The following is a 57,671-nucleotide window of genomic DNA, read 5'->3' as shown; positions in this document are numbered from 1 at the left end:
AAGGTATAGGGGTCCGCGCGGGATAATTTATACAGAATAGGGTAATACTGATACGGATTAAGGAATAGTGAACAAGGATTTTGGGAGCAAGGAGCAAGGGTTTTTAGAACAAAGAATATCTGGGAATAAGGAACAAGGATTTTTGAACCCGCCCATTCAAGCGTCTACGCTTGAGTGACATTGGAAATAGGGCGCTTTCCTGGCCCTGTTTGGTACCATATTGCCACCGCTGCTGTTTACCAAAGGTTTGCCTAAAACAGGTATTGGTTTGGGCAGCATTGTGTCATCGGTAGAGATACCGGAATCCATCTTATTTGCACACTTTATACTCAACGAAAGCGTGACACCTATTCAATGGGTCGGTGTGGCGCTCATCATTATGGCATTGCCGCCATGAACCTGCGCTTTAAAACTGGTTCTCCGGATCCGTAAACGGTCCGGCAATAGCTTTGATCCTGCCTTTGCTTTCGTCAGCGTCAAACACATCAAAATAGATGATCCTGGCGCGGCCGATGGATCTTAATTTGCCGTATATGGCATTGCTATCGGTGCCACTATAATAATAAGTGATCAAATTTTTGCCGATGGATTTAAGCTTGCCTGTATAGTCGCTATTAAATTTGCCGTAATAAGTAAACACCGTATCCCCAATAGATCTTATTCTGCCGGCATTTTCACGACCATCCGATGCATCATAGTAAGTTACCGACATATCGCCTACCGATTTAAGCTTACCCAAAAGCTCCGCACGGTCAAACCTGTTATACCACGTGATGCGGATACTGCCCACAGTTTTAATCTTGCCTTTATTCTCCTCCCAGTCAAAGCGGTCGTAATAAGTGATCTGTGTCTTGTTGATGGATTTGACCTTGCCAAAATTTTCTTCCCAGTCAAAGCGATCGTAATAGGTAAAAGTGGTGCTGCCGATAGATTTTAATTTACCGGTATTATCAAAGCCATCAAACTGATCGCGGTAAAGGGCTTTGCCATTTAAATTATTATCAACAGGAATATTTCCGTTGAGCAACAAGAACAGGATGATCTGTTCATTATTAACATCAACAGGTTTTACACTCAATTCCCGGCCTCCACTAAATATTTGGGCTTTGCAAAACAGGGTAGTACTTAGTAAGAGAAGTAATAAAAATATCGGTTTAAGTTTCACGATGCAAGCTTTGGGTATATAAAAAATGGATGTTAATAGCACATCCATTCTATCAATAGGACCATAAACCGCAAAGATAGTTTAAGCAGGCCGAATTTATTCTTTTACTACGATTTAAGCCTCATATGCTTATTTCAAATAGCTGCCTATTTGCGTTATTACCGCATCCCAATGAGCCTTCATTTCATCGCGCTGATTATTGTTGAGGAGTTTTTCCTGGTGAAAGCTTATGGTGGTTTTGCCTTTGGCATTGATCACCCGAAGCTGAAGGGTTGATGTATTGTCCCAATCTTTTCTTCGCCAGGTTAAGCGGGTGTGCGAGTACGGTTTAAAAACGGTTAGTTTACCTGCAGTGCTCTCGGCTGTTTTGTAGCCCTGGTTAATGTCAAACTCATTAGGATTTATTCCCCCGAGCCAGATAGCAAGTCCCTGGTCCGAAAACAAGAAATTCCAGGCCTGCTCCACAGAAACCGGGAATGTTTTCCGGACGCCTATTTCAAAGCCGGCGTCTTTGGTTTGTCCAATTACTTTTGTTTTTTCCATAGGTATAGTATTTATATAAATATAGGAATAATTGCATTTGGTAAATATTTACCAATAAGCGTTGCCGGGCTTTATGCACATACGCAGCTGACCCGTCTCTATTATTAACTATTGGTTATAATATTTATTCAATTTGTGCATTTTTAAATGTGTGTAATAATAATCGTTATGTTTATTGCTCTATAGGCAATCATCTATTTACTATAACGAATTATTATTTACCGACTAAAAATGAAAAACAAATCCTTACTCAATCAAAAAACAATTATTCTGGCAATCTTATTAACTATCGCAGCGGCTGTTGGCTGCAAAAAGAATAGTAATACCACCGAACCACCGGTTGTAAGCACAGCACTTACCCAGGATGAGCAGTTAAGTATTGCCAAAGCCGGGTTTTCGCCCGCAAACGCTGTGCGGGTAAAAGGGGGCTTTATTGTTGAAGGGGATATTTTATTAAAACAGTCAGATCTCGATTTTCAGAGCCAGCATGTGAGTGAGATCATTTTTAAAAAACCGGTTACCGAGCAGTACCGCACTTTGTTTATTGTTACCGGCTTAACCAATGCGATCAAGGTAAAGGTGAGCGCGGGTGCGTCGCAGCAGGTATTTACCACGGCGGCTAAAAATGCCATAAAACGGTATAACGACCTGGGCTTAACATTAACGTTTACGCTATTGGATTCGGCCTCGGCAGAGAAAGAGGATATATTGATCCAGGGGCAGCAGTTTGGCGATCCCAACATCCTGGGTCAGTCGTCGGGGTTTCCCGGAGCTGATGGCCGGCCGGCAACGCCTATCGCGCTTAATAGTTCCAGATATACCAAGACTTTTGTGGATAAGGGAGAGCTGACTACCGTTATTGCACACGAAATTGGCCACGCAATTGGTTTCAGGCATACCGATTTCCAAAACAGAGCCTATAGTTGCGGTTATGATACGTCATCATGGATAGGGATATTACAGGCTTTCTTTAAATTGCCCGTTGACGAAGGCGGCCTTGCTTTTTATATCCCAGGCACCCCCATAGGAGGCGAACCCGGATCATGGATGCTGGCCTGCAGCGATGGTACCGACCGTCCGTTTACGGCAAGCGATGTAGTGGCTATCGAATCGCTTTACCCGGTGAAGAAATAGTACCCATGCAGCGGATATGAAACTTCCGAAATTTTAAAATTTCGGAAGTTTTTAAATTATAAGATATGTCATTGTGAGGTACGAAGCAACCTCCTCGTGTTCTCATGGATAGGAATAGCTACGAGATTGCCTCGTCGTTCCTCCTTGCAATGACATAAGGGAGGATCCATAATGGTAGGGCCCGTCGAAGTATGGTGGGCTGGCCTCTGCGCTCAACCCTTCGACAAGCTCAGGGTGATACCCTTGTTTTGAACACATATATGCGGTCACTTTCCACGCCCCAGCGGCAATGGCCTTGCGGATATATTCCGAAAAATCTGTGGGTTTACGACCCAAGGCACGTTGAACGCCATCGGCCAGGCTGGCATTTCGGCCATCCAGCACCTCGGTAAACAGGTAGGTGATGAGCCAGATATAGTCATCAGGAATCTGGTACTCCCGCATCATGGCCTTATAATCATCCATTGAAATTTGGTTATATTGAATGGGGCGGTTAAGGGCAATGGCTATCTCTTGTACGGCATCGCTGAAGGTAAGCATGCGTGGACCTGTCAGTTCATATAATTGCCCGGCATGGCCATCGGTAGTCAGTGCTGCTACGGCTACATCGGCAATATCATCCGCATCAATAAAAGGCTCTGGAACATCACCCACGGGTAAGTCAACCTGTCCGTACAGAATAGGGTCAAGCAAGTAGCCCTCGTTAAAATTCTGGTTAAACCAGCTGGCACGTAAAATGGTCCAGTTGGTGCCGGCATCCATTACTATTTTTTCACAGGCCTGCGCTTCCTCTTCGCCCCGGCCCGATAGTAGCACCAGGTGGGTAACCCCTTTTGCTATGGCTAATTTGGCCAGTTCACGGATAGTGTCCGCCGCTCCCGGAATAGCCAGGTCGGGTTGATAAGAGATATAAACCGAATCGATACCTTGCAATGCGGCGGCCCAGGTGCTTTGATCGTTCCAGTAGAAAGGTATGGTGGCGTTACGGCTGCCGATACGTACGGGCCAGTTCAGTTGTTGTAGCTTGCTCACAACGCGGCTGCCGGTTTTTCCGGTACCACCCAGTACCAGTATTTGTTTTTTGGTGTTTTCCTGATTTTTCATGGTGTTTAATTTTTTATCAAAATTATAGGGCCATGGAATGGGAAAATAGAACAAAACCGACAGGGGGGCGAAAATTGAAAAGTTCAAGAGCCGACTCACCCGACCATTGCTGCGCTCGGTCACTCTCTCTTCAGCTTCGCTGGAAAGAGGAGGTGGGAAAAAGACCAATATATATTTGTAATCATGAGGAACGAAGGATCTATTATTGAGCTATGTATGTTGCCTAATAGATGCTTCAACCGTTTAACTGACAAAAATAAATTCTTACTTGGTTTGTGAGACTTCGGTGGAGTATATACAAGATACAACCGTCAACCCAATAAACATACCTGCGATAGTGGTAACCACCAGATTGCCTAACTCATGATAATTCAGCCCACATGTCAACCGAATGGCCGTTACTATAACAGCAATGCCAACCGACTTTAGCCAGTAAGCAGCAATATTACTAACCTTAGTATTTAGGCCTTTGGGCAACCGATAGAGGACGCAAAAAATGGCTAAACCGCCCAATAACGTGCTGGCATGTTGTGCTAATTTATATGCATAAAACTGACGGCTCCCAATATGGATCGTATGTGTTAAAGCTGAAATGTTTGTAACAAATAGCCGGTGGGGTGGGTAAAGCTGTCCCATAGTAAATGAGAGGCGCTGCCAACGAGGATCGAAACAATAATTACGGCGATGTATCCCGGTGAAATGCGGTTTTCGGTATTACCCTTAAATTTAGAAAGTCGCTGATTAAGCTGAACAGGCAGGTGATCGATCAGCTTGTCTTTTAAGATCTTACGGTAGATCAAAATCAGTAATAATCCCACAGGCAAATCAAACCAAAATAATCCGGGTAGGGTAGGGCTATAAATACTGCGCACCCGCATCCTGAAAAAATATTCAAAATCGGGCGTCATGCTCCCGATTACCAGGCCAATCATGGAGATCCAGGTCTTGGGGAGATACTTCAACGGCAAAACCAAGGCGGGGTGTGCGAAAGTAAAGGGCATGACTTTTTAACTAAAAAAGGTTTTTAGGCTGCTGAAATCTATCTGTTGATTTCCTAAAGATAAATAAAACCACATGTCATTGCAATGGCGTGCGGGAAATGTCCCGTGAATAGGCGCGAGTCTTTACTTCCAAATCCTTGCTCCAAAAAGTCGTATATTTATATACACCAAACAGCCCGGTTTTCTGAGTAGAAAGCCGGGCTGTTTAATTAATACTTTTTAAAGTTTTCAAACACATTAAAAATCGTGTTAGAATTTGTTAAATGTGTTAAAACGAGGATTTTCGAAGCGATTTTCGACCCATTTTACCCCGATTTTGAGCAGAAATTTGTTAAAATTTAAGGTTTAAAAAGTTTTACTGCACCTGTTTATAACTTGGCTACAAAATTGCGCATGGCCTGGGCCGGGTCCGCCTGTTTCATGAAAGTTTCACCGATCAGGAACCCGTTGAACCCTGCCAGTTTCAAATGACGGATAGTTTCCGGATCGCTGATGGCACTCTCAGATATTTTCATAAACTCTGCCGGGATATGTTTGGCCAGTTGGTACGAAGTTTCTACAGATACGGTAAAATCGGCCAGGTTACGGTTATTTACGCCAATGGCATCCAGTTTGGGATGGATGCTGCGCTCCAGCTCTTCCAGGTTATGCACCTCCAGCAGCACATTTAAACCAATGCTTTTGGCCAGTGTGGCCATGGTATTAATTTCGGCAGGTGTAAGTATGGCGGCTATCAGTAAAATAATATCGGCACCTAATGATTTGGCTTCGATCACCTGGTACTCATCTATCATAAAATCCTTGCGCAGGATAGGTATATTGTTTACCGAACGGGCCTTCACCAGATCGGCCTTGCGGCCCATAAAAAAGTTGCGGTCGGTTAAAACAGACAGGGCCGAGGCGCCCGCGCTGGCATAGCCATTGGTAACCGCGCTAACCCTTGCCTTATCATTAATAATGCCTTTAGAGGGCGATTTACGTTTAAATTCGGCTATAATACCGCTGCGTTCCGGATCCAGTAAAAACTCTTTGAAGGAGTAAGTATCGCGATGAAAATATTCCGACTCTTCCAGTTCAACATAGGAAACGCGTTTTTTAGCAGATGCTACTTCCTTTTTTTTATTGGCAACTATTTTATCAAGTATGTTCATGTATCAAAATATATTAGTCACGTCATTGCGAGGTACGAAGCAATCTCTACACAGGCAGGTCAATCCTTTATACATGCTCTGTATAGCATAGAGATTGCTTCGTACCTCGCAATGACGCGCGGATTTGTGTTAACGCAAAGTTATCATTTTCGCGGTTGTATTAATTCAACCAGTTGTGCATCATTTCCTTGCCGTACTCAGTGAGTATGGATTCCGGATGAAACTGCACACCGCGTACATCATATTCGCGGTGGGCCAGTGCCATGATGGAGTTATCTTCTTCGTCGATAGCGGTTACCTGGAGCACTTCTGGCAGGTCTTTATCACTTACTACCCATGAATGGTAGCGGCCAACTTTAAAACTATCTGGCAGGCCTTTAAAAAGCTCCTCCTGCCTGTTGGTTATCTTGATAGGTGTGGCTATCCCATGCATCGGCTGACTCAGGTTGTACAAACTACCGCCAAACACCTCTGCAATGGCCTGCTGCCCCAGGCACACACCAAATATGCTTTTGGTGGGGGCATACTTTTCGATCACCTCCAACAGTAAACCTGCTTCGGATGGTATACCAGGCCCCGGCGATAGGATGATCTTGTCGAATGTGTCCACATCGCTCAGGGCAAATTTATCATTCCTCCAAACCTCGCATTGCAGGCCAAGTTCATTAACCAAATGCACCAGGTTATAGGTAAAGGAATCGTAATTGTCAATTATTAATATCTTGTTCATTTTCTTAAATTCTAAATTCTAAACACGAAATCCGAAATCGAAAGTCCGAATTCCGAAATGAGTTACAGCTCCTCCGCCAGCTCCACAGCTCTTCTTAGTGCCGATATTTTGGTATCTACTTCCCTGAGCTCGCTTTCGGCTACGGAACCAGCCACAATGCCAGCACCGGCCTGGTAATGCAGCGTATTATTTTTGCTGAGGAACGAGCGGATCATGATGGCGTGATTAAAATCGCCGTTGAAACCCAGGTAACCAATGGCGCCGCTGTAAAAGCTGCGTTTGGCTTTCTCGTTTTCGTCGATGATTTCCATAGCCCGGTATTTTGGTGCTCCGCTCAATGTTCCGGCAGGATAGGTATCACCCACAATTTTAAACGATGATACGCCCGGCAGCAATTTGCCGCTTACGTGCGATACCAGGTGTATCAGGTGCGAATAATATTGTACTTCCTTAAATGCCTTAACATGCACCTGCTCGCAATGGCGGCTCAAATCGTTGCGGGCCAAATCAACCAGCATTACATGCTCGGCCGATTCTTTGGGGTCATTCTCCAGGTTACGGGCAATTTCAGCATCTTTTATATCATCCCCGCTGCGTTTAAAGGTACCGGCGATTGGGAAAATACTGGCTACATTGTTTTTGATGGTAATCTGTGCCTCGGGCGATGAACCAAAAATACGGAAATCGCCAAAGTCGAAATAAAACAGGTAGGGCGAAGGATTGATAGAGCGCAGGGCACGGTAAACATTAAATTCATCGCCCTGAAAGGTGCGCGAAAATGCCCTCGAAGGCACGATCTGGAAAACATCGCCGCGGTAAATATGCTGTTTCATCTTCTCTACAATGGCGATAAACTCCTCGTTGGTGAGGTTTGATTGCTCGGCGTCCTTACTCTTAAAATTATACTCGGGAAAGTTTTTGTTTTTGATAAGGTATTCCAGCTTTTCGATACCACCGTTGGTGAGGCCGCCTTCGGCCTGGTTATGGAAGATGTACAATTCGTTCTTAAAATGATCAATCGCGATGATGTAGCGGTATACATGGTACTGCATCACGGGGATCTGCCGGGTGGTATCGCTGCTTTGTTTGAGCTTGATGGTTTCAAAATGTTCTACGGCCTCGTGGGTAAAATAACCAAAGAGCCCGTTTGATATGATCTTACCCGGATTGGCATCGGTATCAAAACTCGCTATAAACTGATTGATCTGATCAATGAGGTCAAAAGACCCTGCTTCGTGGGTTTCCTGGCTGCCATCCGGATATGTTTTTTTGAGGATGCCGTTGTTGAGTACCAGACCGGCGATGGGTTCGCAGCAAATGTAGCTTAAACTATTTTCGCGGCTGTGATAATCGGAGCTCTCCAACAGCAGCGAGTTCGGGAACACATCGCGCAGGCGCAGGTAAATGCTTACCGGCGTAGTGGTATCTGCAAGTAGCTTTTTATGGGTAGTAGTTATTTTAAATTTGTTCATGTTATATTCAAAAAGTGTATTAAACAAAAAAACCCGGCGAATTGGGGTCGCCGGGTTTCCTATTTAGGTTTACAATTGATTAGTTATCTCTGACTAAAAACGCAACCGGCTGCCAAATTTAATTGGTGCCACCAGCTGTTTTTATGAGTGCTTTTAATCATCGTGGTCACAAATTTAGAAAGAAATTTGAATTGTCAAATTTTTTCTGAAATTATTTATTTGCTAAATCCTATTAGCCACGTGGAATTAATAGGATACCGCTCGAAATTATGATCAAACCCAATATATAGAATACAAAAATAGCTTTGTGCTTTTCTTCGTCGGTAGCGGCTTTTTTTGATTTGCTATGACCTATAGTGATTAGTACAATGGCAATAACCATCATAACCCAATGCTCTACAGTAAAATAACGGGTAGCGGGATTTTTCATCGTGTCTTTAGTAAACTGTACAAACGGGCTTACAAAATATAACACAATACCGATGAGCAGTTGAGTATGCACCGAGATCATGGCAAACAGGTTAAGTTTGCGGTTGCCATCGGTGTAAGGTTTTTTACCTGTAAGACCAAGAAGCGCCAACAGGGCGGCCACAATAACAAGCACCACTACAATGTACCTGAAACCGGAATGAAGATGCTGAAGAAAGCTATAAAGCGTCATAACATAAATTTTTTGTGAATATACAATAAAAGCAAAAGGTGTAAAAGCAAGGTGGTTATTTGACAATTGATTAACGGATTTATTACCATTCAGAGGTGGTTGCCGGGTAAAATAAATAGCGTGCCGAAAGAGGGGGGCGTCCTTGTCGCAAATCACCCTGAAATTGTCTTTATTGCCACCCATGTCTTTAAACCGATGTACCGAACTTTGAAATATCAAAGAACAGTATCAGGAAAGAAAAATATGGAACAACAAAAAAATGCTTTGGTACAACCCTTACCGGTGCTGATAGGATCTGTGGCACAGGCGCAATTGAATTTATTTGAACCCATTAAACAAAGCGAAGTTAACCGCATCCCTTTTGAAGGTAGCTGGACGGCCGCCGAACTGATAGAGCATATGGTATTATCCATATCGAGCTCTGTGGATGTATTGAGCGGCCCCATCTGCGATACCGACAGAGCTCCCGATCAATATGTACAGCGTGTAAAAGATATGTTTTTGAATTTCGACCTGAAATTTAAATCAGCGCCCTCCATCACGCCAGCTAAGAAACTTTATGATAGGGATATATTGATCAAAAAGCTCAGAACAGTATATAACAGCCTGATCTACCTGGTGGAAACAAAGGACCTGACAGATACCTGTCTGCTTTGGGAATTCCCCACCATCGGTTACCTTACCCGGTTGGAGTGGGCTTATCAGGCTGTTTACCACGCACAACGGCACACGCAGCAGCTCAGGAATATTACTGATCATCTGCAATCGTCATAAAAATAAAAAAGCGATGAAGTTATTTCTTCACCGCTTTTTCTTATGATAAATCCGAAATCGAAATTCCGAACTCTGAAATTAAATCAGCAATCTTACCGGTTCTTCCAGTAATGATTTCAGGGTTTGCAGGAACGCGGCACCTGTTGCGCCATCAACCACACGGTGGTCACAGCTTAAGGTAACCTTCATTACGTTGCCTGGTACCACAGCACCGTTTTTAACAACTGGAACCTGTTGTATACCGCTAACTGCAAGGATACAAGCGTTTGGTGTGTTAATAATGGCTGTAAATTCATCAACCCCAAACATACCTAAGTTTGATATGGTGAAGGTTGAACCTTCCATTTCTGCCGGTTGTAGTTTTTTAGCTTTTGCTTTGCCGGCAAACTCTTTTACTTCAACAGAGATGTGGCTTAATGATTTACCATCGGCAAATTTAACTACCGGTACCAGCAAACCTTCGTCAACGGCAACGGCTACACCGATGTGTACGTGCTCATTGGTCCGGATCTTATCACCCAGAAATGAAGAGTTAATGGCCGGGTGTTGTTTTAAGGCAACGGCAACAGCCTTAACTACAAAATCATTAAATGATATTTTAACCGGGGCAATATCATTGATGCGGGTACGGGCGGCAATCGCCTGATCCATATCAATGCTCATGGTTACATAAAAATGCGGAGCGGTAAACAAGCTTTCGCTTAAGCGACGGCTAATGGCTTTACGCATTTGTGTAACTGCTCTTTCGGTAAATTTCTCTTCGCCGGTATAAGTTGGCAATACGATGGGTGCTTTTGCCGGAGCAGATGAAGCGGCTGCTTCGGTGCTGGCTGGAGCAGCAGCAGGCGCGGCAGTTTTAGCCGGTGCTACAAATCCTTCCACATCTTTCCTGATAATGCGGCCGCCTTCCGCGCTGCCTTTTACATCATTCAGGTTGATGCCTTTATCTTTTGCTATTTTCCGGGCAAGCGGAGATGCTTTAACACGGCTGTCATCAGCAGATGAAGCCGGGCTTGCATCGGCAGTTGCCGGTGTTTCTGCCGTAGCAGGGGCTGCCTCTTCTGCAGGTGCGGCAGCGGCTGGTGCGTTTGTTGCATCCTGTAATAAAGGTGTAATATCGGTGCCTTCTTTACCAACAATGGCTATAATGCCATTAACCGGTGCGGCTTCACCTTCTTTTGGACCTATATATAAAAGTGTGCCTGCTTCATAACCCACAACTTCCATAGTAGCCTTATCGGTTGCCACATCAGCCAGTGAATCGTCAGATTTTACTTTATCGCCCACTTTAAAGTTCCATTTTTCAATAACACCTTCGGTCATGGTATCGCTAAGCGCTGGCATACGTATTACGGTAGCCGGGATGCTTGACAGATCAACCTTTGGTGCTGCGGCCGCAACTGGCGCAGGCTGTTTATCTTCGGCTTTTGCGGGTGCAGCAGGTTTATCAGAACCACCACCAGCCTGTGCAAGAACTGCTTTGTAATCTTCGCCTTCTTTGCCTAAAACAGCAATAACAGCATCAACCGGAACAGCATTACCTTCTTCAACACCTATATATAAAATGGTGCCGTCCTGATACGATTCAAAATCCATGGTAGCTTTATCAGTTTCGATCTCGGCCAGTACATCGCCGGATTTTACCTTATCGCCAACTTTTTTATGCCATTTTGCCAATACCCCTTCGGTCATGGTATCGCTCATTTTAGGCATTTTAACTACTTCGGCCATATACTATTTATATGTTTTAAAATTTCTTATAAATATAATAGTTAGTCTTGAGTCTTGAGTTATAAGTTCTGAGTCAAAAAAGACTTAAAACTTATAACTCAAGACTCAGAACTTAATACTTAGTCTCTGATGTATGGATAGTCTGCCTGAACATAAACATCAGTGTATAGCTCAGAAGCTTCCGGCCATGGTGATTCTTCAGAAAACTTAACTGATTCATCAACGATGTCTTTTATTTTGGCATCGATCTCTTCAAACCATTTTTCATCAGCATAACCTTTTTCTACTATAACTTGTTTGGTTGTTTCGATTGGGTCCTTAGCCTTGTAGCTTTCCAGTTCTTCTTTAGTACGATACTTTTGAGGATCGGACATGGAATGACCTTTGTAGCGATAGGTACGCATTTCCAAAAAGGTTGGTCCTTCACCACGACGCGCACGCTGTACGGCTTCGTCCATAGCTACGTGTACCGCGGCTGGGTCCATACCGTCAACAGCTTGTGATGGGATGCCGTAAGGCAAGCCTAATTTATAAATATCTGTTTGGATAGTAGTACGTTCAACAGAAGTACCCATGGCGTAACCGTTGTTTTCGCAAACAAAAATTACCGGTAATTGCCATAAAGCAGCCATGTTAAAGGTTTCTGTTAACGCACCCTGGCGTACAGCGCCGTCGCCCATATAGGCAATGTTTACAAACTCGGTACCTTTATATTTCTCGGCGAAAGCAATACCGGCACCCAGTGGTACCTGGCCGCCTACAATGCCGTGGCCACCATAAAAATGTTTTTCCTTGTCAAACATGTGCATAGAACCACCTTTGCCTTTTGAGCATCCGGTAGCTTTGCCATATAACTCGGCCATTACCGCATTGGGGGTTACACCTTTGGCAAGCGCATGAGCGTGGTCGCGATAAGCGGTGATCATGCTGTCTTCGGGTTTAATTACAGACATGGCTCCGGCCAATACAGCCTCCTGCCCAATATACAGGTGGCAAAAGCCCCTTATTTTTTGTTGTCCGTATAACTGTCCTGCTTTTTCTTCGAACTTACGCATTAACAGCATTTGTTCGTACCACATCAGGTAAGTGTCTTTATTAATTTCGATTGAACTCATGTAATTAAAACAATCAATAATCTTGGAGTAAAGCGCAAATCTAAATATATCCGTGAAAATATCGAAACTGGAGCAAATTTGTTGTGATGTTTTATCTTTTATTTTAAGAAAGAGCTATAAATGAGCAGGCTTAACCGTGTTTTGTAAGTTTAACCAAACATTATATGGCTTTATGTTCATATTGCCGAAGCCTTTTTGACCCTATAACACAGTTTAACGGTATTTTAAAACGTTTTTAACGCGTTTGTGACATGTAATTTTTACAAAAAACGAAAGAATTAGCCCAAAAGGTAACCCTGAAAGTATCATAAGCATAATAGTGACCGGCTTTGATTGATAAGATTTTTAGTATAGATGTTATATTTATATTTTTTGAAAAAAAAGTGCCATTTATTTGCAATTTTAAAAAATATAGATAGTTTTGTAGCTACTGGTGGACATAAGTGTCTGATTTAATAAACAATTTGTTGCCCCTAACAGCAAACTAACGCGTTAAATGAAGAAAATTACTCTTGCTATAGTACTACTTTTCAGCGTTTTAGCTTCGCAAGCTCAAACCGCAAGTACTCCGAACACCACTGCCGACAAGGCTCCTGATGAGCAGGAAAGTTTAGCTAAAACTTATTTATCTCAGATTATGGGTGTCGCGTTATCCGCCACCTCAAACATGAAACTTTTTCACTTTGTTTACGATTGGATAGGTACCCCTTACCATTTCGGCGGCGAGTCAAGAAGAGGGATCGATTGCTCGGCATTCACAAAAGAATTATATAGCGAGGTTTTTAACCTGGATATTAAAAGAAGTTCACGCGATATTTTCAGCATGGTAAACCCTGTTGGTAAAGATGATCTGAAAGAAGGCGACCTGGTTTTCTTCAAGATCCACAGCCGCAGAATTTCTCATGTGGGTATTTACCTGGGTAATGGCCGTTTTGCACATGCTTCATCAAAAGGTGTAGCTATCAGCAGCCTGGATGACAATTACTACAGCCGTTATTTTTACAAAGGCGGTCGTTTGCTGGCATCATTCAAAAATGAATTTACCGGATCAGCTACAGAAACGGACGACGATAAGAATAATTAATTCCGATATCGGAATTCGGATGTTCGATTTCGGATTTGGCCAAAAACGCATTACTAACAATCCGAAATAAAAAAATTAATTTAGGCCCTTCATGAACATGAGGGGATTTTTTTTTGCCATAAGGTTACGGATCTTGCTTTTAACAGCTTGCTTGTTGTTGTTTTTGCAGGCCTGTGAAAGCCCGGCCCAAGATAGGCAGCCGGTTGTTAAACACAAAAAGCATCACGCAGCCAAAGTTTTAACACCTCAGATAACACCCATACAACACGACTCACTTTGTATTGCTGCCGTTGGCGATATCATGCTGGGTACCTCGTATCCGGATAGCACCACGCTTCCCCCCGATAGTGCCCGTAACAGTTTTAAGGCTGCTGCCGCCGAATTAAAGAATACAGACGTAGCATTTGGAAACCTGGAGGGCGCACTTGTTGATACCGGAGGACCGGCTCATTTCAAGCTTCATCAAAAAAGTAAAGCCTATTTATTCCGGATGCCTACCCAGTACGCCTCGGTTTTAAAAAACGCGGGATTTAATTTACTGAGCCTGGCTAATAACCACATTAATGATTTTGACGCGCATGGTCGCAAAAGCACTACTAAAACTTTGGACAGCCTGGGTATAAACTATGCCGGATTACAGATCAGGCCTTCAACGGTATTTGAGGTAAATGGTGTGCGCTATGGCTTTTGTTCCTTTGCTCCCAATGCAAACACAGTATCTATACATGATCTGAAAGGTGCTGCCCACATTATACGGGAACTAAAACAACGCAGCGATATTGTTATCGTATCATTCCATGGTGGCGGTGAAGGAGTAGATTATGAGCATGTGCCTTTTGCGGTAGAGTCATTCATCGGCGAAAAACGGGGTGACGTGCATGCCTTTGCCCATAATGCCATTGATGCCGGTGCCGATTTGATATTTGGTAACGGCCCGCACGTGAACCGCGCAATGGAAATGTATAAGAACAGGCTGATAGCCTATAGTCTTGGCAATTTCTGTACCTACAAATGTGTAAGCGTAAGCGGCATTTGCGGCATGGCTCCCCTGCTTAAGGTTTACGTAAATAAGCGGGGTGAATTTTTAAGCGGTCGTATTATTTCCTTTAAACAGGCACATGATAAAGGATTGATAAGAGATACCCTGGACCAAGCTACGCGTCGCATCCGCATGCTAACTGAAACAGACTTTCCTGATGCCGGTTTGAGCATTGCCGATAGTGGAGAAATAACCACCATTCCCCACTTTGATAATTCACTCACAAAAGTTACAGAGCCCAACCAATAGCCTATTAAAAAAAGCATTAATTTGCATGGTTTAAACTTTAACTATTAACATCTTATTTTCCGCACCTTCAACAGCGTATGAATAAATATTTATTATCATTAACTGCCGCGGCATTTGTTTGGACAGCAAATGCACAGCAAATCCCAACCTTAACCGCTCAAGATTATGCCCATGCCGAAAGCTTCCTGAGCTATAATACCGAGCAATTGGTTGATCATGGCAAAGTGATGCCTAACTGGCTTCCGGGCGATAAATTCTGGTACCGGATACTAACACCACAAGGAAGCGAATTTATTTTAGTTGATCCTGCAAAAAAAACACGTGTAGGGGCATTTGATCAGCAAAAACTGGCAATGGCCATATCAACCGCTACGGGTAAAACTTACAAAGCTGATAAGCTGCCATTTCAGACCTTCAGTTTTTCGGACGATCTGAAATCGATCTCTTTTGCAGCCGATGGAAAATCCTGGAAATGTGATCTGCAAACTTATCAATGTACATCAGATAATGCCATAATTGGTAAGCATACCTCACATTCCCGTAGAAGGGGCGGCGATGACGAAGTTGCATCGCCGGATGGTAGCCAGGTAGCCTACATTAAAGATTATAACCTTTGGGTACGTAATATAAAAACAGGGAAAGAGACACAACTCACTACCGATGGAGTAAAGGATTTTGGTTATGCTACTGATAATGCCGGCTGGAAATCATCAGACGGACCTATCGTTCGCTGGTCGCCCGATTCTAAAAAGATAGCCACCTTTAAGCAGGATCAGCGTAATGTGGGCGATATGTACCTGGTAACTACCAATGTTGGCCATCCTACATTGAAATCCTGGAAATACCCGTTGCCAGGGGATAAGGAAATCGCCACTATACAACGGGTGATCATTAATGTAGATGAACCCAAAGTGATCAATATCCAGGTCGCGCCTGATCCGCACCGTGCTACGCTGAGCGACGATATTGCCAGCAGCGGTACTTTTGATGATGTGGACTGGACAGAAGATGCTGCCAAGCTGGCTTTTGTATCCACCTCACGCGATCACAAACAAGAAAAATTCCGGATTGCCGATGCTGCTACAGGGGCTGTAAAAGAAGTTTTTGAAGAAACCGTAGCTACACAATATGAGTCGGGCCAGGGTGCTATCAACTGGAAATATCTGGCTAAAACTAACGAGATCATCTGGTTTTCTGAACGCGACAACTGGGGGCATCTGTATTTATATGACGCGCTAACCGGCAAGGTTAAAAACCAGATCACCAAAGGCGATTGGGCGGTTACCGAACTGTTGAAAGTGGACGAAAAAAATCGCCAGATCTATTTCCTGGCTGATGGCCGTGAACCCGGTAACCCGTACTTTAGCCATCTGTACAAAGTAGGATTTAATGGCAAGGGGCTAACGTTGCTTAGTCCTGGAGAAGGCACTCACCAGATTACTTTGTCGCCAGATGAGAACTATTTTATTGATAGCTATTCAAAAACTGATGTGCCGCCAATAACCGTGCTGCGCGATCTGAATGGTAAGCTGATCAGTACACTGGAGAAAACAGATATCAGCAGGCTACTGGCTTCGGGTTGGAAAGCGCCTATCCCGGTAACGGTTAAAGCACATGACGGCCAAACCGATATTTATGGAGTAATGTTTGTGCCAACCCATCTGGATCCCAATAAAAAGTACCCCATCATTAATAATATTTACCCAGGCCCACAGGGCGGCAGTGTAGGCAGTTGGGGCTTCTTATCAGCCCATGGCGATTGCCAGGCCTTAGCCGAACTGGGTTTTGTGGTTGTTAAAATTGAAGGCACCAGTAATCCGCTGCGTTCCAAAAGCTACCATGATATGAATTATGGTCACATGTCTGAAAATACGCTGCCCGACCAGGTTACCGCCATGCAGCAACTGGCTCAAAAATATCCATATATCGATATCAATAAAGCAGGCATCTGGGGCCATTCCGGTGGTGGTTTTGCGACCGCCGCAGCTATGTTCCGTTTCCCGGAATTTTTTAAAGTGGGCATATCTGAATCGGGTAACCATGATAACCGTAATTATGAGGATGATTGGGGCGAACGTTATATTGGTTTGTTAACCCCGCAGGCTGATGGTACATCCAACTACGAAGCGCAGGCCAATCAAAATTATGCTAAAAACCTGAAAGGGAAACTCATGCTTGCTCATGGTTTAATGGATGATAATGTACCACCCTACAATACCTTGCTGGTTATTGAAGCCCTGGAAAAAGCCAATAAGGATTATGACCTGGTGGTATTCCCGAATAATGCTCACGGTTATGGTCAGAATTCATACTACATGATGCGCCGCCGCTGGGATTATTTTGTGAAGAACCTGGCAGGCGCTGAGCCACCGCAGGAGTATTTGCTAAAAGCTAAAACTGATCCGCGGAATAGTACGAAATAAACATTCAAAAAAATGAAAAAAACATTTTTAAAGGTATTCTTATTACTGCTGGCGTATTTTCAGATTGAGCGGGTTAATGCTCAAATCACGCCGCAGCAGGCTATTGCTCATTTACAGAAAGGGATCAATATAGGTAATACATTAGATGCTCCCGGCGGTGAAACCAGTTGGGGACAACCCCTGATTAAACCTTATTATTTTGATGATTACAAGGCTGCCGGATTCACGGCAATTCGTATTCCGGTTACCTGGGAAAGACATGTTGATACCATAGCCCCGTATGCTATCAATCCTGAGTTTATTGCACGCGTAGAACAGGTGGTTGACTGGGGTTTGAGCCGGGGCTTATATATCATATTAAACTGTCATCACGAGGATCTCATTAAAAAGGATTATTCGCCTAAAAATGTTGCCCGTTTTGAAGCCATATGGAACCAGATTGGCACTCGTTTTAAAAATAAATCCGATCATTTATTATTTGAAATATTGAATGAGCCACACCCGCTCAGTTTGGCAAATCTTAATGATCTCAATAAGCGCATCTTTAAAGTTATCCGAAAGAGCAATCCTACACGCATCATCGTTTATGCGGGCACAGAATGGAGCAGTGATTCTGAGTTATTAAAGGCCGACATTCCTAAGGATAAATATCTGATCGCGAATTTTCATTGCTATAGCCCCTGGACCTGGGTTTCTGGAAAAGATAAGAATATTTCCTGGGGCACACCAGCCGAGAAGAACGAGATTAAGGCAATATTTGACAGGGTCCATAACTTTTTTGCTCCTAAAGGCATACCGGTTATGGTAAATGAATATGGTTGTCCGGCAGGTAAATTGCAGGAGTGGCGTGTATTATTTTATAAAACTTACGTCGAAAATATCCGCTCGCATGGTTTTGGGTCTTTTGCGTGGGACGATGGGGGTGATTTCAAAACTTACGATAGGACGGGCCGTAAATGGATTGGTGGTGTACAAGAGGTAATGACACAATCATCCGGTGACCGGTAGCTGGATTTAACGATATTAGTATTTTTGCTTTGTTGGTGTTGTCCCTTCTTCCTTTAGCGCAAGTCTTATGCGGTTGTTAGTGGCTGATGACTTGTGCTTGTTCATTGGGCTATATTGAAGTCACAAGTCAGCCTTTACCCACAAAACTGCAACGCAAGACTTGCGCCAAAAGGGGGAGGGGCGAAAGAGAAATCTTCTACTATCTGTAATACGCTTTCCCTTTATTCAGCAGAAGATTTCTCCTCGTTCCTCGTTCGAAATGACACTCGGGCTTTTCTAAACTAAAAAAAGCAGAATACCAAAGACGAAGCCTAAGCTTCGTCTTTGGTATTACGGATGAGGCTTATCCCCGTAAAGAAAAATAGTATGGATATAATACCTACAACAACCAATGTTGTGGTTTGACCGCTGTGATTGATGACACCCAGCCCGGTATAAATTAAGCCAATGATACCGAGTACGGTTAAGATGGCTCCAAAAGTTCGTTTTAGGTTCATGGTTTTATTGCTGTTTTATAAAGCATTTTTATAAAAACAAATAACACACCAATAATTAATACTACATTTATTTACTAAATATTATCAACCATGACAGCCGAAATTACTTTTGGAATAATTGTACTCATCCTCCTTATTGTTTTATCAACCTCCTTTGTGTCTGTAAAACAGGGCACTATAGTAGTGATCACCGTGTTTGGAAAATACCGGCGCATACTAACACCGGGTTTGAATTTTAAACTGCCATTTATCGAAAATATATATTCCAAGATCTCTATCCAGAACCGTTCGGTCGAGCTGGAATTCCAGGCGGTAACGTATGACCAGGCCAATGTTTATTTCAAGGCCATGCTGCTGTATTCGGTACTTGACCAGCAGGAAGAGACCATTAAAAACGTGGCTTTTAAATTTGTTGATGAGCGTAACCTGATGCAGGCACTTATCCGCACGGTTGAAGGCTCTATCCGGGCCTTTGTAGCCACCAAACGCCAGAGCGAGGTATTGATATTGCGCCGCGATATTGTAGAACATGTAAAAGAACAGCTCGATCAGATACTCGAGAGCTGGGGATATCACCTACAGGATCTGCAATTGAACGATATTACGTTTGATGATGTGATCATGAAATCCATGAGCCAGGTAGTGGCATCCAACAACCTGAAAGCAGCCGCCGAAAACGAAGGCCAGGCATTACTGATCACCAAAACAAAAGCGGCTGAGGCCGAAGGTAATGCCATCAAGATCTCGGCACAGGCCGAACGGGAAGCAGCCCAGTTACGTGGTCAGGGTATCGCCCTGTTCCGTGAGGAAGTAGCCCGTGGTATGACTGTTGCCGCTAAAGAAATGGCCGAGGCCAATATGGATACCTCGGTGATCATGTTTACCATGTGGACAGAATCAATCAAACACTTCGCCGAAAATTCGCAAGGCAACGTGATATTCCTTGACGGATCAACCGATCAGATGCAGCATACATTAAAAGAAATGATGGGCTTAAACCTTTTACAGAATGACAAAGTCAAAAAGTAAAAGTTTAACCTGCGTATTTCATGAATGTAAGATGGCTTAAAGAGGCGCTCATAGCCGCCCTGTTTTTAATAACGATAACCGGGGCACAGGCCCAACAACAATTCCATCAACTAACCATTAACGATTTTGGCGGCGCGCCGCGTGTAAATGCACGTGGCGTAGTTGCTTATACCAACTGCACCATTGATTTTAAATATCAGGCCAACCGGGTAAACGGTGGCTTTATGCTCAACGCCTTTGTAAAGCTGATACTAAATACCGAAAGATCCTGGCTCGACAGGAGCCGGATAACATCCAATCAGGTACTGTCAGAAGTATTAAAACATGAACAGGGACATTATACCATTGCCTACCTGGAACAGCAGGAATTACTGCGCGAAATTGGCAGAACCCGTTTCAGTCGCAATTATCAATACGAAGCCATGAACCTGTTTAATCGCATTGATAACAAATACAAGCAAATGAATACCGACTATGATGAGGACACCCAGCACATGACCGACCGGGTGCAGCAACACAGCTGGGATGTATATTTTCAAAAGCAATTACAGTTTATGCCGGTGGAGGATAGGGAGGGGCGATAAACCCAACCAACACGTCATTGCGAGGTACGAAGCAATCTCTATGCTGTACAGAGCGAATAACCAAGTATTAAACTTTGCATGACGGATTGACCTCCGTAGAGATTGCTTCGTACCGCAATGAGGGGTGTTTTTATTTGACACAAATTAAAGGCTGCGTTTCAGCTATTCATTTTAGCAAAGGCTCTCCGTATCTTTGCTATGCATGCCAAACGAACCCGTACAGATCATCCGTAAAATTATCCATATTGATATGGATGCTTTTTACGCGTCTGTTGAGCAGCGCGACTTTCCCGAGTACCGGGGCAAGGCTTTGGTGGTGGGTGGCTCGCCGCAAGGCAGGGGTGGCGTGGTAGCTACAGCCAGTTATGAAGCGCGTAAATTTGGTGTGCGCTCGGCCATGTCGTCAAAAAGAGCCTTGCAGCTTTGTCCGGATGCCATATTTGTACGGCCTCGTTTTGCGGCCTATGGTGAAGTATCACAAAGGATCAGGGAAATATTCAGCAGGTATACCGACCTGATTGAACCACTGTCGTTAGATGAAGCCTATCTGGATGTAACCCATGATAAGCTGAACATAGGTTCGGCCATTGAAATAGCCAAACAGATTAAGCAGGCTATCAAAGATGAATTGCAGCTTACGGCATCTGCAGGGGTATCCATCAACAAATTTGTAGCCAAAATAGCATCGGATATCAATAAACCCGATGGACTAAAGTTCATAGGCCCATCCAGCATCGAAGATTTTATGGAGCAATTACCCGTTGAAAAGTTTTTTGGTGTGGGTAAGGTGACCGCTCAAAAAATGAAACAGATGGGCCTGCATACCGGCGCCGATTTGAAAAAACTTACAGAAGACGAATTGGTAAGGCACTTTGGCAAAACCGGCAGGTTTTATTACCAGATTGTACGGGGTGTGGATAACCGGGAGGTGCAGCCCCACCGCGAAACCAAATCGTTAGGGGCTGAGGATACTTTCGCGTACGACCTCACCACGCTGGAAGAAATGGATGCTGAACTCGACAAAATAGCGCTCACGGTTTATAACCGTCTGCTTAAATATGATCTGAAAGGCCGTACCCTTACCCTCAAAGTAAAATACAGCGACTTTAAGCAGATCACCCGTAATCAATCATTCCCCGAAGCTTTTAATGATCTGGAAACCATCAGCCAAACAGCTAAACAGATTATGGCGGTTAACTATACAGACGATGCCAAAGTGCGGTTGCTGGGTATATCCCTCTCCAACTTTGGCGATATAGTACCTAAATCAAAACAGGAAAAAGAAGCTGGCCCGGGCGATCAGCTGGCACTGGAATTTTAGCCCCCTAAGCCCCTAAAGGGGGAATCAAAATCAACTTTTAACTAAACAGTAAGCCGTGTTAACAATTATTTAACAGAAAACACTTTCAAATAAAGTAAATTCTCATTACGTTTGAATTTTTTGTTGATGTAACTTCTATTAATTTTTTATCAAAAGTTAATGTTACGCGTCGACAGTACCAAACCATGCCAGATCATTTATGCCATTGCCCGGCATGAGTATTTGTCGTACGTTATTGAGCCGCACATTGTTCAGCTTAATCCCAACGGCGAATTTTCACTAACGCACCAGCGTTTATTCTCCAATACAGCCAAGGAATTTATCCATTGTTTGGACGATACGGATATCAAGCTCATCAAGATCCTCGAAGAAATGGAGCAGGGCAACGTGATCAAACGTTATTATAAAAAGCCGATCCGCCCTTTTGAGTTTTTCTCCAAGATATTTAACGAGCAGCTTTTTGATACCATTCGCCCCAAAATGGAAAGGCGTATGGCCGAAGCATTGGCTTTGCTGTGCAGTAAACAGGTATACCAGATGAGCAAAGAGGGCTATCCTGCCGAACGCAAGCTGCAGATAGCCACTGAGGCGGCGTCGGTATTGTTCCATTTCAGGCGTAATGAGGAGGAGATCAGGTATTTCCCCACCATCAAATACCAGGGCATGCGCATTGAGTTCATGTTCAAAAATGCCGAGATCATTTGCAACCACCCGGCCTGGATGCTGCTGGATGATACCCTGTATTATTTTGATAAAGAGATAGAGGGTAAAAAACTGCAGCCGTTTCTCAGTAAACGATATATCGCTATCCCGCGGTCATCAGAGCAATCTTATTTTGAAAAGTTTGTAGCTCCATTGATCGAAAAGCATAATGTATACGCCGAAGGTTTTGTCATTAACACCGAAAAGTATGACGCGCAGGCGGCTTTGAAACCTATTTACATAGAAGGCGGCATCTCGCAGCTGCAATTGTATTTTAAATATGCAGGCTATATTTTCCCTTATGGCGATGGCAGGCATGTATCGGTACGGATGGAGAAAAATGGCGACGAATATATTTTTCATCGCATCAAACGTTCCATCACCTGGGAAAAAAACAAGATGCAGCAGCTGGAGCAGATGGGCCTGAAAACGGTGTCGAGCCTGTTCCAGAACCTGGAGGTAGATAACCACGACGAGGATGCCGATCATTCTTTCTCGGTGTTTGAGTGGCTTAACCAGTATCATGATGAGTTGATTGAGCAGGGTTTTGAACTGGAGCAGCCGGAGGGCCAAAAACGCTATGTATTTGGCAACAGTAAAATTGACCTGGAGGTAAAAGAAAATAACGACTGGTTTGATATTCATGCCATTGTATGGTTCGGGCCGTACAGCATACCATTTATCCAGCTCCGAAATCATATTCTTAACCGTAAAAAGGAATTTACGCTGCCATCGGGCGAGATTGCCGTGATACCCGAAAAATGGTTTTCGCAGTATGGTAACCTGCTGCATTTTTCGGAAGGTAGTAACGATCTGAAGTTGCGCCGCCATCATATAGGTCTGGTAAATGACCTGGCCGAGGGCGAAATGGCCAACGTGACCATGACCCGCAAGCTGCAAAAGCTAACCGATTTTGAGGAGCTGGAAGAGGTGGATATGCCGCAGCATTTTGCCGGTAATTTGAGGCCCTATCAAAAGGCAGGCTATAACTGGTTCCACTTTTTAAAGAACTATCATTTTGGCGGCTGTCTGGCCGATGATATGGGACTTGGTAAAACCATACAGACCCTGGCCCTGCTGCAAAAACACAAAGAAGATACCGAGGCCGCAGGCAGCAAAGCTACATCGCTGGTGATCATGCCCACCTCGCTCATTTATAACTGGCTTAACGAGGCTAAAAAGTTTGCGCCACAGCTTAAACTCATGGTGCATACAGGTACCTTGCGCTACCGCTCGGCCGATGTGTTTGCCAATTACGATGTAGTGATCACTACTTACGGCATCAGCCGGATTGATATTGGCATGTTCAAGGAGTACTTTTTTGATTATGTGATACTGGACGAAAGTCAGAACATCAAAAACCCATCATCCAAATCGTTCCAGGCGGTTAAGCAGCTTAAATCACGCTTTAAACTGATCCTGAGCGGTACCCCGGTCGAAAACTCAGTGAATGATTTGTGGACGCAAATGTCGTTCATTAATCCGGGCTTGCTGGGCGGTCAGCAGTTTTTTCAGAATGAATTTGTAACACCTATTGAAAAGAAAAAGGACGAGGACAAAGCCCGCAAGCTGCAGGCATTAATAAAACCTTTTGTATTACGCCGTACCAAGGAACAGGTAGCCACCGAGTTGCCGCCAAAAACCGAAAACCTTTTCTATTGCCAAATGAGCGAAGAACAGGCCTCGGTTTACGAAAAAGTAAAATCAGAATATCGCAACGAACTGCTTAAAAGTCTGGAGGACGGCACCTTTGCCAGAACCCAGATCCAGGTACTGCAAGGCTTGATTAAATTGCGGCAGATAGCCAATCACCCTATTATGATCGACGATGATTATGAGGGTGACAGCGGTAAGTTTGAAAACGTGGTGCATACCCTGGCCAACGTATTGGATGGCGGGCATAAGGTGCTCATATTTTCGCAGTTTGTAAAACAACTGAGCATTTACCGTGAGCATTTTGAGCGCGAAAGCATACCTTATGTATACCTGGATGGTAGTACCCAGAACCGTGGCGATGTGGTGAAACAATTCCAGGAAGATCAGAAAACACGCGTTTTCCTGATCTCGATAAAAGCAGGTGGTGTAGGCTTAAACTTAACCGAGGCTGATTATGTATTTATCCTCGACCCGTGGTGGAACCCGGCTGTGGAACAGCAGGCTATTGACCGTACGCACCGTATCGGCCAAACCAAAAACGTGTTCATTTATAAGTTCATCACCAAGGATACGGTAGAAGAAAAGATCCTGGCCCTGCAGCAACGCAAACTAAGCCTGAGCCGCGCGCTTATCACCACCGAAGAAAGCTTTATCAAGTCGCTTACCGCGGATGACATCAGGGAGATATTGGGGTAATCTTCCCTCTACACGCGTCATTGAGGTACGAAGCAATCTCTATGCTGTACAGAGAGAATTACTAAGTGATGAACCTGCATAATTGACCTGCCTGTGTAGAGATTGCTTCGTACCTCGCAATGACGCATGTTTTGTTTTAGTGATTACTACTACAAATATTCCCTCAAAATATCTTCTAAAATTCCTATCAGTTCTGGATCATTAAATTGATAATTGTCTTCAATATCCAGTACTACCAGTTGCTTGCCGGTAATATCAAAACGCTGTTTTAACAATTGCTGATGTTTGCGTTCCATCACAAAAATAACATCGGCACGATCAATCATTTTTTGATTTATGCGGATACGTGCCTTATCGCTGGTGCCGGCAGAGGATGCCTGGTGCAAGGGGTGGTTCTTGAATAAAAGTTCGGCTGTTGGGCTTCGCCATTGATTTTTACTGCAGATGAAAAGTAGATTGGCCAAGGAGTGATCTAATATCAGGTTGAACTAAGCGCTGCTGAAAATTTGAATATAACACTGATGACAAAGAACACAATGGATAAGTAAAATATTCGTTTTCCCTGCTTTCGGTCGTTGTCGCTATAGCTGTAAACCCGTTCGCCATCGGGCAGTGTTTTTTTGAAGGATGACAAGTGCCAGCCAATAAAGATGCCTAATAGTCCGCCTGCAATAGCGAATATATATCCTAAGATAATCCAGGTGGTTTGTGGTGGTTCCGGTTGTTTAAGAGCTTCTATCCGGCTTTTATGCAGCCCGGATAATTTCTGATCATTAATTTCAACTCCGCGTTCGGTAAGTATTTTTCTGGCCAGCTGATAGTCGAACGGGCTCCATTCATCAGCTTTGGCCAAAATATCTATGAGCTCTTCGTTACTAAAGCCAAACAGGTAATGATCCGGATCGGCCTGGTCAATATTTGTACGCTCGCTGTCATTCAGCAAGCGGTTTACCAACTCAAAATCTACGGCTCGTATTTTTACAATGTAATCTTTAGATAGCTCGCTGTTAACAAATGCCGGATTAAAGGAAAACTGGCTTTCTTCTACCCCATGTGGAATATGATGTTGATCCAGCAGCGTGGTAAGCTCACTTGCTAAAGCCGGGTCATTAAAGGTTTGAAAGGTAATAAGGTCAGGTTGCATATGGGTAGAGCTAAAGTATCATAGATCAAAGTCCGTTTTTGGGTACCCAGGCCTGGCTTTTGATGAGCCATTTGTCGCTGACAAGACGGAGCACAAATGAAAAGGCCCCCTCCTCATTAAATGCGTCGCCGTTAATGGTGCCGGTGTATTCAACGGGTACTACCAGATAAGCTACTTCTTCGGTTTGCTGGAAAACCTTGATGCGTTTAACTTCAACCTTGAAATCTTTTATTTTAAAACCCTTTACCGCCTTCTGTACCGAGTTTATCCATTGCACGCCTGCCAGCGGACCAGCCCATGAAAAAGGTTGCTGCTCATCACTTATTACAGCATTGGGGGTATAAAACTCAGCTATTTTTTCGATATTAAAAGTATACGAAGCCTTGAGTACCGTATTTACAATTTCCAGAACTTCGGGCTTTAATGTTTTTATAGTTTTTGCAGTGTCTAAACCATTAACACCTGCAGCATGGGTTTTGTTCGCAACCGAAAAGGTTAAGAGCAAGCCTGCACATACTATAGTAAATATGTTTTTCATCTTACGAAGCCGTTAATATGATCTGTACTATTTGCCATAGCTATTCATATAGTCCAAAGTTAAGTTACAAAGAGCCTTAACTCCTAATGTAAATCCGCTTTCATCAATAAAAAAATCGGGAGTATGGTGCGATGGCGCTTTTAACGGATCCTGACCTTTAGGCATTCCGCCTAAAAAGAAGAATAATCCGGGTACTTTTTCCTGGTAAAAGCTAAAATCCTCGGCGCCGGTAACGGGCGGGCGCAGCAGCACATTTTCGGCCCCGGCAGTATGTTGCAGGCTCGGTAGCATTTTTTCGGTTAGCTTAACATCATTAAAAGTAACCGGGTAATGGTTGCTGTATGGGATCTTTACTTCGGCGGTGGCGCCTTGTGCCTCGGCGGTTTTGGTGGCTATTTGTTTAACGCGCTCGATCAGTAGTTTTTCATCGGCAAGGGTAAAAGAACGTAGTGTACCCAGCATTTCTACCCGTTCCGGAATAATATTAGAGCGGTTGCCGGCTTTAATGGCACCGATGGTTACCACTGCCGGGTTTTGGGTCACGTCAACATTACGACTCACAATGGTTTGCAGGTTGTTAATGATCTCGGCCGAAACTACGATCGGGTCAACGCTCGACCATGGATAAGCGCCGTGAGCCGATCGCCCTTTTACAATGATCTGCATGTCGTTTACCCCGGCCATTGTTCCGCCTGGGCGATAAGTGATCTTACCAACTTCGGTTTGAGAGTTGATATGCAGACCAAATATGGCATCGACCTTTGGGTTTTCCAATACACCTTCCTTTACCATTTCTTCGGCGCCGCCTTTCTGGCCGGGTTCCACCCCTTCTTCTGCGGGCTGAAAAATGAATTTTACGGTACCATGCAGCTCGCTTTTCATGGTTGAGAGCACCTGGGCCACGGCCATCAGAATAGCCATGTGCGAATCATGTCCGCAGGCATGCATTATGCCAACTTCCTGGCCGTTATAAGTGGTTTTTACTTTTGATGCAAAGGGTACAGGAGTTCGTTCAACTACAGGTAAGCCATCCATATCGGCTCGTAAAGCAACAACCGGTCCGGGTTTATCGCCTTTTAAAATACCAACTACACCGGTGGTAGCAATACCAGTTTGTACCTGTATGCCTAAGGACTGTAGGTGTTTGGCAATAATACCCGATGTGCGTACCTCATGGTTTCCCAGTTCCGGATGTTCATGAAAATCCCTCCGCCAGGCAACTATCTTGCTTTGCAAAGCATCGGCTTTAGTACTTACCTGTGCTGTAATATCGGTTTGAGAAAAAGCATTTAGGCTGGTTAAGGATAGTATTAATACGTAAAGTTGTTTCATACCAGATTATTTACGCTAAATATAAGTATAAACAATAAAAACGATAGCATGTTGAATGCCATCGTTTTTTACAAATATTAGATGTAGTTTTAATTAATACTAATAAGGTCTATCGTAAATATCAATACCGAATTTGCCGGTATCGGACCGTTTGCATAAGGGCCATAACCATACCTGGAGGGGATAAGCAGAATGATGCGTCCGCCGGCTTTAATAAAGGGTACGCCGATAGTCCAACCAGGTATAACTTGTGACAGGCTGGTTTGAACGGCATTTTTTGAATCGAACGGATTATCATTAAGCAACTTACCGGTATAGTTAACGGTAACGGTTGAACCGCCAGATGGGTTTGGGCCGCTGCCGGGAGTTACGATCTGATAGTATATGCCAGAAGTATCCTTGGTAGCAGTGATATCGGTGTGCGCTGCAAGATATGTTTTTATAGCGGCGTCATCGGTAGCAGCCTGTACCGCAGGATCAACCACAACAGGTGGTTTCTGTTGTTCTGTTTTCAGGCAGGATGACAGGGTGATGATGGCCAAACCCAATAGTAAAAAGTATCTTTTCATGTTCATATATCGCTAATAGTAGTTTGAGTGCATCTAATATAAATTTAACTATGGACTAAAGCTAAATAGTAATAAATAAGATACAATATTGAAACAGGATCATCGTATTTTCTATTGAACCTTAACAAGATCGATATCAAATGTCAACACCGCGTTTTCGGGAATGGGGCCGGCGCCGCCAGCGCCGTAAGCCAGATGCGATGGTACGTACAGCACCATGTTGCCACCTGGTTTTAGATGCGGCACCGCTATTTGCCAGGCCTTAACCAGGCTTGATAAGGGTCTCGAAAAATTGCTGCCTTTGTCATACAGCTGCCCGCCCATGAGGGAACAGGTATAATTAACGGTTACGGTTGAACCTTCGGTAGGGGCAACACCTGTACCCGGTTTGATGATCTGGTAATATAAGCCCGATGGATCTTTCACGGCTTTGATCTGCGGATTGGCTTTCAGGTATACCCGGATCAGGGAGTCATCGACTTTGGCCTGCTGCGCCATCTGACCCGACATAGAACCGCCGCATGAGGTTAGGACGATCACAAAAGCGCTTAACAGTAAAATGTATTTTTTCATAGTGTTTTAATCAAAAAAGCCCCTCCAAATATCAGCTAAAGAGCGGAATTTGAAGAGAGCTTTGGTTAATTTATTGATAATTATACTTATGTAGTTTTATTGAACTGCTTATGTTAGTCCTTTATGCTGAGTTCTATGCCTACACATCGCTCAAAGGAAAGTTATGGGTCAAAATATTATCAACAAATTCAACCATTTAGCTTGGCCCCTTTTATTCAAATAAAAATTGAGGATCATAAGCCGCTTCCATCTTTATTTATAAGCTGCTTCAATTCCTTTTTAGTAAGTTCTTTTCCAACGATTTCTGGGGTATCCGCCTCTGTATATTCCTGCTGAGCAGTTAGTGTGGTGTTAGCATTTTCTGCGGTACAAAAATGCGGATCTACAAATCCATATAAACTTTTTGAGTTTTGAGTATCTCTGCTGCTTTCTATATCAATAGATTTAAGATAAGTGACTAAAAGCGTTATACCAAATGAATAGTTTATGCTAAACTTACTATTAAGCCCTAAAGTTGTACCTGGTAAAACTGTTTGCCCGAGTTTAACAACTACACTGCCTTTCTTAAATCCCCTGTATGTGGCAAGGGTACCATCCTCATGTTCAACAATTATTTCATTAACATTGCTTTTGTAAGCAAGATCAGCAGAGGCTTCTGTTTCATACAGATCTTTGACCTCTACTACCAAACCTTTCCGTACAGCGGTTACAGTATCTTCGTTTGGGGTATAAAAAAAGTATACTTTCCAATCTTCGGGTGTAGTTTTACCCAAAAAACGGGCACCTACAAACGCTACATCCGCAACCATTACCTTTTTATGCTTTTTACAAGGTAAAAGATATACAAAACCGGCATTGTATTTTGGATTTAATTTTCCCCTTATATAACTGTACTGGTAAGCAAATCCAACACCTTGATCTTTATTTTGAGGCGAGAGGGTCAGGAAATGCCCTGAATAGCTTTTGACCGTAAAATGCTGTTCTATTGCATTTGAGGAGTTAATAAGGTTAGTGAACTTAAGGTTTATGGTGTAGCTGCCGAGGTCATTTTTTTCGTAGTTAAAATCTACATTTTTATTGGTATTGATGGTATAATTGATCTTTATTTCGCTATCCTGCGCACTAACATTTATAATAAAATAACAATTAAGAAGGGCAAATGCAATTGCTTTTATTCTGTTGGTCATAACACTTAAGAGGTTAAAAATATGGTTAAAAATTGTCGATAATTTGATAAAGAAAGTAAATGGAGAATCTTAGGCTGTTGCATGCGAGCGACAGCCTAAGATTATAAATATTAATCAACAGAGTTCCACTTTTGTAAAATAATTCATTTTCGAAAGTTCTGGTAAAAGCTTTTTGAAAAAGTAAGGGCCTGTTGATCCCAGGTCAATGTCATAGATCATTTTATCGCCTTCAATTCTTGTTTTCCAGTTATGGATCACGCCGTGTATCCTGTCTTTTTTTTCTGACTTTTCATTAAATCCAGAGATAAAATTATCTATCTCTAACTCGATTTTTTGGGCATCGTTTAGCCGCTCCGCTTTGAGTTGTAACTCGATTGTTGCATCCATATTGATACGGGTAACAATCAATTCATAACTCAAGTCCTTAAGTTTAAAAGGCAGCTGTACATCGGGAAACATTTGCCGGTGTATCAACGCCACATCCAATTCCTCAAACCAAAATTCTATATCGTCGCAATCAATATCAGTATCTTCCAGTTGATAGATGCGCCCGGATTTTGATTTCCAAAGTACGGTTACGGGGTTCCAATTATGGTTAATATATACGTAGAATGGTAACTGGGAAACAACCTCATATTTTACAAAAAACTCTTGTTCCGGTCTTGTTGCAATAGAAATCTGTTTATTAATTTTTAAACCAGTTCGCAGCTCAAATAGCGTAGTCAATTGTATATCTGCACAATTTGCAAATTCAAGTGACATATTTTGCTGATATCTGTTTTGAAAATCGTAAACGAGTGTACTGATGTTGAAAAATAATGTTGGCATACTTTTTACTAAGTTAAAGTATCACTACAGCGTCAGCAACCCGCCACAATGTTCTCGCAATTAAAAAACTTTCCCAGTCATCCAAAATACCAAAACCATCTAAGTCGTCCAAAAGAGAGGCTATAACAACACCCGCTGAGGCGCCCTTTAAATAAGGTATGATCTTAGGATTTTGACGAACAAAGGCAATAACCAATTGCTCTCTATTGTCCGGATTGGCTTTTATTCGTTGAAATAATATCTTCAGTTTATCCGTCAGGTTTTGCGGTAATATAACAGGTTCGGGGGCCGGTTGATTATTTCTTGCCACGGAAGCATAAACTATTACTCCTTTACTAAATAAACGAGCTTGAAGAAGATTAGAAGAATTTCTTGGATCAGGTAAATACCGTGTAGCATAATTTCCGCCGGCCGCCCAAATACCGCCATTAGGTGGTGGACATAATAGATTGCCCTGGGTTACATAAAGTTGCACTTCGGCCGCACCTGCGGTTTGACCAGCTGTATTATCCGGTTTAATTTCGAACATTTGATTGGTAAGCGGATCAACTATATCAGCATAGCCAGCAGCACCGGTTAATTTACTGCTGGAACCAGGAATAAAATATTCTCTCATTGCTAATGGGTTGCTAAACATATAATCATATTGTATCAGCCAATGTTCTGCTGTACCTGGCCATTTGAAATTTCCATTTCTGGCGGTGCCATGACAAGGGCTCATGGCTACGTCATCTTTGGCATCTTCCTGTTGCATTAAATTCAAAATGTAGTTATTATTAGCTGTTATCAATGCCTGGAACTGAGATGGTGTAACAACGTTTCCATTTGCATCGTGGGGAGGCGTATAAGTCACATGCTCGCCTGTGGCAGATGGTCCGTTTTGAAATGCCGGATTAAACTCCGAAGCGTCCGGACGGTTATATCCGGTGCTGTTGTCCCCGTTGGGACCTTTATTTCCTATGGTATATTCTATTCCTATTTGACATCGATCGGAGCTTACATCGGGAGTAAAATAGCTGGCTGCGAGTGATTTATCAGCATTAAATATCAGTGTGCCGAATCCGGGATATTGTACTCCATCAATGGTCGCAACAGTTTTGAAAGGACCGATTATGTCACAGCCAATGCTTTTGGCATAATCCAATAAATCATTAAATCTGCTTTCAGGTACCCTGCAATTTAGACAGTTATCATCCATCCCGAAATTAGGGGTCTTCTTATCAATAGTGGTAACATTAGTTGTTGGACATGGATTACCTGTAGGGGGCGGGAAGCCGCCAATAGGCGTTGCTAACGTTTGTGTTTTTAAGCTGTTTACGGTTGTTTTTCCTTGGCTTCCGATATTATTTAAACCCAAGACGCAAGAGGTGCTGGGAGATGAAGTACTTCCATTACTACCGCCTCCACCAACACTCCCACCACCAGAACCGGTACCACCTCCAGAGCCATCACCGCCACCACCGGTTGTAAAAGTCACACAAGTTTCCCCCAGATAAGTTGATGGATAAGTTATACCATTAAAGCTAACTGTTTGGTACCACTCTGTACAAACGGTAACTTTTTGAGCATTTGTATTTGTTTTTAGCCCTTGGGTTGCCTGGCTCCCATTTTGGGTTGTGCCGGCCGGATTGCTATCGGTAGAGATTTTTCCGGTAATAAAACCGTTTTTGTAGGTCCAACCGCTCACAAATGCACCTTTGGGGGTACTATATAAAACCACACCGCTAAAATCACTATCGCGCTTATTGTACTTGTTATGGTCAAGTTTGCTAAGGTCGCCTTTTAAATAAGCGGCATCGGCTATAACAGTCATGATATATGCATTATACTTGCCTAATTGCTTTATTAACAAAAATGAGCTGCGGCTCAAAGCAGGATCATAGGCCTGATCTCCCTTTTCGTTTTTTAAGCCTAAAGCTATTTTGGCTGAAGCAGCAGCGTCAAGAGGCATTTCAATAACATTATCACCAAAGCGGATATAGGCTGCAACATGGCCCCAGTCAGGTTTGATCACCTGGCTGAAATCGAAATTGGTTACTGTAGATTGTGTGTTCAGTTTGCCGGTACCTGAGGGATAAGTGCTCTCGTACCAGCTTTTTGCCTGGGCGATGGCAGGATCGGAAACAGTGTTTGGCGGATCGGTATGCAGATCTTTTTTACAGCTGTTGATCACAACGGCTATTAAACATGCTGTAATAAATACAGCTAAGAGGTGTAGTTTTTTAAGCATAGGTTTAGGTGTAGAAAAACGATTCCTGTATTTTAATTAATGAGCCTAATATGTAGTGAATATTTTATCGCCGCAATAGGTGAAAACACGGTATTTTATAAGCTATGCATACCGTAGCGGAGGACCGAGGGAAAGTCCGAAGACTTTCTGGAGAGGCTTCAATCAAAAAAGCTCCCTCCAAATATCAGCTAAAGAGCGGAATTTGAAGAGAGCTTTGGAATATTTATTGATGGTTTTACTTAAACCGTTGTTTTGATCTTGAGTTCGGTCATCTGCGCATCGGCGATGGTGGATGGCGAATCGATCATCACATCGCGACCTGAGTTGTTTTTCGGGAAAGCGATCACGTCGCGGATAGAATCCAAGCCGGCAAAAATAGATACCAAACGATCAAATCCCAACGCTAAACCACCATGTGGTGGAGCGCCATATTCAAAAGCATCCATTAAAAAGCCAAATTGTTTTTGTGCTTCTTCCGGCGAGAATCCCAGGTGTTTGAACATCAGCGATTGCATACCACGATCATGGATCCGGATCGAACCACCGCCAACTTCGGTGCCGTTGATCACCAGGTCATACGCGTTGGCGCGTACTGCTCCGGGATCGGTATCCAGCAAGGTAATATCCTCAGGTTTTGGCGAGGTGAACGGGTGGTGCATAGCATGGTAACGGCTGGTTTCTTCGTCCCATTCCAATAGCGGGAAATCCAGTACCCATAGCGGTGCGAATTTATTTTTATCGCGCAGGCCCAAACGGCTGCCCATCTCTAAGCGCAGCTCGTTCAGTTGCTTGCGTACCTTATCGGTATTGCCGGCCAATACCAGCATCAAGTCGCCTTTTTCAGCGTTGAAAGCTGCCGCCCAGTTGGTGAGCTCGTCTTCGCTGTAAAATTTATCAACCGATGATTTTAACGTGCTATCCTCATTATAACGGCAATAGATCATACCGGTAACGCCAATCTGCGGGCGTTTTAACCATTCGGTCAGTTCGTCAATTTGTTTGCGGGTGTAGCTGGCGCAGCCTTTGGCGTTGATACCTACTACCAGTTCGGCATTATCAAAAATGCCAAAACCTTTGCCTTTTACAATGTCGTTCAGCTCCACAAACTCCATCCCAAAACGAACGTCGGGTTTGTCTGATCCATACAAGCGCATGGCATCGGCATATTGCATCCGCGGGAAATCACCCAGGTCAATACCTTTTACAGTGGTAAACAGATGGCGGGTTAATCCCTCAAAAATGTTTAATATATCTTCCTGGGTAATGAAGGAAAGCTCACAATCTATCTGGGTAAACTCCGGCTGACGATCAGCGCGCAGATCCTCGTCACGGAAACATTTCACGATCTGGAAATAACGGTCGAAGCCGCTCACCATCAACAATTGCTTAAATGTTTGCGGTGATTGCGGAAGGGCGTAAAACTCGCCCGGGTTCATGCGGCTTGGCACCACAAAGTCACGAGCTCCTTCAGGAGTGGATTTGATGAGCACCGGGGTTTCCACCTCAATAAAATCAAGCTTGTCTAAATACTTACGGATCTCCTGTGCCATTTTGTGGCGCAGTACCAAATTGTTACGGATAGGCGCACGGCGCAGATCAAGGTAACGGTATTTAGCACGAAGTTCTTCGCCGCCATCGGTTTCATCCTCAATTAAAAACGGGGGCAATTTGGCCGCGTTCAGAATTTCGATATTTTCAACGGCAATTTCAATTTCGCCGGTTGGTATCTTGTTGTTTTTACTGGTACGTTCCAGAACCTTGCCGGTAACTTTGATCACAAACTCGCGACCAAGACCGCGGCCAATCTCACGTACGGCAGCGTCGGTATCGGTATTGATCACCAGTTGAGTTAAACCATAACGGTCGCGCACATCAATAAATGTGGTGCCGCCCAAATCGCGCGATTTTTGTACCCATCCGCATAAAGTAACCGATTGACCTAAGTTGCTGATATTTAATTCGCCGCAGGTATGAGTTCTAAGCATAATAGCAATAGTTTTATAAAAGTCTGCAAAAGTAAGTTTTTAGTTGGAAGTCCGAAAGACCGAGAGACGGAAAGTCCGGAAGTTTTGATCTTTTAAAGGTTTGATGGCGCTTTTCTTCCGGACTTCCGGACTTTTTCAACTTTCGGACTAAAACCCTATCTTTGCCGTATAATTTTCTCAAGGGGGTGCCTTGCTTTGAGCAATCAAACTGAAAGACAGGCTGAGATCAAACCCATTGTTTAAGTCTTAAGTTCTAAATCCTAAGTTCTAAGTCATTCATGACTTTCGACTAAAGACCCCCGACTAAAGACTTTGACATGCACCTGATCCGGATAATGCCGGCGTAGGGATAGGTAACAAGTTAAGTGTACTGCGTATTTACCCTGATGGGCAGATGGTTTAACTATTTTTAGTTTATTAGTTATTTTGAAAAATTTGTTTGCAGCTATCGCTGCTTTGCTGCTGCCTGTTCTGGCATCGGCCCAGCTTTCCATCAGCGGAAAGATCATCAACACATCCGGCGAGGTTTTGTCCGGTGCTACTATCTCCATTAACAACCCCGCATTGAGCACCGTTGCTGATGTTACCGGGAAATTTAGCTTTACCGATCTCAAAGCCGGTACTTATGTGCTTAAGGCCAGTTATATCGGCTATCAGACTATCAGTAAAAGTATCAGCTTAAATAAAAACGAGGTGATTAACATCACCTTGAACAACGGTACGCTTACTACCGAAGAAGTAACTGTAAGTTCAACCCGGGCCAGTAAAAATTCACCGACGGCTTATACCAACCTGAGTAAAAAGGATCTGACCAAGAACAACTTCGGGCAGGACTTGCCGTATATGCTCAACCAAACTCCATCGGTAGTGGTTACTTCTGATGCCGGGGCGGGTATTGGTTATACGGGTATCCGCATCCGCGGATCGGATGCTACTCGTATCAACGTTACCATTAACGGTATCCCTTATAACGATTCGGAAAGCCAGGGTTCGTACTTTGTCGACCTGCCCGATATTACTTCATCTGTAGATAATATCCAGATCCAGCGTGGGGTAGGTACTTCCACCAATGGTGCCGGTGCTTTTGGCGGCAGTATCAACATACAAACCACCACCCGTCGCGATACCGCTTATGCCGATATCAACGCTTCGGCAGGTTCATACGGTTCCATCAAAACTACGGTTAGCGCGGGTACGGGCTTACTGGGCGGCCATTTTAGTCTGGATGGCCGCGTATCGCGTATCCATTCTGATGGGTATATTGACAGGGCTACATCAAACCTTAAATCGTTTTTTGTAAGTGGCGCCTGGTATGGTAAAAACAGTACCTTAAGGGCCAATGTGTTTTCGGGTTACGAAACTACTTATCAGGCCTGGAACGGTATTGCCGATTATGTGATCGGCGATAATACCCGCTCAGATAACCGTACCTACAATGAACTGGGATATATAGATGCAACTAACTCGTTCTATAAAAACCAGGTAGACCATTATACCCAAAATCATTACCAGTTATTGTACGATAAAAAAATATCAGACAAGCTATCCTTTAGCGGGGCCCTGCATTATACCAAAGGTAAAGGCTATTACGAGGAATACCGTAATGCCGACTCTTTGAAAAATTATGGGATAGCTCCCGTTGTGGTTGGTCCTAATACCATCAGCGCTACTGATCTGGTACGCAGGCTTTGGCTCAATAACGATTTTTATGGCGTAACCTATGCCCTCAAATATCAGCCGCAAACCAACCTGAACATGACCCTGGGCGGCGCTTATAACCAGTACAAGGGTGCGCATTATGGAGATGTGATTGATGTCTTTGCGCCTATCGGTCTGCCATCTAATTATGAATACTACCGCGATAACGCCAAAAAGAACGACTTTAACATATTTGCCCGTGCCGAGTGGCATCTGGATAAAGTGTTGCTGTATGCCGATATGCAGTACCGCCATATTTATTATTCCTTTTACGGGATAGATAAAAACCTGAACAATGCTCAGCAAACGGCGGAGCTCAACTTTTTTAATCCCAAGGCAGGTATCACTTACCAGTTTAACGCGCATAGCAATGTGTACGCCTCCTTCGCGGTAGGTAACCATGAACCCAACCGCGATGACTATGTCGATTCGCCGCCGCAGAATCGCCCCAAATCAGAAAACCTGAAAGATTTTGAAGCAGGTTATCGTATCAGCGGCCCGGTATTTACAGGCGGCATCAACGGCTTTTATATGCTTTACAAAAATCAGCTGGTATTAACCGGAGCCTTGAATGATGTTGGCAGCCCTGTACGTACCAACGTGAAGGACAGCTACCGTGCCGGTGTGGAGTTTGATGGCAAAGTGAAAATTACCAATCAGCTCAATTGGGGCTTAACCGCTACCTGGAGCGCCAACAAGATCAAGAACTATCAACAGTTTTTTGCCGATGAAGATGGCGGCCCTTTAGTAGGTGAAAGTTTTAAGAAAACAGATATCGCTTTCTCACCATCGTTAACCGGTTCCAGTGTGATCAGCTACAGTCCGGTAAAAGGCGGCGAAATTGCTTTCATCAGTAAATATGTGAGCCGGCAGTATATTGATAATACCTCCAACCAAAACCCAGAGGGATATACCATAACCCCGGAGAATCAAAGCAATACTTACGCGGCTAACCGCCTGCTGAAAAGTTATTTTGTGAACGATGTGCGGATAAGATATAACTTTAAAGTAAAGGGTGTAAAAAACATTGGACTGGGCCTGCAGGTGAACAACATCTTCAGCGAAAAGTATGAAGCTAACGGCGCTACTTATGCCGATGTTAAGGGGAATAATATCCTGAATTATAACTATTTTTTCCCACAGGCGCCACGCAATTTTATGGCCTCGGTAAGTTTGAGTTTTTAATGGACACTAATTTCACGAATTGGAGCGAATTTTACGAATGGGATGATATAAACATATGGAAAACAGCGATTAAACTTATGGGATGATCGAGTCGCATAATCGACTCACCCGGTCTACGCTTCGCTGGACCACCCTCCTCTTCGCCTGCGGCGGAAAGAGGGTGGAGGAAACAAAAAAAGGCAATCCCCTCTATGCGCGAAGCGGAGAGAGGGGTGACAAGCGCAGCGATGTCGGGGTGAGTCGGTTCGATATTTGCCAGGAAAGAGAACTCAATAATTCAATAAATCACTAATTCAATAATTATCATATTGCAAAGTCTCATTAATCTATTTGTAGAGCAGATCAAAGAAACCACCTGGGTGCAATGGCTTGCCGTGGCCCTGGGTGTTGCCGAAGTGCTGCTGGCGCGGGTAAATAACATCTGGCTTTACCCCGCGGGGATATTGGGCACCGCTTTATCCATACTATTATTGATGGAAGCGCAGCTATTCGCGGAATCATTGCTCAATGTGTATTACATTGTAATGAGTGTTTATGGCTGGGTATACTGGGTAAAAAAACGCGATCAGCCACCGGTAAAAGTCACCTGGTCAACCCGAACAGAGTGGATCATCAGCTTATCCATATCATTAGGTGGTTGGGCAGTCCTGTATTTTTTGCTCCGGTACTTTACGCCATCAAACGTGCCGTTATGGGATGCCTTTGTATCCTCAACCGCCTGGGCGGGCATGTGGTTGCTGGCACGACGAAAAATAGAGAACTGGATATTTTTAAACATATCCAACCTGTTTGCCGTACCGCTGTTGTTTTATAAAAAACTGCCCATGTTTGCCGTACTCACCATATTTTTATTCATTGTGGCCTGTTTTGGCTATTATGACTGGCGGAGAAGAGCCCAAGGCCCAAAGCTTAAAGCCGAAAGTTTGTAAGAAAAAGTCTTATTCCAGCCCTTCTCCAAAGGAGAAGGGCTGGAATATATGAAAGATCCTGCCTCACCTAAGTCCTCTCCGAAGGAGAGGACTTAGGTGAGGCTAAACGTTTGTAAATATGAAAATTGCTTTAGGCTTTTCGCCTTTAGCTTTAAGCTCAAAAAAATGCATCCATCAACCCACCTCAAACCCGAATGGGTAAATATCATCAGAGCGGCAGTGCCCGCAGCCGAAAAGGCGGGGATGCTGCAGCCAGCACAATTGCAGCTGATACATGAGCAGGGCTGGTTTAAGTTTTTGGTACCCCAGGCTTATGGCGGCTTGCAACTGTCGTTGCCCGATATGGTAAGGCTGGAAGAGAGCCTGGCCTGGGCCAATGGCAGCCTGGGCTGGGTAGTTACGCTTTGCGCCGGAGCGGGTTGGTTTGGCGGATTTTTATCGCCGGATGTGGCTCCCTTGATCTTTGCCGATCCTGCTTTATGCCTGGCCGGTAGTGGAGCCGCCACGGGTACGGCAACCATAACCGATGGCGGGTATCTCGTCAACGGCCGCTGGAAATATGCCAGCGGGGTGCACCACGCCACGCATTTGACCGCTAATTGCGTCATCAAACAAGGCGATGAAACGGTGTTGAATGATGATGGTTCACCGTGGATATTGCCCTTTATTTTTGACCGTAAAGATGTCACCCTGATATCCGCCTGGAAATTTATGGGTATGATGGGCACCGGCAGCGACGCCTATGAAGTGCGTGATCTTTTTGTGGAAAACAACAGGTGTTTTAAAATTGATCCGGACAATGCGGTAATTGCCGGACCTTTATATCAATACCCCTTTATACAACTGGCCGAGGCTACGCTGGCAGCCAATATATCGGGCATGGCGGTTCATTTTACAGATCTGTGTGCTACTATTTTTGATGAAAGATCAGAGAATAAACACTTGACAAAAGATCGGAGGGAGATCATCAAACAACTGCATGAAAAATTGACCAATAAGTTAAACACGGTACGCCTGGAGTTTTACAGCTCAGTCGATGCCTCCTGGCAAGGCGCGTTAATGGGGAAAGCCTCACAGCTACATCAAATTGGCCAAAGCAGTCGAAAACTGGCCCGCACCGCCCGCGAATGTGTAGATGAGCTGTATCCTTACTGCGGCCTACAGGCTGCCAATCCCGACACCGAACTCAATCAAGTATGGCGTGATTTGCATACTGCCAGTCAGCATTCGTTGCTGGTGTTTGAGGATTGGAATTAGGGTGGTCTGTCACCCTGTTCAGAAATCAGGGGCGTGTGCGATTCCTTCCCTCGGGAAGTGGAGGAAGTGGTTTATGGGCTATGATAATCATCTCATGTATTAATTCACCGGAGCAAACACCATCTTTTTAATTTTCAGCATATTAGCATGTGAAGCAAACGAGTATTGTGTACATTTACGAGTACCAGATAACTAAAAACGCCATCAAACGATAGAACAAAATTTAAAAATGGGCTTTTTCGACTTCCTAAAAAATAAATCAAAACCGGCTGAAGAGAAAGTAGATAGGATATCTGTACTTGCCGCCAATAATGACTTTAAATCCCAATTAGACAATATCCAAGATGAAATTTTCCTCTTTTTAAAGCCATTAGGTTTTAAGAAGAAAGGCCGAACTTTTAACAGGCAAACTGAAGATGGAATTTGTCAGGTGGTAAACATTCAAAGTGGTAAATATGAATTTGGTGATAAGTATGTAGTTCCACGACTTAGAGAAAATTATTATGGTAAATTTACGATTAACCTGGGGGTAATGGTTAAAGAAATTTATGAGCTTGACCATCACCATAAACCTAAAGATATTTACCAGGATTATGACTGCCAGATAAGAACCAGACTTACCCATTTAACAATTAAACAAGAACTTTGGTGGCCAATTTCAGACGACATTCTTAAGATAGCCGAAGAAATAATTGAAGGATTAAATTCACAGGGTATTCCCTGGCTTGATACATTTGAAAACAGGCAAAGCATTTGTAAAAATTGGAGAACTACAGAAGGATCTTCACGTAGGGCCAAATTAGATGTGGAACTGATTGTGTTACAAAGTGATAAAGAAAAAGGTGCCCAATTAATTCAAGATTACTACAATAATATTGAAAATCACAGCGGGCATAAAGAATATGTGAAAGTGCTTGCCGAAAGGCTTGGCTTAAAGGTAAATGACCGACCGTAAGCCTTCACTGGCATACGCGTGTCGCGTGTGCTTCATAAATAGTCATAATCAGCTTGGCCCACGTCCGGATACACACATGACACGCGTGCGCCAGCAATTGAAGAGTCTTTTCGCCGTTGTTGGTGACAACACCAACATTGGCGAAAAGAACAGCTGCTGAAATGATTATATTTGTTAAATGCCCCTTCTTAATGACATGGATAATCACACCGCAAATTTATATTTCAAGTCAAAAAAGATTTCGTTAATTATATTGGCGGCAACGGCCATCATTTGTTCCAGAATACTATTCGTCTTTTTCAATGATCCGGAAGGCCCCAATCTATTAATAGTTGGAGGCCTGACGCTGGCAGTATATCTTTTATCATTGGCCGCATATCTACTTAGTCCATTGAAAATAATGGGTATCCAACGGCTTTCGGCGACTGTTGGGTACCAGATATTATTGGTTATTACGCTCTATTTTTGCATGAAATAAAGCGACTCTATCAAAGCCGGGGTTATTCAATAATTCACTAAATCAGTAATTCAATCATTGAAACGCGTTAGCGATAGCAGCGGATACCGGCCATTGCCTAATGCCAGTTCAGTATGAGCGGATAGCGCGGGCCGGAGGTAACGCCCAGCCAGTTTAGACGAAGGCATAAAGCAGAGCCAACTCACCCGGTCTACGCTTCGCTGGACCACCCTCTCTTCGCCTTTGGCGTAAAGAGGGTGGAGAAAATGTATATTGATGGTGCGGTGATAACACTGACCATAAGCTGAATTCTAATATTTTTCCGTCAGCAGATAAGCTTCGGGCGAAAGCGGGCAGAACGATGGTGGCCTGTGTGGCTGCGGGGCATAGCAAGTTTTTGCTGAAGCGCAGGGGAATGTGAGAACGAAGTAGGGCAAAATAATTGCAGCCCTGGTTCTGCCCGTTTTGCAGGGCAAAGGCAGGGAGCGCAAAGAAGCATTTCTGCTGAAAGCCCTTTGGTTACTTTGTGGCTACAAAGTAACTGGCCCTCCCGCGGCCAAGAGCGGGTGTACACCATACAAAGCTACCCAGTCCGTAACAAACATTATATTTAACAAAAAACTATACCGCATTTTAAATGCATTGTTGATATTTGGACTTCTCCAAATCAATGAAAAATGAAGCTTAAACATCTACTCCTTGTTCCTTTATGCATTGCCGCTGTTTCGGTATCAGCACAAAAAAAGAAAATCAGCGCGGCTCCGGCTGCCGCATCATTGCCCCGCCCAAAACTGGTAGTAGGTCTTGTGGTTGATCAAATGCGCTGGGATTACCTGTACCGGTATTACGATCGTTACCAGACAGGAGGCTTTAAGCGTTTACTTAACGAAGGTTTTACCTGCGAAAACACCAATATCGACTATATACCAACCGTAACGGCTGCTGGCCATACTTGCATTTACACCGGTTCGGTGCCGGCCCTGCATGGCATAGCGGGCAATGATTTTATTATACAGGCCACCGGAAAATCCATGTATTGCACAGATGATAGCACCGTACACGCAGTGGGCAGTACCTCTAAGGCCGGTGAGATGTCGCCCCGCAATTTACTGGTGACCACCGTTACCGATGAATTAAGGTTAGCTACCAACTTCCGCTCCAAAGTTATCGGCATAGCCCTGAAAGACAGGGGCGGTATCCTGCCCGCCGGGCATACCGCTAATGCTGCTTACTGGTTTGATGACGCGAATGGCAGCTGGATAAGCAGCACTTATTATATGAACGATCTGCCGGACTGGGTTAAGAAATTTAATGATCAGAAAATAGCCGAGAAGTACCTGAAACAGGATTGGAACACGCTATATCCTATCAATACTTACGTACAAAGTGCGCCTGATAACAGTCCCCGTTATGAAGGTAAATTTGGCGGAACAGAAACACCAACTTTCCCCATTAAAACATCTGAGTTATACAAGGGCAGAGTGGGTTTGATCCGTTCAACACCGTTCGGGAACACCATGACACTCGACCTGGCCCGCGCCGCGGTTGAAGGTGAGCAATTAGGCAAAAACATCGTGACCGACTTTTTGGCGGTAAGTTTATCTTCTACAGATTATGTTGGTCACCAATTTGGGCCCAATTCGGTAGAGGCTGAGGATACTTATTTAAGATTGGATAAAGACCTGGCTTCCTTTTTCAGCTACCTGGATGCCACCGTTGGCAAAGGCAACTATTCGGTTTTTTTAACCGCCGATCATGGCGCCGCGCATAACCCTACTTTTTTAACCGATCATCAAATACCGGCCGGTTTTTGGGATGACGGAAAAGCTGTTGTTGAAATGGAAAAGCTGCTGGAAGATAAATTAAAAGTAAAAAATCTCATCCGCAGTATGGCCAATTACCAGGTAACATTTAACAATACCATCATCAAAAAAGAAGGTTTAAATATCGACGCACTGAAACAGATCTGTATCGATTATCTGCAAACACAACCGGCCATTGCCTTTGCTGTGGATATGCAAAAGGCGCAAACAGCCAACATCCCCGAAGAGCTGCGCAGCCGCATCATCAACGGGTACAATGTGGAGCATAGCGGTGTGATACAGATAATCCTGAAGCCTGGATATTTTACAGGGCACGGTAGTACCGGCACTACTCATGGCTCCTGGAACCCTTATGATACGCACATCCCGCTGGTGTTTATGGGTTGGGGTATTAAACACGGCAGCCTTACCCGCCAAACTCACATGACGGATATTGCGCCTACCGTAGCTTCGTTATTACATATACAGGCGCCGAGCGGCAATATTGGCAAAACCATCAGCGAGGCCCTGACGCAAGAGAAATTGTAGCATTAGTCGGGAAAGTCCGAAAGTCAGTAAAGTCCGGAAGTTTTAAAACAGTTATCTTTATTGAGTTTCTTCCGGACTTTCCGACTTTACTGACTTTCGGACTATAAACCATGAAAAAATACATCTCCAAATTTCACTATCTCACGCAAGATCTGCCCGATCGTAGTCATGTGCAGCAGGTACAGATAGCCTGTGAAGCCGGTGCCAATTGGGTACAATACCGCTGCATGACCAAGCCCGAAGATGAGCTGGTTGATGAACTCAACGAAATAGCCGGCATCTGCGACGATTGGGGCGCAACGCTCATCATCACCAATCATTATCATTTGCTGGATAAGGTAGATGCCCAAGGCGTACACATCGAAGATCCCCTGGCCGATCTGGCAGCCATCCGCGCCACAATAACAGATGAAAAAACGTTAGGCGCCTCGGCCAGCAACCCGGATACTCTAATGAAAATACAAAGCCTGGGCGTTGCCGACTATTGTGGCTATGGTCCTTTTGCGCATACCCATACCAAACACAATGATTATCCGCTGCTGGGCTTTGATGGTTACCGCCAATTGGAGAAATTACCCATCGATATCCCGGTGATAGCCGTAGGTGGTGTACTGCTGAACGATGTAGAGCGCCTGCTGCAAACAGGGATCTATGGCATAGCCGTATCCGGAGCTGTTAACCTGGCGCTCAATCCCGGGTCGGCGTTAAAAGAGTTTTACAGGAAGGTTTATTGAGTACAAAGTCTTGAGCCCAAAGTCTTAGGTGAGACTTTTTGATTTCCGCTGCCGCCGCGAGATTAGCACAGCGTATCTCGTGGGCAGCATGGTTAAAGCCGAAGCCATGCTCACTACGGGCTGAAAGCCCGCAGCAGCGTTTAAAAAGTTTTTATACAATTAACGGACCCAGAGCAATAATAGTGAAGATACATTTCATTAAATATTCATTTATTCTATCTACTTTTAATCGATGTCTTCTCACCATATTGTAAGGGAAAAACAGGAACCGGCATTACTGGTGCTTGGGCTTGATCATTTCCCGGAAGAGTTACTGGGCCAGTTGCTGGAATGGAGCCCAACGGTAATAACCACCCCGCATACCGCCGAAAAGCTCAACGTGTTGGGTATCAAGGTAGATTGGGTGATCAGCAAGGGCGAAGAAGGCATGTTACAATCAGATGTAAAACTGATGCCTCCGGGCGATGATACATGGACAGCAACGGCATTAAATTACCTGATAGCCAACTATTATCCGGCGGTAAACGTAATAACAGATGAACCGGTATTGGATGATCTGTTAAACTATACCGGGAAAATTGACCTGGTGGTATTTCAGGGACATCAAAAAATTTATGCCATAAGTTCCGGTTTTAGCAAATGGAAACCGGCAGGCGAGCAGATACGGGTGCTAAACAATACAAAAGGGTTAAATTACACAGGCCTGGAACAAACCGGACCAGGAAGTTTTAAAACTATAAAAGACGGCTTTTTCACCCTGAGCTTTGAACAACCCTTTTTATGGGTTGCAGAAGCGTTGGATTAAGTCAGAAAAGTGTATAATTGAGCTGTTTTTACAGCAAGTTGCTTTATTGGTGTACTTTTTGTTAAATATAATTAAATACGCGTTAAACCGTTTAATCATTTATTAGTCTATATACCTATATCAGCAAAGAATACCGGGCTGATTAGTTAAAAATTTTTCATCATGAAACGCACATATAAAAAATTATTCACACTTGCTTTAGGAACTCTGTTGAGTTTGTCTTTAGCGTTTACCGCCGATGCACAGCATAGAACCAGTGGTGGTGGCGGCGGAGGCGGTGGCGCCAGATCATCCGGCGGTGGTGGCGGAGGCGGTGGTTATTCCCGTCCATCTGGTGGTAATGCCAGCTTTTCACGTCCATCGTTTAATGGCGGTGCGCAACGGTCGGCAATAGCTGCTCCTCAGCGCACTTATGGTAGCAGCGGCTTTGCTTCACGTACTAACGTAACAACTGCCCCGCAGCGTACTTATGGTGCCGCAACGCGTACTAATGGGAATGTTGCAGTAGCACCAGGCCGTACCAGTGTTGGAGGAGCTACTCGTACCTATGGTTACGGAACCCGTGGATATGCGAGTGTAAGCAGAAATGCATATGCTGGTGGCCGTGGTACCTATTACAGGACTGCTGGTGGTAGCGGTTATGCAGGCCGTGGTTATTCAAGCTATCGTTACGGTGGCCGTGGCGGTTACTTCGGCAATCACTATTGGTATCCATACCGTAACTACTATAATTCATATTACCTGCCAAGATTAGGCTTCAGTATAGGGTTTTTACCTTACGGATACTATCCTTTCTGGTGGGGCGATTATCAGTACTACTACAGCGATGGGTTGTATTACCAACAAATCAATGATCAGTATACTGTAGTTGAGCCACCTGTAGGTGCCGAGATTAAAACGCTGCCTAAAGATGCGCAGAGTATCATGATCAACGGCGAACAGTATTATGAATCAAACGGTGTTTACTATCAGCCAATTACTAAAGACGACGGAACCGCCACTTACGTAATTGCAGGTAAAGACGGTGAATTGAATACTGACCAGGGTGGTAATGGTGATGTTCAGCAAGCACCTCAAATAGGTGACATAGTTGGCCAGTTGCCACAAGACAGCAGAAAAATAAAGATCAACGGCGAAAAATTGTATGTATCTCCTGATGGTTATTACTACCAGGATACTACCGACAATAATGGTAACAGGGCTTACAAAATTGTAGGTACACCAGCCGACGATCCTGCAGATCAGAACCAACAGTAAGGGATAATTACCTTAAACAGCATAACGGGCTGCCTCTTAACTGGGGCTGCCCGTTTTTTTTATGAATTCAGGGAACACTCATACGCTAAAAACGTTATAGGAATATTTAACCGGTATCCGGAAAGCTAATATTTGTGTTACACTATTAACCCGATATGATAAAATATATAGCTGGTTTATTTTTTGTCCTACTGCTGCAGCTATCCTATGGTTCCAATGCAGCTATCCCCAAAGAGGCCTTAAAATTATACAAGGCCAATAATACCAACATACAATACGTAGGACGTATTGATTTCGCAAATCCCCTAAAACCCAGAATGTGGTCGCCGGGAGTTTATATCAAACTACGTTTTGAAGGCAAAAAATGCGAGTTGCTGATCAATGATGAAGTACTGTATGGAAAAAATCATAATTACCTGGAAATAGCAGTTGATAATAATGCACCATACCGGGTGCAAACTACAGGTAAAACCAATGTGATCACCATAGGCGAAGAAATCTCTGAAGGCGAACATACCGTTGTTATTTGCAAGGACACCGAGTCGCAGATAGGTTATATTGATTTTGTAGGTGTCAGGTGCGCTAAACTTTTACCGCCGCCCGCTCAGCCGGCACGAAAAATTGAATACATTGGCGACTCCATTACCAGCGGGGCTGGTATGGACCAGTCAACCACCCCATGTGGTAAAGGCGAATGGTATGATCAGCATAATGCCTACATGAGCTATGGACCCCATACATCGCGCAACTTAAACGCGCAATGGCAGCTTACTTCGGTGGCAGGTATTGGTATGATACACAGCTGTTGCAATATGGATATCACCATGCCCCTTGTGTTTGATAAAGTTTTTCTGCGCAATGATTCCATTACCTGGAATTTTAAACATTACCAGCCTGATGTAGTTACCATTTGTCTGGGGCAAAATGATGGCGTCGGCGACTCTATCCGCTATTGCGATATTTATACCAGGTTTATTAAAACATTAAGGCAGAAGTACCCTGCAGCTGATATTGTATGTTTGAGCAGTCCCATGGCCGATGAAAAACTATCAGCAGCACTGCAAAATTATCTCACCGCTATCACTACAGAAGCCAATAATAATGGTGACAAAAAGGTATATAAATACTTTTTTTCGCGACGATATTACCAGGGCTGCGGCACACATCCCGATATGAAAGAACATGAGTTTATTGCCGATGAACTAACCGCTTATTTGAAGCAGCTGAAGGGCTGGTAATTTTCAAATAAAGAAAACTTTTCGGTTTTTGGGCTATTGTTATTTATATACCAATAATAAAATAGCTATGAAAAATCATGATCACCAGCAATTAATTCAAAAGTTGTTTAATTGCGTGCTGGCTTGTGAACATTGTGAAAACGCCTGTTTGCATGAAGATGATGTAAAAATGATGGCTCAATGTATCAGGCTCGACAGGGACTGTGCCGACATTTGTAACCAGGCGGCCAGGCTATTACAACGGGATTCGGCGGTTGCCTATCAGTACCTGGTTATATGTGAGGAAATATGCAGGCTTTGTGCTGATGAGTGCAGTAAACACGATAACGATCACTGCCGCCAATGTGCAGAAACATGTTTGATTTGTGCAGAGGCTTGTCATGAACATCATGAGCCTGTAACGCAGGATTAACTAAAAAGCCCGATTGCGGTTGGTTCAGCAATCGGGCTTTTTAATGTAATTAATTGTCTAAATGAAAGTCTTATTCATAACTGTGTCGCTCAAAATCATAATCTGATTGTGAGGTAATGATCTTCTTTCGCCGTTCAATATCGGTACCCACGGAGTGATCATAAATATTGTCGGTAACGGTGATATCACGTTCTTTATCCCGCTCCGCGAAATGGATGTTGGCCTCGGCCGTTTTGGCTATGGCAACATCATAAGGCCCTTTTGGCGACATCAGCTTTACAAATACCGGTAAACACTCAAACAGGATAAACAGGTAGCCTATAAATGATATAGCCAGGTAGGTGTCAAGGTCCCGGGTGCCATTCTCATTATAAGTTAACTGTCCCAGGGCCCAGTTACGGTCGCTAAAACCGGCTATACTAGTGAGGCTGTCCAGTTGGTGCTCAGAGAAAAGGCGGGTGCTGTTCAGGCCTTCGTAATCCTTTCTCGCGGCCAGGTACTGGTCCATCTGTCCTAAATTCTGGGTTACCTCCTTCAGGCGGCTCTCTTTTTCTGCCAGTACGGCCTGCTTCTGTTTAGCGTAAGTGCCATAGCCGGTAATGCCCGATGTTTGATTGGTTTTGTCGCCAAAAACCTCCTGGTTAAGCTGGTAGCGCGAACGGTTAATATCCTTTTCTAAGGAATCCTTTTCCTTTTTAAGGTCGCCGTTCTTGCCCATCTCCATCGCGTATTTTTGCTGATAGGTTTTTTCGAGGGTGTCAATCTTGCGGTGTTGTCCTTTCAGATAGGCAGTTTTTAACTTCTGGCGTATCTCCTTATCAAAGATCTTGAGCTCCAGCGGGCGTGAAATAACCACACCTATCATAATAGCCAGCAAAATACGCGGCGAAGCCTGTAATATCTGCTGGTTGGTGCTGCCCTCCTTGTTAATGCTGGATACGATGTACCTGTCCATATTAAAAATGGCGGTACCCCAGATCAAACCAAACAAAATGGCAAAGCCTACGGCAAAGGCATCGCCGTTAAAAACAAAGTACATAGCATACCCGCCTGATAGCGAAGCAAACAATGCGGTGAAAAATATGGTAGCACCAATACCCACATATTTATTATGTTCAATAGGATATTTTTTTAGGGTATCAATATGCGCTCCCGAACAAAACCAGAAAAAGCGTGTTACTTTTTTCATCTATTATGATCCATTTTATAGACGATCGTGTTGGGTTAATGTAAACCTTTTCAGCGCTCATCTCTTTTTTTATTGCACGTAAACGTAACAAAACACAAATATTGTGCAATATTATACATAAAACGCACTTAGACATCGATTGTTACAAAAATCGGGCTTAATTATTTGATATAGAAAAAAAGCTACCTTTGAATTATAATTTTATTAACATGAATGAGATAACCGTACAGGAACTAAAAGAAAAACTGGACAAAGGCGAAGATTTTCAACTGATTGACGTAAGGGAAGAGTTTGAATATGAAACATCAAACCTGGGCGGACAATTAATACCGCTTGGAGGCATTTTAATTGAAGCCGATAAAGTAAGTAAAGATAAACCCGTAGTGGTGATGTGCCGCAGCGGCAAGCGCAGCGCGGCAGCCATTATGCAATTACAGCAATTAGGCTATAACAACCTGACCAATTTACAGGGTGGTATTTTGGCCTGGGCAGCCGAAATTGACCCTACACTTAATGTATATTAATTATGGGCTTTAAGTTAGTGCTTAATGTACTGTACACTATAGGTATTGTATTATGCCTGTTTGTGGCGTACCAGGCTAATACGGCCAAAAACTTCACCCTTTTGGGCGCAGCCATATTAGTGGCCGGGGTAGTTATTGTATTAAAAATAAGACTGTTAAAAGACGTAAGGAACTCGCAAAAAAAGCTGTAACTTCATTGCATGTTTATAGCAATTTTAGGAGTTATTGTGCTCGTTGCGGGTATAGTGCTCAAACGCTCACCTGAACCTGCCGGCCGTTTTAGCGGTACGGCAACCGTTGTTGGATTAGCCATAGTAGCAGTTGGCCTGTTGCTATCCATATTTAAAGTAATTGAACCCGGTAAAGTGGGTGTGCAAACCCTTTTTGGTAAGGTACAAGATAATGTACTCGAGAGCGGTTTGCACATCATTAATCCATTGGTTGATATCACCACCTTTGATATACAAACCCAAACTTACACTATGAGCGCCGTGAGTAACGAGGGCCAGAAGGAGGGTGACGACGCCATCCGGGTGCTGTCGAGCGATGGGCTGGAGGTTACTATTGATCTTTCTGTATTGTATAAAGTAACCGCAGACAAAGCCCCTTTTATTCTTCAGAATATTGGGGAAGATTATCTGGATAAGATTGTTCGCCCGGTGTCGCGGACGGCCATACGCGACAATGCAGTTAATTATGCCGCTGTTGATCTGTACTCTACCAAACGGCAGGAGTTCCAGGATAAAATAAACAGGTACATTACTGCAAATTTTGCCAAAAGGGGATTGGAACTACAGCAGATCCTGGTGCGCAATATTACCCTGCCTGCTTCGGTAAGGGCCAGTATTGAATCAAAGATCAATGCCGAACAGGACGCTCAGAAAATGCAATTTGTGCTGCAGAAGGAACGCCAGGAAGCCGAACGTAAGCGTGTAGAGGCCCAGGGTATAGCCGACTATCAAAAGATCCTTTCAACCGGTCTTTCAGACAAGCAACTCCAGTACGAAGCTATCAAAGCTCAGAAAGAGATTGCGCTTTCGCCCAATGCCAAAGTGATCATTATTGGCGGTAAGGGCAATCCGATTATGCTGAGTGATAAGTAACATATATTGCTGTGATTTATAATATCTTCGGGCATGAAATTATCAGTATCGGACCAGAATACCGGCGGCGATCTGTTGCTGCACCATAACGAACCACAGCTCGACCGTTTGTTTTACACACGTGATTACGATTATAAATACTTTACCATTGCCTGGAACCGGGGCGAAAAGCAAACGGTAACCATTGATGGCTCGGCCTATGATTTTATGCCGAATACGGTACTGCCGCTCATGTTTAACCAATCGTTTTATTTTGATAAACCTGCCGATGTAGTGGCTTGGCAGTTTAACCGCGAGTTTTATTGTATTGTTGACCACGATACCGAAGTAAGCTGTGTTGGCTTTTTGTTCGGGATGAATGATAATGTATTCATCGACCTAGATCCGGATACCCAGCGAAAGCTGAAAGTACTACTGGATGCATTTATTGAGGAACTGAATACCCAGGACGATATCCAGAACGCTATGCTCATCATGCTGCTGAAGCGGCTCATTATCATGATCACCCGATTAGCGCGAGCCGGTAGTTTTCCGGAAGTGAAGCTTAACGATGATCGTTTCCACATTCTGCGTAAATTTAATTTACTGGTAGAGATGAATTTCCGCTCGCAGCACAGTGTGAGCTATTACGCAGGCAGGTTAAATAAATCGCCTAAAACCCTATCCAACCTGTTTGCGCTGTTTAATCATAAAACACCTATCCAGATCATTCAGGAGCGGATCCTGATAGAAGCCAAGCGCCTGTTGTTCTACACTGATAAATCGGCCAAGCAAATTACCTATGAGCTGGGTTTTGACGATGCAGCCTATTTCAGTAATTTCTTTAAAAAACATACCGCTTTATCGCCATCTGAGTTTAGAAATAATAAGAAAATGGTAGCATAGGGAAAAAATTACAAGTTGTCGGGAAGTATACTCATTCCGCAGGTGCAATAGTTGCTGCACCTTTGTATCGTTGATTCAAACAACAAACATCAACATACACGACAATGAAAACTCAAACTTTAAAAAACGCATTAAAAACAGGCTTAGCTGCCTCCGCTATCATTTTATCAACTATTATTGGCTCAGCCCCTAAAGCAGAAGCTCAGGCACCCGTAAAAAATATAGTATTGGTGCATGGCGCCTTTGCCGACGGTTCTGGTTATAAAGGTGTTTATGATGTCCTGACCAAAAAAGGCTATAATGTAACCGTTGTTCAAAACCCTTTAACATCTCTTAAAGATGATGTGGATGCTACCAACCGCGTTATCGACAAACAAGAAGGGCCAGTAATCCTGGTAGGTCACTCATGGGGTGGTACTGTAATTACCGAAGCCGGTACAAATCCTAAAGTAAAAGCATTGGTTTATATAGCCGCCTTTGCACCAGATAACGGCGAAACTACTTTAAAACTGGTTCAATCATTACCCGCAGCACCCGAAAACGGCATATTGCCTCCGGACGATAAAGGCTTTGTTTATTTTAGCAAAGAAAAATTCCATGCCGGTTTTGCTGCCGACCTGAGCAAAGAATTAGCCGACTTTATGTACGCTTCACAAGGCCCTATCGCCGCCCAAGGTTTTGTAGCCCCTATTACCGAAGCCGCCTGGAAAACCAAACCCAGCTATGGTATAGTAGCCACCGAAGACAAAGCCATTAACCCCGACATTGAACGTAACATGTACAAACGTGCCGGCGCCAAAGTAACCGAAATAAAAGCCAGCCACGTAGTATTCATCTCTCATCCAGATGCCGTTGCCAAAGTAATTATTGATGCAGCAAATAATGTCAAATAATTCTTAGGATCATAAAATAGAAAGGCCGCGTATCTTAATGATAAGCGGCCTTTTTGTTGGTATAAATAAAATTAATCTACTATAGTAAGATTCTCACTTTTTTCCAATGCAGAGATTAGATAATCAAAAACGTTTGGTCTTTCTATTTTATTAGGAGAGTGGTTACTCTCATCAGTAACGTTATCCAAGGATATAAATCTATAGCCGTTTCTATGATTTTCAGATAATGAAAAATTAGCTATTTTCTTATTTACCATTACCGACCCCCGTTTTTCATTTTCATTAACATTATTGTTATTAAAAATTATATTTTGATCGATGATAAACATTAGAGACTCTTCAATAAGATATTTTTCAATATGTTCTGGGTAACTAATTGTGTTCAAATTTCCTGAAGTCGCCTCGAATCGCTTTGCCAAGGTTTCTAAATGTTTCCGTAAATCCACCAAGCTAAATAGTTTTTTTAATAAATGTATTAACATTAAAAAAGGGAACTCACTTGAAGTGTAATGGGATTTTCGCTGGCCAGCACTTATTTTAAATGGCGGAGTATCATAACAAATAAACTGTTCAAGACTTCTTAGCGAAATAACATTTATTTCGAATAATGATATTAAGATATACTCAAATGCTTTATAAAGCGGTGAATTTACCGGCAGATATTTATCTTGAAATTTTTGAGGGATATTTTGAGACTTCTCTTTAAATATTTTTTCAAGCGCATTGAGTACATATTTTCGATTGTCATATAAGAAAACATCTGTTGAGAAGAATTTATCAATATATCCGCTAAAGTCAACTCCTTTCCCATACCGATGCTCATACATTAGTCTTATATTATCATAATCGCAAACGAAAATTACTTTATCGAATCCGAATTTATTTTCTTGATTGACACTGTCATAATGAGCACTAAAAATATTGAATAATCTAAAAACATGTTCCGGGTCCAATCTATCAAGATCGTCAATTATTAATACTGTCTCTTTGATGGTTGTGCTGTTATTTTCTTCGCTTTTAGTCGACGTTTTAACCCTTTCGAGCATCGTTGATATTAGTTCGGAAATATCATCATATTCGTGAGCAGAACCCTTAAACGCTTTTAGATTCTTAATATATTTTAATAGCAGGTCACTTTCTCCTGCAGAAACCTCATCTTTATGAGCTTTGAAATCATTTGATATAGATTGAATTTCATCAAAAATAGATATAAAACTTTCGGATCCTGGTTTTACTGCTTTTAAGATAGATTTTAAAAGGGGCTCAATTTTTAAATTATGTAGAATGAACATTTGTCCAATAAGTGCCGTTGAGTAATCTTCTTTTTGAAGATTTATTTCGTTGGGATATTTTGATAGCAGCTCATAAATTAAATCATATTTAATCAACTCAAACACGTCTTTATTATGAGCTATTGAGTAATTAACGGGATATAATTTTAGAGTGATATATTTATTGTTTTCTTCAAAAAAACTATTTAAAAAGGTTGATTTGCCTGTTCCGAATCGAGCTGAAAATAATATTCTCTTATTTGATCCGTCATTTATATGTTGTTCAAAATCAGTTTTAACACTGCCTTGATCAATAAAAGTTAGTGATGGTTTGGGCATAGAGTATTTTTATCACTAATATAGAGCATATGCCAGAGTTTTCGATATTTTATTACCGGCTTATTCCCTTATCCCCAAACCCACATCATTATTCAATATATATTTACCATCAGCAAAATCGGGCATTCGGTAGGGGTTATTGCTTACTAAAAATGGGCCATCGAGGTCAACCCAGTCACTTTGCGGGGCAATAGCTAAACCTGCGAGGGCGGCGCAGCTGGTTTCGGTCATACAGCCTATCATGATCTTCAGATTAAGTTCCCGGGCCCTTTTGATCATCCGGCTGGCTTCGTAAAGGCCTGCCGATTTCATCAGTTTGATATTGATGCCGGTATAAACGCCTTTGGCTTTATCTACATCCTCAAAACGCTGTACGGCTTCATCGCCAATAATAGGGATGGGGCTGCGCTCGGTGAGCCAGGCATTGCTGTCGGGATCTGTTTTGAGCATGGGTTGTTCTATCAGTTGTACGCCCTGTTCCTGCAGCCAGAAGGTCATGTCGAGGCTTTGTTGCAGGTCTGTCCAGCCCTGGTTGGCATCTACATAAAGGGGTACATCGGTAACGGAGCGGATGGTAGTAATGAGTTCTTTGTCGTTATCCTTACCCAATTTTACTTTGATTACTTTAAAGCCTTCGGCTTCTTTTACCTTCTTGATGATCATTTCGGGTGTATCAATACCGATAGTAAAACTGGTCACCGGCATTTTTGCAGGATCGCTGCCCAGCAATTGCCAGCAAGGTTGCTGTTTGATCTTGCCATCCAGATCATGCAGGGCAATATCAATAGACGCTTTAATGGCGGGATTGCCCGGAGCAATGCTGTCCAGATAACTGATCACCGCGCCAAAATCAATGGGATAACTGATCTGGCTGATATCAACCTCACGCAGAAAGGCAGTAGCGGTTTCATGGCTTTCGCCCATGTAGGGAACCATAGATGCTTCGCCATAACCGGTATAACCTTCGTGCTTAATTTGCACCAGCATAACAGGAGTAGAGGTACGTGAAAACTTGGCTATAGTAAAAGCGTGCTTTAATTGCAGTTCAAAGGGTTGATATGTCAGTTCCATTGATTTTAGATGTGCGGATGTGCAAATATGCAGATGTGCAGATGATATAAGAAATTAATTTCAGATGGTTTTAGATGTGTAGATAATGCCTGAATCAGGATTAACTCCGTTGAAGGCTTCGCCGTTTACAGAGTTTTTAGAATTATCAGAATATTCATCAGACGGTGTTCAGCTGCACATCTGCATATTTGCACATCCGCACATCTGTGTTCATCCGCACATCTATAAAAAACCTGTTTTATGTAAAAAATCTGCACATCTGCACATTTGCACATCCGCACATATAAAACCATCCTTATCTTTGCGCCCATGTCGGCACAAATTTATTCACCGTTCGAACGTTTTAATTTCAGTAATAATAAGTGTTTCCTGAGCGGGCAACCCTTAAATTCTGAAGAAGAAAAGATACAGGTTTTTCCGCAATGGCTCATGAGTCGCTATAGCCTGGAAGACAAACCTTTTAAACTGCTCGACGAAAGCATGGCCACCTACAAAGATCTGAAGCTGCCTTGCACTGCCGCCATCAACGAACAATTCCTGGAGCCACTGGAAGCCGAAATAACCGCCGCTTTTGACGCGGGTTATGATGCTGTAAAGCAGTTGGACGAACTGAAACTGTTTCAATGGGCGGGCAAGTTGCTGTATGGTATTATCTTTAATGAGATACAATCAGGGATTAAATTGCAGCATGCGCAAGGTGAGGAGTTTAACATGTCGCAGGCTATTATTCATAAGTTCAGCCACCTGCACCTGATGCTGCAAAGCCTGAACCTGCCTATCGAGCTGGATGGTTTTAAACCTTTCAGTCTTGTTCTGTTTAAGGTAGATAACTCAGAAGATATTTTTGGTTATCGGGATGAGATCAATACGCTGACATTCTCGCTCCGGATTAAAGATTTTGGCTTGATCATTTGTCTGCAGGATAACGGCGCCAATGCCAGTTATCACCAGTTGGCTTTGGAAAAAATCAAAGACCAAACTTTGCACCCGATCCAGTTTGAAGAAGTTAACGCGCGCTTTTTTTATTCGGCTTACCTGTTTAACCGCCTGCCTGAGTACAATATATTACCTGTTGAAGATATCATTTACATAGAAGCCATGCCCCTGCGTGGTACCAGTACCAAACCTTTGTTTGATGATTGGGTACCCAAGGTTTACGGACAGGTGCTGGAAAACTTCTGGAAAAACTGGGGCTTCCTGTTATTCGAGATCATCAAAAACCCCGAAGAGCCCATGAGCTTCCTGTTTGACGCCGATGGTAATACCATTAGTGCAGCATCGATTGAATTGCCCCGGTAATTTGCTCTATAAACTTCGGTAATACAGGAGGATTAAGTAAAATGGTGATCAGCAAACCACTTAAAGCCCCATACAAATGTGCATCATGGTTAATGCTGTCGTTACTGTATTTGGAGGCATAACTACAATAGATCAGATACAGAATACCAAATACATAAGCAGGTATCAGGATGGGCAAAAATATCAGGCCCATTCGATCAAGTGGGGAATATAATATTGCACCAAAAATAACCGCGCTTATTGCACCGGAAGCGCCAAGGCTATAATAATTGTAATTTTCCTTATGTTTAATCACTGAAGGCATGTCGCTCAATATCAAACTCACAACATACAACAGCCCAAATTGCCAATGCCCCATCTGCTGCTCAAGCCTAAAAGCGAAAAAGTAATAGGACATCATATTGAACAACAAGTGCATGGTATCACGGTGAATGAGTCCGCTAGTGATAAGAGAATGTAAGTCTTTACCGCGCGAAACTGTATAAGGGTGCAGCATCATTTTGCCATATACGTTTTGATTATAAAACGCATATAAGGAGGTGATGAGCGTAATAACAAAGATGA

51 protein-coding genes and 1 pseudogene (1 of these 52 only partly in view) are annotated in these 57,671 nt (G+C 43.5%); 27 read left to right on the top strand and 25 right to left on the bottom strand.

Annotated elements, in window-relative coordinates; all coding sequences use genetic code 11:
• Positions 1 to 199: 199 nt before the first annotated feature.
• The gene (locus tag AB6735_RS16585; protein WP_370997011.1) at positions 200 to 397 is read left to right on the top strand and encodes an EamA family transporter; all 198 of its coding nucleotides are present in this window, start codon (positions 200 to 202) and stop codon (positions 395 to 397) included.
• Positions 398 to 406: 9 nt separating this feature from the next.
• Here the strand turns inward: AB6735_RS16585 and AB6735_RS16580 are convergent, their stop codons facing one another.
• Together AB6735_RS16580 and AB6735_RS16575 are read right to left on the bottom strand one after the other, a co-directional pair.
• Positions 407 to 1,165, bottom strand: coding sequence for a hypothetical protein (locus AB6735_RS16580; protein ID WP_370996965.1), 759 nt, complete (start codon positions 1,163 to 1,165; stop codon positions 407 to 409).
• A 129-nt stretch (positions 1,166 to 1,294) separates the two neighbouring features.
• The gene (locus AB6735_RS16575; protein WP_370996964.1) at positions 1,295 to 1,708 is read right to left on the bottom strand and encodes an SRPBCC domain-containing protein; all 414 of its coding nucleotides are present in this window, start codon (positions 1,706 to 1,708) and stop codon (positions 1,295 to 1,297) included.
• Positions 1,709 to 1,939: 231 nt separating this feature from the next.
• Between AB6735_RS16575 and AB6735_RS16570 the strand changes: the two genes are divergently transcribed.
• Positions 1,940 to 2,842, top strand: coding sequence for a M57 family metalloprotease (locus AB6735_RS16570; protein ID WP_370996963.1), 903 nt, complete (start codon positions 1,940 to 1,942; stop codon positions 2,840 to 2,842).
• 102 nt (positions 2,843 to 2,944) lie between these two features.
• Here AB6735_RS16570 and AB6735_RS16565 read toward each other — a convergent pair whose 3' ends face one another.
• The 6 genes and pseudogenes from AB6735_RS16565 to AB6735_RS16540 form a co-directional block, all read right to left on the bottom strand.
• Complete coding sequence (locus AB6735_RS16565) at positions 2,945 to 3,946, bottom strand: NAD(P)H-binding protein (RefSeq protein ID WP_370996962.1); 1,002 nt, start codon at positions 3,944 to 3,946, stop codon at positions 2,945 to 2,947.
• 264 nt (positions 3,947 to 4,210) lie between these two features.
• Positions 4,211 to 4,947 (bottom strand): annotated as a pseudogene (locus AB6735_RS16560) (DUF4184 family protein).
• 368 nt (positions 4,948 to 5,315) lie between these two features.
• Positions 5,316 to 6,098, bottom strand: a complete 783-nt coding sequence (gene trpC, locus AB6735_RS16555; protein WP_370996961.1) for an indole-3-glycerol phosphate synthase TrpC — start codon at positions 6,096 to 6,098, stop codon at positions 5,316 to 5,318.
• A gap of 160 nt (positions 6,099 to 6,258) precedes the next feature.
• The gene (locus tag AB6735_RS16550) at positions 6,259 to 6,828 is read right to left on the bottom strand and encodes an aminodeoxychorismate/anthranilate synthase component II (RefSeq protein WP_370996960.1); all 570 of its coding nucleotides are present in this window, start codon (positions 6,826 to 6,828) and stop codon (positions 6,259 to 6,261) included.
• 62 nt (positions 6,829 to 6,890) lie between these two features.
• The gene (locus AB6735_RS16545) at positions 6,891 to 8,300 is read right to left on the bottom strand and encodes an anthranilate synthase component I family protein (protein ID WP_370996959.1); all 1,410 of its coding nucleotides are present in this window, start codon (positions 8,298 to 8,300) and stop codon (positions 6,891 to 6,893) included.
• Between the two features lie 232 nt (positions 8,301 to 8,532).
• On the bottom strand, positions 8,533 to 8,961 hold the full coding sequence (locus tag AB6735_RS16540; protein ID WP_370996958.1) for a cytochrome B: 429 nt from the start codon (positions 8,959 to 8,961) through the stop codon (positions 8,533 to 8,535).
• Between the two features lie 243 nt (positions 8,962 to 9,204).
• On the opposite strand from AB6735_RS16540, the gene AB6735_RS16535 reads away from it, so the two are divergent.
• Complete coding sequence (locus AB6735_RS16535) at positions 9,205 to 9,735, top strand: DinB family protein (RefSeq protein WP_370996956.1); 531 nt, start codon at positions 9,205 to 9,207, stop codon at positions 9,733 to 9,735.
• 78 nt (positions 9,736 to 9,813) lie between these two features.
• On the opposite strand, the gene AB6735_RS16530 is transcribed toward AB6735_RS16535, so the two are convergent.
• A complete protein-coding gene (locus AB6735_RS16530; protein WP_370996955.1) occupies positions 9,814 to 11,466 on the bottom strand; it encodes a 2-oxo acid dehydrogenase subunit E2 in 1,653 nt (550 codons plus the stop codon).
• A gap of 119 nt (positions 11,467 to 11,585) precedes the next feature.
• Positions 11,586 to 12,581, bottom strand: coding sequence for a pyruvate dehydrogenase (acetyl-transferring) E1 component subunit alpha (gene pdhA, locus AB6735_RS16525; protein ID WP_370996954.1), 996 nt, complete (start codon positions 12,579 to 12,581; stop codon positions 11,586 to 11,588).
• 496 nt (positions 12,582 to 13,077) lie between these two features.
• On the opposite strand from pdhA, the gene AB6735_RS16520 reads away from it, so the two are divergent.
• From AB6735_RS16520 to AB6735_RS16505, 4 genes are all read left to right on the top strand, one after another.
• Positions 13,078 to 13,665, top strand: coding sequence for a C40 family peptidase (locus tag AB6735_RS16520; protein ID WP_076376454.1), 588 nt, complete (start codon positions 13,078 to 13,080; stop codon positions 13,663 to 13,665).
• A 97-nt stretch (positions 13,666 to 13,762) separates the two neighbouring features.
• Complete coding sequence (locus AB6735_RS16515; RefSeq protein ID WP_370996953.1) at positions 13,763 to 14,953, top strand: CapA family protein; 1,191 nt, start codon at positions 13,763 to 13,765, stop codon at positions 14,951 to 14,953.
• Between the two features lie 77 nt (positions 14,954 to 15,030).
• A complete protein-coding gene (locus AB6735_RS16510) occupies positions 15,031 to 17,376 on the top strand; it encodes a DPP IV N-terminal domain-containing protein (RefSeq protein ID WP_370996952.1) in 2,346 nt (781 codons plus the stop codon).
• Positions 17,377 to 17,388: 12 nt separating this feature from the next.
• Positions 17,389 to 18,384, top strand: a complete 996-nt coding sequence (locus tag AB6735_RS16505) for a glycoside hydrolase family 5 protein (RefSeq protein ID WP_370996951.1) — start codon at positions 17,389 to 17,391, stop codon at positions 18,382 to 18,384.
• 311 nt (positions 18,385 to 18,695) lie between these two features.
• Here the strand turns inward: AB6735_RS16505 and AB6735_RS16500 are convergent, their stop codons facing one another.
• The gene (locus tag AB6735_RS16500) at positions 18,696 to 18,881 is read right to left on the bottom strand and encodes a hypothetical protein (protein ID WP_370996949.1); all 186 of its coding nucleotides are present in this window, start codon (positions 18,879 to 18,881) and stop codon (positions 18,696 to 18,698) included.
• Positions 18,882 to 18,971: 90 nt separating this feature from the next.
• Here AB6735_RS16500 and AB6735_RS16495 point away from each other — a divergent pair, with 90 nt between their 5' ends.
• From AB6735_RS16495 to AB6735_RS16480, 4 genes are all read left to right on the top strand, one after another.
• On the top strand, positions 18,972 to 19,910 hold the full coding sequence (locus AB6735_RS16495) for an SPFH domain-containing protein (RefSeq protein WP_370996948.1): 939 nt from the start codon (positions 18,972 to 18,974) through the stop codon (positions 19,908 to 19,910).
• 20 nt (positions 19,911 to 19,930) lie between these two features.
• Positions 19,931 to 20,494 carry a DUF922 domain-containing protein gene (locus AB6735_RS16490; RefSeq protein WP_370996946.1) on the top strand — a complete coding sequence of 188 codons (564 nt, stop codon included), beginning with the start codon at positions 19,931 to 19,933 and terminating at the stop codon, positions 20,492 to 20,494.
• 202 nt (positions 20,495 to 20,696) lie between these two features.
• Positions 20,697 to 21,815, top strand: coding sequence for a DNA polymerase IV (dinB, locus tag AB6735_RS16485; protein WP_370996945.1), 1,119 nt, complete (start codon positions 20,697 to 20,699; stop codon positions 21,813 to 21,815).
• Between the two features lie 159 nt (positions 21,816 to 21,974).
• Positions 21,975 to 24,869 (top strand): DEAD/DEAH box helicase, encoded by a 2,895-nt coding sequence (locus tag AB6735_RS16480; protein ID WP_370996944.1) that lies wholly within the window; start codon positions 21,975 to 21,977, stop codon positions 24,867 to 24,869.
• A 149-nt stretch (positions 24,870 to 25,018) separates the two neighbouring features.
• On the opposite strand, the gene AB6735_RS16475 is transcribed toward AB6735_RS16480, so the two are convergent.
• The 10 genes from AB6735_RS16475 to aspS all read right to left on the bottom strand — a co-directional run bounded on the left by AB6735_RS16475 (position 25,019) and on the right by aspS (position 35,255).
• Complete coding sequence (locus AB6735_RS16475; RefSeq protein WP_370996943.1) at positions 25,019 to 25,333, bottom strand: low molecular weight protein tyrosine phosphatase family protein; 315 nt, start codon at positions 25,331 to 25,333, stop codon at positions 25,019 to 25,021.
• Positions 25,334 to 25,347: 14 nt separating this feature from the next.
• Positions 25,348 to 26,013 carry a hypothetical protein gene (locus AB6735_RS16470; RefSeq protein WP_370996942.1) on the bottom strand — a complete coding sequence of 222 codons (666 nt, stop codon included), beginning with the start codon at positions 26,011 to 26,013 and terminating at the stop codon, positions 25,348 to 25,350.
• 25 nt (positions 26,014 to 26,038) lie between these two features.
• Positions 26,039 to 26,551 (bottom strand): nuclear transport factor 2 family protein, encoded by a 513-nt coding sequence (locus AB6735_RS16465; RefSeq protein ID WP_370996941.1) that lies wholly within the window; start codon positions 26,549 to 26,551, stop codon positions 26,039 to 26,041.
• A gap of 27 nt (positions 26,552 to 26,578) precedes the next feature.
• Entirely contained in the window at positions 26,579 to 27,883 is a 1,305-nt protein-coding gene (locus AB6735_RS16460) for an amidohydrolase (protein ID WP_370996940.1), read from the bottom strand.
• 89 nt (positions 27,884 to 27,972) lie between these two features.
• Positions 27,973 to 28,458: an FKBP-type peptidyl-prolyl cis-trans isomerase gene (locus AB6735_RS16455; protein WP_370996939.1), complete on the bottom strand. Its 486-nt coding sequence runs from the start codon at positions 28,456 to 28,458 to the stop codon at positions 27,973 to 27,975.
• Between the two features lie 105 nt (positions 28,459 to 28,563).
• Positions 28,564 to 29,025 carry an FKBP-type peptidyl-prolyl cis-trans isomerase gene (locus AB6735_RS16450; protein WP_370996938.1) on the bottom strand — a complete coding sequence of 154 codons (462 nt, stop codon included), beginning with the start codon at positions 29,023 to 29,025 and terminating at the stop codon, positions 28,564 to 28,566.
• A 233-nt stretch (positions 29,026 to 29,258) separates the two neighbouring features.
• Positions 29,259 to 30,212, bottom strand: a complete 954-nt coding sequence (locus AB6735_RS16445) for a hypothetical protein (protein WP_370996937.1) — start codon at positions 30,210 to 30,212, stop codon at positions 29,259 to 29,261.
• 114 nt (positions 30,213 to 30,326) lie between these two features.
• Complete coding sequence (locus tag AB6735_RS16440) at positions 30,327 to 31,040, bottom strand: hypothetical protein (protein WP_370996936.1); 714 nt, start codon at positions 31,038 to 31,040, stop codon at positions 30,327 to 30,329.
• Between the two features lie 13 nt (positions 31,041 to 31,053).
• Positions 31,054 to 33,270: a hypothetical protein gene (locus AB6735_RS16435; protein WP_370996935.1), complete on the bottom strand. Its 2,217-nt coding sequence runs from the start codon at positions 33,268 to 33,270 to the stop codon at positions 31,054 to 31,056.
• A 239-nt stretch (positions 33,271 to 33,509) separates the two neighbouring features.
• A complete protein-coding gene (aspS, locus tag AB6735_RS16430) occupies positions 33,510 to 35,255 on the bottom strand; it encodes an aspartate--tRNA ligase (RefSeq protein WP_370996934.1) in 1,746 nt (581 codons plus the stop codon).
• A 426-nt stretch (positions 35,256 to 35,681) separates the two neighbouring features.
• Between aspS and AB6735_RS16425 the strand changes: the two genes are divergently transcribed.
• From AB6735_RS16425 to AB6735_RS16380, 10 genes are all read left to right on the top strand, one after another.
• Complete coding sequence (locus AB6735_RS16425; protein ID WP_370996933.1) at positions 35,682 to 38,138, top strand: TonB-dependent receptor; 2,457 nt, start codon at positions 35,682 to 35,684, stop codon at positions 38,136 to 38,138.
• A gap of 308 nt (positions 38,139 to 38,446) precedes the next feature.
• Positions 38,447 to 39,067, top strand: a complete 621-nt coding sequence (pnuC, locus tag AB6735_RS16420; protein WP_370996932.1) for a nicotinamide riboside transporter PnuC — start codon at positions 38,447 to 38,449, stop codon at positions 39,065 to 39,067.
• Positions 39,068 to 39,232: 165 nt separating this feature from the next.
• Positions 39,233 to 40,324 (top strand): acyl-CoA dehydrogenase, encoded by a 1,092-nt coding sequence (locus AB6735_RS16415; RefSeq protein ID WP_370996931.1) that lies wholly within the window; start codon positions 39,233 to 39,235, stop codon positions 40,322 to 40,324.
• 229 nt (positions 40,325 to 40,553) lie between these two features.
• On the top strand, positions 40,554 to 41,279 hold the full coding sequence (locus AB6735_RS16410) for a DUF4304 domain-containing protein (RefSeq protein ID WP_370996930.1): 726 nt from the start codon (positions 40,554 to 40,556) through the stop codon (positions 41,277 to 41,279).
• Positions 41,280 to 42,413: 1,134 nt separating this feature from the next.
• The gene (gene pafA / locus AB6735_RS16405) at positions 42,414 to 44,087 is read left to right on the top strand and encodes an alkaline phosphatase PafA (protein ID WP_370996929.1); all 1,674 of its coding nucleotides are present in this window, start codon (positions 42,414 to 42,416) and stop codon (positions 44,085 to 44,087) included.
• Between the two features lie 110 nt (positions 44,088 to 44,197).
• Positions 44,198 to 44,821, top strand: a complete 624-nt coding sequence (locus tag AB6735_RS16400) for a thiamine phosphate synthase (protein ID WP_370996928.1) — start codon at positions 44,198 to 44,200, stop codon at positions 44,819 to 44,821.
• 232 nt (positions 44,822 to 45,053) lie between these two features.
• Positions 45,054 to 45,626 (top strand): thiamine diphosphokinase, encoded by a 573-nt coding sequence (locus AB6735_RS16395; protein ID WP_370996927.1) that lies wholly within the window; start codon positions 45,054 to 45,056, stop codon positions 45,624 to 45,626.
• A 162-nt stretch (positions 45,627 to 45,788) separates the two neighbouring features.
• A complete protein-coding gene (locus AB6735_RS16390) occupies positions 45,789 to 46,883 on the top strand; it encodes a DUF6515 family protein (RefSeq protein ID WP_370996926.1) in 1,095 nt (364 codons plus the stop codon).
• A 155-nt stretch (positions 46,884 to 47,038) separates the two neighbouring features.
• Complete coding sequence (locus AB6735_RS16385) at positions 47,039 to 48,121, top strand: SGNH/GDSL hydrolase family protein (RefSeq protein ID WP_370996925.1); 1,083 nt, start codon at positions 47,039 to 47,041, stop codon at positions 48,119 to 48,121.
• A gap of 67 nt (positions 48,122 to 48,188) precedes the next feature.
• Positions 48,189 to 48,533 (top strand): four-helix bundle copper-binding protein, encoded by a 345-nt coding sequence (locus tag AB6735_RS16380; RefSeq protein WP_370996924.1) that lies wholly within the window; start codon positions 48,189 to 48,191, stop codon positions 48,531 to 48,533.
• A 70-nt stretch (positions 48,534 to 48,603) separates the two neighbouring features.
• Here the strand turns inward: AB6735_RS16380 and AB6735_RS16375 are convergent, their stop codons facing one another.
• Entirely contained in the window at positions 48,604 to 49,722 is a 1,119-nt protein-coding gene (locus AB6735_RS16375; protein WP_370996923.1) for a DUF4407 domain-containing protein, read from the bottom strand.
• Positions 49,723 to 49,931: 209 nt separating this feature from the next.
• Between AB6735_RS16375 and AB6735_RS16370 the strand changes: the two genes are divergently transcribed.
• The 5 genes from AB6735_RS16370 to AB6735_RS16350 all read left to right on the top strand — a co-directional run bounded on the left by AB6735_RS16370 (position 49,932) and on the right by AB6735_RS16350 (position 53,127).
• Positions 49,932 to 50,246 carry a rhodanese-like domain-containing protein gene (locus AB6735_RS16370; RefSeq protein ID WP_370996922.1) on the top strand — a complete coding sequence of 105 codons (315 nt, stop codon included), beginning with the start codon at positions 49,932 to 49,934 and terminating at the stop codon, positions 50,244 to 50,246.
• 2 nt (positions 50,247 to 50,248) lie between these two features.
• Complete coding sequence (locus AB6735_RS16365) at positions 50,249 to 50,437, top strand: DUF6358 family protein (protein ID WP_370996921.1); 189 nt, start codon at positions 50,249 to 50,251, stop codon at positions 50,435 to 50,437.
• 9 nt (positions 50,438 to 50,446) lie between these two features.
• Entirely contained in the window at positions 50,447 to 51,349 is a 903-nt protein-coding gene (locus AB6735_RS16360; protein WP_370996920.1) for a prohibitin family protein, read from the top strand.
• A gap of 33 nt (positions 51,350 to 51,382) precedes the next feature.
• On the top strand, positions 51,383 to 52,234 hold the full coding sequence (locus AB6735_RS16355; protein ID WP_370996919.1) for a helix-turn-helix domain-containing protein: 852 nt from the start codon (positions 51,383 to 51,385) through the stop codon (positions 52,232 to 52,234).
• A gap of 104 nt (positions 52,235 to 52,338) precedes the next feature.
• Positions 52,339 to 53,127 (top strand): alpha/beta hydrolase, encoded by a 789-nt coding sequence (locus tag AB6735_RS16350; protein ID WP_370996918.1) that lies wholly within the window; start codon positions 52,339 to 52,341, stop codon positions 53,125 to 53,127.
• Positions 53,128 to 53,198: 71 nt separating this feature from the next.
• Here the strand turns inward: AB6735_RS16350 and AB6735_RS16345 are convergent, their stop codons facing one another.
• Together AB6735_RS16345 and AB6735_RS16340 are read right to left on the bottom strand one after the other, a co-directional pair.
• Positions 53,199 to 54,737, bottom strand: coding sequence for a P-loop NTPase fold protein (locus AB6735_RS16345; protein WP_370996917.1), 1,539 nt, complete (start codon positions 54,735 to 54,737; stop codon positions 53,199 to 53,201).
• Between the two features lie 60 nt (positions 54,738 to 54,797).
• Positions 54,798 to 55,808 (bottom strand): dipeptide epimerase, encoded by a 1,011-nt coding sequence (locus AB6735_RS16340; RefSeq protein ID WP_370996916.1) that lies wholly within the window; start codon positions 55,806 to 55,808, stop codon positions 54,798 to 54,800.
• 309 nt (positions 55,809 to 56,117) lie between these two features.
• Between AB6735_RS16340 and AB6735_RS16335 the strand changes: the two genes are divergently transcribed.
• Positions 56,118 to 57,107 carry a hypothetical protein gene (locus AB6735_RS16335; protein ID WP_370996915.1) on the top strand — a complete coding sequence of 330 codons (990 nt, stop codon included), beginning with the start codon at positions 56,118 to 56,120 and terminating at the stop codon, positions 57,105 to 57,107.
• Here the strand turns inward: AB6735_RS16335 and AB6735_RS16330 are convergent.
• A protein-coding gene (locus AB6735_RS16330) for a rhomboid family intramembrane serine protease (RefSeq protein ID WP_370996914.1) crosses the window boundary here: on the bottom strand, positions 57,076 to 57,671 show its 3' portion. The gene runs 34 nt beyond the window's last position; the window shows 596 of its 630 coding nt (coding positions 35-630); its start codon lies beyond the right edge, outside the window; it ends in the stop codon at positions 57,076 to 57,078. The genes AB6735_RS16335 and AB6735_RS16330 overlap by 32 nt on opposite strands.

The organism is Mucilaginibacter sp. RCC_168 (genome assembly GCF_041355315.1).
Taxonomy (GTDB): domain Bacteria; phylum Bacteroidota; class Bacteroidia; order Sphingobacteriales; family Sphingobacteriaceae; genus Mucilaginibacter.
Note: the sequence above shows the minus strand (reverse complement) of the source record. Positions and strands in the feature narration are given on the sequence as shown.

What these genes read in the sequence shown, in the direction of transcription:
- AB6735_RS16505 (WP_370996951.1), top strand. Translation starts at nt 17,389, where the DNA reads ATGAAAAAAACATTTTTAAAGGTATTCTTATTACTGCTGGCGTATTTT.
- AB6735_RS16440 (WP_370996936.1), bottom strand. Translation starts at nt 31,040, where the DNA reads ATGCCAACATTATTTTTCAACATCAGTACACTCGTTTACGATTTTCAA.
- pafA (WP_370996929.1), top strand. Translation starts at nt 42,414, where the DNA reads ATGAAGCTTAAACATCTACTCCTTGTTCCTTTATGCATTGCCGCTGTT.
- dinB (WP_370996945.1), top strand. Translation starts at nt 20,697, where the DNA reads ATGCCAAACGAACCCGTACAGATCATCCGTAAAATTATCCATATTGAT.
- AB6735_RS16345 (WP_370996917.1), bottom strand. Translation starts at nt 54,737, where the DNA reads ATGCCCAAACCATCACTAACTTTTATTGATCAAGGCAGTGTTAAAACT.
- AB6735_RS16545 (WP_370996959.1), bottom strand. Translation starts at nt 8,300, where the DNA reads ATGAACAAATTTAAAATAACTACTACCCATAAAAAGCTACTTGCAGAT.
- AB6735_RS16365 (WP_370996921.1), top strand. Translation starts at nt 50,249, where the DNA reads ATGGGCTTTAAGTTAGTGCTTAATGTACTGTACACTATAGGTATTGTA.
- AB6735_RS16565 (WP_370996962.1), bottom strand. Translation starts at nt 3,946, where the DNA reads ATGAAAAATCAGGAAAACACCAAAAAACAAATACTGGTACTGGGTGGT.
- trpC (WP_370996961.1), bottom strand. Translation starts at nt 6,098, where the DNA reads ATGAACATACTTGATAAAATAGTTGCCAATAAAAAAAAGGAAGTAGCA.
- AB6735_RS16450 (WP_370996938.1), bottom strand. Translation starts at nt 29,025, where the DNA reads ATGAAAAAATACATTTTACTGTTAAGCGCTTTTGTGATCGTCCTAACC.
- AB6735_RS16465 (WP_370996941.1), bottom strand. Translation starts at nt 26,551, where the DNA reads ATGAAAAACATATTTACTATAGTATGTGCAGGCTTGCTCTTAACCTTT.
- AB6735_RS16570 (WP_370996963.1), top strand. Translation starts at nt 1,940, where the DNA reads ATGAAAAACAAATCCTTACTCAATCAAAAAACAATTATTCTGGCAATC.
- AB6735_RS16355 (WP_370996919.1), top strand. Translation starts at nt 51,383, where the DNA reads ATGAAATTATCAGTATCGGACCAGAATACCGGCGGCGATCTGTTGCTG.
- AB6735_RS16575 (WP_370996964.1), bottom strand. Translation starts at nt 1,708, where the DNA reads ATGGAAAAAACAAAAGTAATTGGACAAACCAAAGACGCCGGCTTTGAA.
- AB6735_RS16395 (WP_370996927.1), top strand. Translation starts at nt 45,054, where the DNA reads ATGTCTTCTCACCATATTGTAAGGGAAAAACAGGAACCGGCATTACTG.
- AB6735_RS16390 (WP_370996926.1), top strand. Translation starts at nt 45,789, where the DNA reads ATGAAACGCACATATAAAAAATTATTCACACTTGCTTTAGGAACTCTG.
- AB6735_RS16340 (WP_370996916.1), bottom strand. Translation starts at nt 55,808, where the DNA reads ATGGAACTGACATATCAACCCTTTGAACTGCAATTAAAGCACGCTTTT.
- AB6735_RS16515 (WP_370996953.1), top strand. Translation starts at nt 13,763, where the DNA reads ATGAGGGGATTTTTTTTTGCCATAAGGTTACGGATCTTGCTTTTAACA.
- AB6735_RS16360 (WP_370996920.1), top strand. Translation starts at nt 50,447, where the DNA reads ATGTTTATAGCAATTTTAGGAGTTATTGTGCTCGTTGCGGGTATAGTG.
- AB6735_RS16480 (WP_370996944.1), top strand. Translation starts at nt 21,975, where the DNA reads ATGTTACGCGTCGACAGTACCAAACCATGCCAGATCATTTATGCCATT.
- AB6735_RS16375 (WP_370996923.1), bottom strand. Translation starts at nt 49,722, where the DNA reads ATGAAAAAAGTAACACGCTTTTTCTGGTTTTGTTCGGGAGCGCATATT.
- AB6735_RS16410 (WP_370996930.1), top strand. Translation starts at nt 40,554, where the DNA reads ATGGGCTTTTTCGACTTCCTAAAAAATAAATCAAAACCGGCTGAAGAG.
- AB6735_RS16470 (WP_370996942.1), bottom strand. Translation starts at nt 26,013, where the DNA reads ATGCAACCTGACCTTATTACCTTTCAAACCTTTAATGACCCGGCTTTA.
- AB6735_RS16400 (WP_370996928.1), top strand. Translation starts at nt 44,198, where the DNA reads ATGAAAAAATACATCTCCAAATTTCACTATCTCACGCAAGATCTGCCC.
- AB6735_RS16540 (WP_370996958.1), bottom strand. Translation starts at nt 8,961, where the DNA reads ATGACGCTTTATAGCTTTCTTCAGCATCTTCATTCCGGTTTCAGGTAC.
- AB6735_RS16445 (WP_370996937.1), bottom strand. Translation starts at nt 30,212, where the DNA reads ATGACCAACAGAATAAAAGCAATTGCATTTGCCCTTCTTAATTGTTAT.
- AB6735_RS16550 (WP_370996960.1), bottom strand. Translation starts at nt 6,828, where the DNA reads ATGAACAAGATATTAATAATTGACAATTACGATTCCTTTACCTATAAC.
- AB6735_RS16460 (WP_370996940.1), bottom strand. Translation starts at nt 27,883, where the DNA reads ATGAAACAACTTTACGTATTAATACTATCCTTAACCAGCCTAAATGCT.
- AB6735_RS16415 (WP_370996931.1), top strand. Translation starts at nt 39,233, where the DNA reads ATGCATCCATCAACCCACCTCAAACCCGAATGGGTAAATATCATCAGA.
- AB6735_RS16350 (WP_370996918.1), top strand. Translation starts at nt 52,339, where the DNA reads ATGAAAACTCAAACTTTAAAAAACGCATTAAAAACAGGCTTAGCTGCC.
- AB6735_RS16535 (WP_370996956.1), top strand. Translation starts at nt 9,205, where the DNA reads ATGGAACAACAAAAAAATGCTTTGGTACAACCCTTACCGGTGCTGATA.
- AB6735_RS16385 (WP_370996925.1), top strand. Translation starts at nt 47,039, where the DNA reads ATGATAAAATATATAGCTGGTTTATTTTTTGTCCTACTGCTGCAGCTA.
- AB6735_RS16500 (WP_370996949.1), bottom strand. Translation starts at nt 18,881, where the DNA reads ATGAACCTAAAACGAACTTTTGGAGCCATCTTAACCGTACTCGGTATC.
- aspS (WP_370996934.1), bottom strand. Translation starts at nt 35,255, where the DNA reads ATGCTTAGAACTCATACCTGCGGCGAATTAAATATCAGCAACTTAGGT.
- AB6735_RS16510 (WP_370996952.1), top strand. Translation starts at nt 15,031, where the DNA reads ATGAATAAATATTTATTATCATTAACTGCCGCGGCATTTGTTTGGACA.
- AB6735_RS16435 (WP_370996935.1), bottom strand. Translation starts at nt 33,270, where the DNA reads ATGCTTAAAAAACTACACCTCTTAGCTGTATTTATTACAGCATGTTTA.
- AB6735_RS16530 (WP_370996955.1), bottom strand. Translation starts at nt 11,466, where the DNA reads ATGGCCGAAGTAGTTAAAATGCCTAAAATGAGCGATACCATGACCGAA.
- AB6735_RS16490 (WP_370996946.1), top strand. Translation starts at nt 19,931, where the DNA reads ATGAATGTAAGATGGCTTAAAGAGGCGCTCATAGCCGCCCTGTTTTTA.
- AB6735_RS16335 (WP_370996915.1), top strand. Translation starts at nt 56,118, where the DNA reads ATGTCGGCACAAATTTATTCACCGTTCGAACGTTTTAATTTCAGTAAT.
- AB6735_RS16455 (WP_370996939.1), bottom strand. Translation starts at nt 28,458, where the DNA reads ATGAACATGAAAAGATACTTTTTACTATTGGGTTTGGCCATCATCACC.
- pdhA (WP_370996954.1), bottom strand. Translation starts at nt 12,581, where the DNA reads ATGAGTTCAATCGAAATTAATAAAGACACTTACCTGATGTGGTACGAA.
- AB6735_RS16495 (WP_370996948.1), top strand. Translation starts at nt 18,972, where the DNA reads ATGACAGCCGAAATTACTTTTGGAATAATTGTACTCATCCTCCTTATT.
- AB6735_RS16370 (WP_370996922.1), top strand. Translation starts at nt 49,932, where the DNA reads ATGAATGAGATAACCGTACAGGAACTAAAAGAAAAACTGGACAAAGGC.
- AB6735_RS16380 (WP_370996924.1), top strand. Translation starts at nt 48,189, where the DNA reads ATGAAAAATCATGATCACCAGCAATTAATTCAAAAGTTGTTTAATTGC.
- AB6735_RS16520 (WP_076376454.1), top strand. Translation starts at nt 13,078, where the DNA reads ATGAAGAAAATTACTCTTGCTATAGTACTACTTTTCAGCGTTTTAGCT.